Annotated in this window: 52 protein-coding genes, 4 tRNA genes and 3 rRNA genes (2 of these 59 running past the window's edge); 26 read left to right on the forward strand and 33 right to left on the reverse strand. The window is 35.0% G+C overall.

Translation table 11 applies throughout. The annotated features are described in order from the left end of the window. Positions 1-691: the end of an NAD(P)/FAD-dependent oxidoreductase gene (locus OLM57_RS08355; RefSeq protein ID WP_264566746.1), read on the forward strand. Its footprint begins 872 nt before the window's first position; 691 of the gene's 1563 nt are visible here — the last part of the coding sequence; its start codon lies off the left edge, out of view; the stop codon is at positions 689-691. A 170-nt stretch (positions 692-861) separates the two neighbouring features. Here OLM57_RS08355 and OLM57_RS08360 read toward each other — a convergent pair whose 3' ends face one another. From OLM57_RS08360 to msrB, 6 genes are all read right to left on the reverse strand, one after another. Then, positions 862-1821, reverse strand: a complete 960-nt coding sequence (locus OLM57_RS08360) for a quinone oxidoreductase family protein (protein ID WP_264566747.1) — start codon at positions 1819-1821, stop codon at positions 862-864. A gap of 29 nt (positions 1822-1850) precedes the next feature. Next, complete coding sequence (locus OLM57_RS08365) at positions 1851-2321, reverse strand: GNAT family N-acetyltransferase (protein ID WP_264566748.1); 471 nt, start codon at positions 2319-2321, stop codon at positions 1851-1853. A gap of 82 nt (positions 2322-2403) precedes the next feature. Beyond that, a complete protein-coding gene (locus tag OLM57_RS08370) occupies positions 2404-2874 on the reverse strand; it encodes a nuclear transport factor 2 family protein (RefSeq protein ID WP_264566749.1) in 471 nt (156 codons plus the stop codon). 62 nt (positions 2875-2936) lie between these two features. Beyond that, complete coding sequence (locus tag OLM57_RS08375) at positions 2937-3473, reverse strand: MepB family protein (RefSeq protein ID WP_264566750.1); 537 nt, start codon at positions 3471-3473, stop codon at positions 2937-2939. Between the two features lie 67 nt (positions 3474-3540). Then, a complete protein-coding gene (gene msrA / locus OLM57_RS08380; RefSeq protein WP_264566751.1) occupies positions 3541-4173 on the reverse strand; it encodes a peptide-methionine (S)-S-oxide reductase MsrA in 633 nt (210 codons plus the stop codon). Between the two features lie 6 nt (positions 4174-4179). Then, positions 4180-4722 (reverse strand): peptide-methionine (R)-S-oxide reductase MsrB, encoded by a 543-nt coding sequence (gene msrB / locus OLM57_RS08385; protein ID WP_264566752.1) that lies wholly within the window; start codon positions 4720-4722, stop codon positions 4180-4182. 283 nt (positions 4723-5005) lie between these two features. Here msrB and idi point away from each other — a divergent pair, with 283 nt between their 5' ends. The 7 genes from idi (at position 5006) to OLM57_RS08420 (ending at position 8115) form a co-directional block, all read left to right on the forward strand. Further along, positions 5006-5533 carry an isopentenyl-diphosphate Delta-isomerase gene (gene idi, locus OLM57_RS08390; protein ID WP_264566753.1) on the forward strand — a complete coding sequence of 176 codons (528 nt, stop codon included), beginning with the start codon at positions 5006-5008 and terminating at the stop codon, positions 5531-5533. Positions 5534-5593: 60 nt separating this feature from the next. Next, the gene (locus OLM57_RS08395; RefSeq protein WP_264566754.1) at positions 5594-6004 is read left to right on the forward strand and encodes a 6-pyruvoyl trahydropterin synthase family protein; all 411 of its coding nucleotides are present in this window, start codon (positions 5594-5596) and stop codon (positions 6002-6004) included. Continuing rightward, positions 6004-6459, forward strand: coding sequence for a peroxiredoxin (locus OLM57_RS08400; RefSeq protein ID WP_264566755.1), 456 nt, complete (start codon positions 6004-6006; stop codon positions 6457-6459). Before OLM57_RS08395 ends, OLM57_RS08400 begins: the two co-directional genes overlap by 1 nt. Positions 6460-6522: 63 nt before the next feature. After that, complete coding sequence (locus OLM57_RS08405) at positions 6523-7491, forward strand: type I phosphomannose isomerase catalytic subunit (RefSeq protein WP_264566756.1); 969 nt, start codon at positions 6523-6525, stop codon at positions 7489-7491. 56 nt (positions 7492-7547) lie between these two features. Continuing rightward, positions 7548-7817 carry a hypothetical protein gene (locus OLM57_RS08410; protein WP_264566757.1) on the forward strand — a complete coding sequence of 90 codons (270 nt, stop codon included), beginning with the start codon at positions 7548-7550 and terminating at the stop codon, positions 7815-7817. Between the two features lie 75 nt (positions 7818-7892). After that, positions 7893-7966: transfer RNA gene (locus OLM57_RS08415), tRNA-Thr, on the forward strand. Positions 7967-8041: 75 nt separating this feature from the next. Next, positions 8042-8115: transfer RNA gene (locus tag OLM57_RS08420), tRNA-Thr, on the forward strand. 109 nt (positions 8116-8224) lie between these two features. On the opposite strand, the gene OLM57_RS08425 is transcribed toward OLM57_RS08420, so the two are convergent. The 8 genes from OLM57_RS08425 to OLM57_RS08460 all read right to left on the reverse strand — a co-directional run bounded on the left by OLM57_RS08425 (position 8225) and on the right by OLM57_RS08460 (position 15411). Continuing rightward, positions 8225-8938, reverse strand: coding sequence for a DUF4369 domain-containing protein (locus OLM57_RS08425; RefSeq protein WP_264566758.1), 714 nt, complete (start codon positions 8936-8938; stop codon positions 8225-8227). Between the two features lie 195 nt (positions 8939-9133). Beyond that, complete coding sequence (locus OLM57_RS08430; RefSeq protein ID WP_264566759.1) at positions 9134-10996, reverse strand: peptidase M61; 1863 nt, start codon at positions 10994-10996, stop codon at positions 9134-9136. A gap of 134 nt (positions 10997-11130) precedes the next feature. Beyond that, positions 11131-11409, reverse strand: coding sequence for a TIGR03643 family protein (locus OLM57_RS08435; RefSeq protein WP_264566760.1), 279 nt, complete (start codon positions 11407-11409; stop codon positions 11131-11133). 119 nt (positions 11410-11528) lie between these two features. Further along, positions 11529-12356, reverse strand: coding sequence for a sterol desaturase family protein (locus OLM57_RS08440; protein ID WP_264566761.1), 828 nt, complete (start codon positions 12354-12356; stop codon positions 11529-11531). Between the two features lie 108 nt (positions 12357-12464). Further along, complete coding sequence (locus tag OLM57_RS08445; protein ID WP_264566762.1) at positions 12465-13067, reverse strand: alpha-ketoglutarate-dependent dioxygenase AlkB family protein; 603 nt, start codon at positions 13065-13067, stop codon at positions 12465-12467. A 70-nt stretch (positions 13068-13137) separates the two neighbouring features. Beyond that, positions 13138-13845, reverse strand: coding sequence for an aquaporin Z (gene aqpZ, locus OLM57_RS08450; RefSeq protein WP_264566763.1), 708 nt, complete (start codon positions 13843-13845; stop codon positions 13138-13140). Positions 13846-14000: 155 nt separating this feature from the next. After that, complete coding sequence (locus OLM57_RS08455; protein WP_264566764.1) at positions 14001-14891, reverse strand: EamA family transporter; 891 nt, start codon at positions 14889-14891, stop codon at positions 14001-14003. Positions 14892-14982: 91 nt separating this feature from the next. Further along, positions 14983-15411 carry a DUF2721 domain-containing protein gene (locus OLM57_RS08460; protein WP_264566765.1) on the reverse strand — a complete coding sequence of 143 codons (429 nt, stop codon included), beginning with the start codon at positions 15409-15411 and terminating at the stop codon, positions 14983-14985. Between the two features lie 825 nt (positions 15412-16236). On the opposite strand from OLM57_RS08460, the gene OLM57_RS08465 reads away from it, so the two are divergent. The 6 genes from OLM57_RS08465 to OLM57_RS08490 all read left to right on the forward strand — a co-directional run bounded on the left by OLM57_RS08465 (position 16237) and on the right by OLM57_RS08490 (position 22228). Beyond that, positions 16237-17750: ribosomal RNA gene (locus tag OLM57_RS08465) — 16S ribosomal RNA — on the forward strand. Between the two features lie 189 nt (positions 17751-17939). Further along, positions 17940-18013 (forward strand) — tRNA-Ile (locus OLM57_RS08470). A 138-nt stretch (positions 18014-18151) separates the two neighbouring features. Next, positions 18152-18225, forward strand: a tRNA-Ala gene (locus OLM57_RS08475). Positions 18226-18415: 190 nt separating this feature from the next. Next, positions 18416-21306, forward strand: a 23S ribosomal RNA gene (locus tag OLM57_RS08480). A gap of 154 nt (positions 21307-21460) precedes the next feature. Further along, a 5S ribosomal RNA gene (rrf, locus tag OLM57_RS08485) occupies positions 21461-21570 on the forward strand. Together the 16S, 23S and 5S rRNA genes with 2 tRNA genes alongside form the textbook arrangement of a ribosomal RNA operon. 253 nt (positions 21571-21823) lie before the next feature. Next, positions 21824-22228, forward strand: a complete 405-nt coding sequence (locus OLM57_RS08490; RefSeq protein ID WP_264566766.1) for a secretion protein — start codon at positions 21824-21826, stop codon at positions 22226-22228. Between the two features lie 293 nt (positions 22229-22521). On the opposite strand, the gene OLM57_RS08495 is transcribed toward OLM57_RS08490, so the two are convergent. From OLM57_RS08495 to htpG, 4 genes are all read right to left on the reverse strand, one after another. Beyond that, entirely contained in the window at positions 22522-23469 is a 948-nt protein-coding gene (locus OLM57_RS08495) for an MASE1 domain-containing protein (RefSeq protein ID WP_264566767.1), read from the reverse strand. A gap of 212 nt (positions 23470-23681) precedes the next feature. Continuing rightward, positions 23682-24494: a hypothetical protein gene (locus tag OLM57_RS08500; protein ID WP_264566768.1), complete on the reverse strand. Its 813-nt coding sequence runs from the start codon at positions 24492-24494 to the stop codon at positions 23682-23684. Positions 24495-24680: 186 nt separating this feature from the next. Continuing rightward, positions 24681-25868 carry a pYEATS domain-containing protein gene (locus OLM57_RS08505; protein ID WP_264566769.1) on the reverse strand — a complete coding sequence of 396 codons (1188 nt, stop codon included), beginning with the start codon at positions 25866-25868 and terminating at the stop codon, positions 24681-24683. 253 nt (positions 25869-26121) lie between these two features. Then, complete coding sequence (gene htpG, locus OLM57_RS08510; protein WP_264566770.1) at positions 26122-28020, reverse strand: molecular chaperone HtpG; 1899 nt, start codon at positions 28018-28020, stop codon at positions 26122-26124. Between the two features lie 183 nt (positions 28021-28203). Between htpG and OLM57_RS08515 the strand changes: the two genes are divergently transcribed. The 3 genes from OLM57_RS08515 to OLM57_RS08525 all read left to right on the forward strand — a co-directional run bounded on the left by OLM57_RS08515 (position 28204) and on the right by OLM57_RS08525 (position 30495). After that, positions 28204-28713, forward strand: a complete 510-nt coding sequence (locus tag OLM57_RS08515) for a lipocalin family protein (protein ID WP_264566771.1) — start codon at positions 28204-28206, stop codon at positions 28711-28713. A gap of 14 nt (positions 28714-28727) precedes the next feature. Continuing rightward, entirely contained in the window at positions 28728-29417 is a 690-nt protein-coding gene (locus OLM57_RS08520; protein WP_264566772.1) for an OmpA family protein, read from the forward strand. A 133-nt stretch (positions 29418-29550) separates the two neighbouring features. Then, positions 29551-30495, forward strand: a complete 945-nt coding sequence (locus OLM57_RS08525) for an ABC transporter ATP-binding protein (protein WP_264566773.1) — start codon at positions 29551-29553, stop codon at positions 30493-30495. An 87-nt stretch (positions 30496-30582) separates the two neighbouring features. Here the strand turns inward: OLM57_RS08525 and OLM57_RS08530 are convergent, their stop codons facing one another. Beyond that, on the reverse strand, positions 30583-32994 hold the full coding sequence (locus OLM57_RS08530; protein WP_264566774.1) for an alpha/beta hydrolase family protein: 2412 nt from the start codon (positions 32992-32994) through the stop codon (positions 30583-30585). Between the two features lie 280 nt (positions 32995-33274). Here OLM57_RS08530 and OLM57_RS08535 point away from each other — a divergent pair, with 280 nt between their 5' ends. From OLM57_RS08535 to OLM57_RS08560, 6 genes are all read left to right on the forward strand, one after another. Further along, positions 33275-34282, forward strand: a complete 1008-nt coding sequence (locus OLM57_RS08535; protein WP_264566775.1) for a 3-oxoacyl-ACP synthase III family protein — start codon at positions 33275-33277, stop codon at positions 34280-34282. A 285-nt stretch (positions 34283-34567) separates the two neighbouring features. Further along, positions 34568-36346 carry an arginine--tRNA ligase gene (argS, locus tag OLM57_RS08540; protein WP_264566776.1) on the forward strand — a complete coding sequence of 593 codons (1779 nt, stop codon included), beginning with the start codon at positions 34568-34570 and terminating at the stop codon, positions 36344-36346. A gap of 66 nt (positions 36347-36412) precedes the next feature. Further along, positions 36413-36883: a hypothetical protein gene (locus OLM57_RS08545; protein WP_264566777.1), complete on the forward strand. Its 471-nt coding sequence runs from the start codon at positions 36413-36415 to the stop codon at positions 36881-36883. A gap of 226 nt (positions 36884-37109) precedes the next feature. Further along, the gene (gene ffh / locus OLM57_RS08550; protein ID WP_264566778.1) at positions 37110-38459 is read left to right on the forward strand and encodes a signal recognition particle protein; all 1350 of its coding nucleotides are present in this window, start codon (positions 37110-37112) and stop codon (positions 38457-38459) included. Positions 38460-38607: 148 nt separating this feature from the next. Beyond that, on the forward strand, positions 38608-39489 hold the full coding sequence (locus tag OLM57_RS08555; RefSeq protein ID WP_264566779.1) for a bifunctional 5,10-methylenetetrahydrofolate dehydrogenase/5,10-methenyltetrahydrofolate cyclohydrolase: 882 nt from the start codon (positions 38608-38610) through the stop codon (positions 39487-39489). 229 nt (positions 39490-39718) lie between these two features. Beyond that, positions 39719-40645 carry a magnesium transporter CorA family protein gene (locus OLM57_RS08560; RefSeq protein ID WP_264566780.1) on the forward strand — a complete coding sequence of 309 codons (927 nt, stop codon included), beginning with the start codon at positions 39719-39721 and terminating at the stop codon, positions 40643-40645. A gap of 44 nt (positions 40646-40689) precedes the next feature. On the opposite strand, the gene rluF is transcribed toward OLM57_RS08560, so the two are convergent. The 5 genes from rluF to OLM57_RS08585 form a co-directional block, all read right to left on the reverse strand. Beyond that, positions 40690-41502, reverse strand: coding sequence for a 23S rRNA pseudouridine(2604) synthase RluF (rluF, locus tag OLM57_RS08565; protein ID WP_264566781.1), 813 nt, complete (start codon positions 41500-41502; stop codon positions 40690-40692). Between the two features lie 169 nt (positions 41503-41671). Continuing rightward, a complete protein-coding gene (locus OLM57_RS08570) occupies positions 41672-42529 on the reverse strand; it encodes an alpha/beta fold hydrolase (RefSeq protein WP_264566782.1) in 858 nt (285 codons plus the stop codon). Between the two features lie 46 nt (positions 42530-42575). After that, entirely contained in the window at positions 42576-43355 is a 780-nt protein-coding gene (locus OLM57_RS08575; protein WP_264566783.1) for a zinc ribbon domain-containing protein, read from the reverse strand. 3 nt (positions 43356-43358) lie between these two features. Next, positions 43359-44456 carry a Nif3-like dinuclear metal center hexameric protein gene (locus OLM57_RS08580; protein WP_264566784.1) on the reverse strand — a complete coding sequence of 366 codons (1098 nt, stop codon included), beginning with the start codon at positions 44454-44456 and terminating at the stop codon, positions 43359-43361. Between the two features lie 298 nt (positions 44457-44754). Continuing rightward, a complete protein-coding gene (locus tag OLM57_RS08585) occupies positions 44755-46029 on the reverse strand; it encodes a tetratricopeptide repeat protein (RefSeq protein ID WP_264566785.1) in 1275 nt (424 codons plus the stop codon). A gap of 396 nt (positions 46030-46425) precedes the next feature. On the opposite strand from OLM57_RS08585, the gene lpxK reads away from it, so the two are divergent. Continuing rightward, positions 46426-47451: a tetraacyldisaccharide 4'-kinase gene (lpxK, locus tag OLM57_RS08590; RefSeq protein ID WP_264566786.1), complete on the forward strand. Its 1026-nt coding sequence runs from the start codon at positions 46426-46428 to the stop codon at positions 47449-47451. Further along, positions 47423-48235: a purine-nucleoside phosphorylase gene (locus tag OLM57_RS08595; RefSeq protein ID WP_264566787.1), complete on the forward strand. Its 813-nt coding sequence runs from the start codon at positions 47423-47425 to the stop codon at positions 48233-48235. The genes lpxK and OLM57_RS08595 overlap by 29 nt, the downstream gene beginning before the upstream one ends. A 14-nt stretch (positions 48236-48249) precedes the next feature. On the opposite strand, the gene OLM57_RS08600 is transcribed toward OLM57_RS08595, so the two are convergent. From OLM57_RS08600 to lipA, 3 genes are all read right to left on the reverse strand, one after another. Continuing rightward, positions 48250-50421, reverse strand: a complete 2172-nt coding sequence (locus tag OLM57_RS08600; RefSeq protein WP_264566788.1) for an ATP-binding protein — start codon at positions 50419-50421, stop codon at positions 48250-48252. A 72-nt stretch (positions 50422-50493) separates the two neighbouring features. After that, entirely contained in the window at positions 50494-51531 is a 1038-nt protein-coding gene (gene gap, locus OLM57_RS08605; protein WP_264566789.1) for a type I glyceraldehyde-3-phosphate dehydrogenase, read from the reverse strand. A gap of 65 nt (positions 51532-51596) precedes the next feature. Further along, positions 51597-52496: a lipoyl synthase gene (lipA, locus tag OLM57_RS08610; protein ID WP_264566790.1), complete on the reverse strand. Its 900-nt coding sequence runs from the start codon at positions 52494-52496 to the stop codon at positions 51597-51599. A 250-nt stretch (positions 52497-52746) separates the two neighbouring features. On the opposite strand from lipA, the gene OLM57_RS08615 reads away from it, so the two are divergent. Then, positions 52747-53613 (forward strand): M48 family metalloprotease, encoded by an 867-nt coding sequence (locus OLM57_RS08615; RefSeq protein ID WP_264566791.1) that lies wholly within the window; start codon positions 52747-52749, stop codon positions 53611-53613. Between the two features lie 70 nt (positions 53614-53683). Here OLM57_RS08615 and OLM57_RS08620 read toward each other — a convergent pair whose 3' ends face one another. The 6 genes from OLM57_RS08620 to murB all read right to left on the reverse strand — a co-directional run. Beyond that, positions 53684-54508 carry an energy transducer TonB gene (locus OLM57_RS08620; RefSeq protein WP_264566792.1) on the reverse strand — a complete coding sequence of 275 codons (825 nt, stop codon included), beginning with the start codon at positions 54506-54508 and terminating at the stop codon, positions 53684-53686. Between the two features lie 282 nt (positions 54509-54790). Beyond that, the gene (locus tag OLM57_RS08625) at positions 54791-55342 is read right to left on the reverse strand and encodes an RNA polymerase sigma factor (protein WP_264566793.1); all 552 of its coding nucleotides are present in this window, start codon (positions 55340-55342) and stop codon (positions 54791-54793) included. After that, the gene (locus OLM57_RS08630; protein ID WP_264566897.1) at positions 55333-56439 is read right to left on the reverse strand and encodes a glycosyltransferase; all 1107 of its coding nucleotides are present in this window, start codon (positions 56437-56439) and stop codon (positions 55333-55335) included. Before OLM57_RS08630 ends, OLM57_RS08625 begins: the two co-directional genes overlap by 10 nt. A gap of 75 nt (positions 56440-56514) precedes the next feature. Beyond that, on the reverse strand, positions 56515-57129 hold the full coding sequence (locus tag OLM57_RS08635) for an FMN-binding negative transcriptional regulator (RefSeq protein ID WP_264566794.1): 615 nt from the start codon (positions 57127-57129) through the stop codon (positions 56515-56517). Positions 57130-57139: 10 nt separating this feature from the next. Then, positions 57140-57586: a GNAT family N-acetyltransferase gene (locus OLM57_RS08640; protein ID WP_264566795.1), complete on the reverse strand. Its 447-nt coding sequence runs from the start codon at positions 57584-57586 to the stop codon at positions 57140-57142. Positions 57587-57611: 25 nt separating this feature from the next. Beyond that, positions 57612-57671: the 3' end of a UDP-N-acetylmuramate dehydrogenase gene (gene murB / locus OLM57_RS08645; protein WP_264566796.1), read on the reverse strand. Its footprint extends 954 nt past the window's final position; only the last 60 of its 1014 coding nucleotides appear in the window; its start codon lies beyond the right edge, outside the window; the stop codon is at positions 57612-57614.

Here is a 57671-nt window from a genome sequence, read left to right on the forward strand (position 1 = left end):
TGATTATCGGGGCGAGCATTTGCCACCAGCGCCATATTCGATTGTAAAGCAGGTGAATGGTCGCGGAATGTATTCGTTTTGCATGTGCCCGGGAGGTGTAATTGCCCCTTGTGCTACGAGTCCAGGCGAAGTTGTTACGAATGGTTGGTCTCCATCCAAACGGGATCAAGCCACTGCCAATTCCGGAATTGTAATCGAATTGAAATTGGAGGATTTCAAGCCTTATGAAAAGTTTGGTGCTTTGGCTGGAATGGAGTTCCAAAAAAGTATCGAGCAAAAAGCATGGCATCTTGCTGGGGAAACTCAAAAAGTACCCGCGCAACGTATGGTTGATTTTACACAGAACAAAGTTTCTTCCCATATTCCAAAAACGTCTTATGTTCCCGGAACGACTTCGGTAGAAATGGGACAAGTTTTTCCTGGTTTTCTATCCCAAATATTACGAGAAGGATTTGCCGAATTTGGTAAATCTATGCGCGGCTATTTGACAAACGAAGCTATATTGCATGCGCCAGAATCGAGAACTTCTTCGCCTGTTCGTATTCCAAGAGACGCCATTTCTTATGAGCATTTACAAATAAAAGGGTTGTATCCTTGTGGAGAAGGGGCTGGTTATGCTGGTGGAATTATTTCTGCCGCGATTGATGGAGAAAAATGTGCTTTGAAAATTGCTGAGGTATTGAAAAAATAAATTTGTTGTACGCGCGTGAGGGATAAAAGCAAGCTACCGAAGTAGCGCGGATAGCCCGACAGCATAAAGAAAAGAGACCAACTTACCGTTGTGATGAGTTGGTCTTTTTTCTTTATGGTGGCACGCCCACACGAGCTTTTAGCGAACAGACGGAGTAAATGAGGATTATTTTAAGGAATCAAGATTATTTTTCCAGTACTTTTTCGGCTTTCCAGATAATCGTGAGCCAACTTTCCTTCGGATAGTTTAAAAACTGTGGGTGCTGCAATAGTGATATCACCATTTGCAATCCAATTAAATAATTGATGGGCTCTCTTGATGCGTTCTTCTTTTGAAATTAAATAGCTCCACAAGTCACCACCGGTTAATGTTTTGGAAGTGTCCATCAACATTCTAGGATTTACAAATTGAGGATCTCCGCCTGCCATTCCAAAGAAAACGACTTGACCGCACATTTTGGTTACCTCGAAACTATCGGTCAAAGTGCTACCAATACTGTCGTAAACGACATCGACACCATTTGGACAAAAATCGAATACTTGCTTTTTCCAATCTTCAGAATATAGAAAAACAGCGTCGACACCATTTTGTTTTGAAACTTCCGCTTTTTGAGAAGAGGAGGTTAATCCAATAACTCTAGCACCAAGAAGTTTGCTGATTTGTGTCAAGAATTGACCGACTCCACCAGCCGAAGCATGAACCAATACGGTTTCTCCTTTTTGGGTTTTATGACTGTCGGTTGCCAAATAATGTGCAGTCAAGCCCTGCAATAAAATGGTTGCTGCAGTTTCGAAAGAAATACCATCTGGCAACGGAATCACATGCTCAAGGGGAACGGCTACCAACTCGGCATTGGCAAAAGGAACATCGGCAAAAGCCACTCGGTCACCAATTTTAAAATCTGAATTTCCATTGGTTTCCACCACAATTCCTGCTCCTTCGTAACCGGCAATAAATGGAGGATTTCCTTTGAGGTGGTAATTTCCTTTACGTCTATACACATCTGCAAAGTTGAGACCAATAGCTTTCATTTCGACCAATATTTCGCCTGATTTTAATATTGGTGAAGGAATTTCTATATATTCAAGTACATCGGAATTTCCGAATGTTGAGAAGGTAAGTGCTTTCATTTTTCATTTATTTGAGGATGCAAAGAAAACTAAATTTTAAGTGTTAATGAAAGATTGATTCTCCTTTTTGATACCCAATCGCTATGGGTCATTTCAAATTTGATTTCGGTTTTACAGTGAGTGCCAACTTCTGTCCAGCCTGCTTTTCTATAAAAATATTCCGCTCTTGTCATTGGAGAAGTGCCTAGCCAAACAGTATTTTTTGTCTGCTTAAAATACCAATCAAGCATATTATCATGAAGTTGTTTGCCAATTCCTTTTTTTTCAAATTTAGGATTTAAAAATAATGCCCAAATATTATTTTCTCTCAAATCTACAATTGCAAAACCAACAATTTCATTATCAATTTCACAAACCCAACCTTGTCCTCTTATGGTTAAGAATTCTTTGCAATCTTCGTCTGTTACCAAGTTAGGGTCTGACAAAGTATTTTCTGTTACCGAATTTCGTACTGCTTGAATCTGTTTAATATCTCCAATTAAAGCTTTTCTGACAATCATTTTTTTTAATTTTGAATTCTTTTTTATTGGTGTATAAAAGTAAATAAATCAGACAGATTTTTGTTTTTAAATTTCATTCAAATTAATGATCGTAGCTTATCATTCTAGAAATTTTCCATTGGTTATCTACTTTTTTCCATATTGCAACAAATTTGAAGGTACCGATTTCTTCTTTTCCGTTTTCCATGTGTCGGAATTGATGTATGCCAATTTCAATTGCACCATAATCTTTTATTGGATGCACTTCAAGGCTTCCTTTTACTAATTGTCTAGTCAGTTTGTTTTCGTTTTTGAACATTTTTTCAAAATTTGTAAAAACGGTTTCATATGAAAGTAAACCTCCATTGTCTTGATACCATTCGAGATCTTCGTTGAATAGCGGTTTAAATTTGGCCATATCTTTTGCATTAAATGCATCAAAAAGAACAGTATCCATAGTCGCAATTTCGTTGTACAATTCTTGTGAAGTCGGAGCTACTTTTTTTTCTTGTGCCTGTGCTAAATTAACCCCAATGATTAGTAAGAATTGCAGTAAAAAGATTTTTTCTTTCATTTTTTTTAATTTCAAATTATTTAAGTTGTTGAAATTAAGCTTTATTTTTGAAAATACAGTTTTTAGTCGTCCATACGGAAAAGTAATTTCACTCGGTTTAAATCTATTGTTTGATCCATTTGTATTTCCAAGAAATAATCCAATTGCCATTTCTGTGTTTTTTGCGCTTGTTTATTTGTTGTTATATCCCAAGGTGGATAAACTCGAATCGCCCTTTTTCCTTCCTTTTTATCAGTTACTATTTCCTTGGCTATAAGAACAGATTTCGGAAAAACAAATAATCCGAATTGATCTTCTTTTCGGGTGCTGATAATGAATAAGTCAATCGGGTCTTTAGCTTCAAAAGGCTGAATCGGACCGTGATTTATTCTTTTCCATAGCGTAACGAATTGACCTGTTTTGGTGGGTGTTATTTTGGCTGTCCGAAATAGAATGTTTAAATGATTTAAAGTAAAAGTACAGGCTCCGTATTCTGAGCTTTCTTCTTCATGAAGTGGTTGGGTGATTTCGAAATTACAATTGTCAAAAAGTATTTTTTGGATTAAAATTAAATCTTTCGGAATAGCTTCTGGAGGAATCCAAGGCTTTTGTATGTTCATTTGGAAATTTTACTATTTGTTAAATTATAAAAACCGAAAATGGATTTCGGCTTTTATAATTTGAAAATTACTTTTTGGTTTTCAATTTATCTTTAAAAACTTTTTCAAATTTTTCTATTTTGGGCTGAATAACCATTTGACAATACGGCTGGTTTTTGTTATTGGCATAATAGTTTTGATGGTAATCTTCGGCTTTGTAAAATTTAGTAAAAGGTTCTAATGTAGTTACAATTGGGCTGTCATAAACTTTGGCATTTTTTAGTTCATTGATTATAGAGTGTGCTTCCTGTTTTTGTTCTTCGTTATTATAAAAAATAACTGAACGGTATTGGGTTCCTCTATCGGCGCCTTGTCTGTTCAATGTTGTTGGGTCGTGTACGGTGAAAAATACTTTGAAAATTTCATCGAGATTGGTTACATTTTTGTCAAAAGTAATTTGTACTACTTCGGCATGACCTGTAGTGCCTGAGCAAACTTCTTCATAACTGGGGTTGGCAATTTTGCCTCCCGAAAATCCAGAAACTACTGATTTCACTCCTTTTAGGTTTTCATAAACAGCTTCTACGCACCAGTAGCAGCCACCACCAAGGGTTATCGTTTCAAAATTAGAATGTGTCATTTTTTTAGTTGTATTATTGTTTTGAGAAAATAGTGTTCCGGTAATTAATAAGCAAGCTACTATAATTGATTTCGTTTTCATTGTTTTTTATTTAGTATCAGGTTCAAAATCTAAAGCGATGGAGTTCATACAATATCTTTTTCCGGTAGGGGCAGGGCCATCATCAAATAAGTGTCCCAAATGTCCGCCGCATCGGCCACAAAGCGCTTCAATTCGTTCCATTCCGATAGAATTGTCGGTTTTGTAAACCACACTTTTTTTGTTTTCCTGTTCAAAAAAACTGGGCCAACCACAACTACTTGCAAATTTTGCTCCCGAACGGAAAAGAATGTTGCCGCAAGCCGCACAATAATAGGTTCCTTTTACGTCTGTGTTCCAATATTTACCCGTAAAAGGTCTTTCGGTATCGGCTTTGCGAGAAACTAAATACACATCTTCCGGCAGAATTTTTTTCCATTCGGCGTCAGTCAAATTCAGTTTTGTGGTGTCGGTATGCGAGTAATGCGGATTTCCGGGTTTTATTTCATTTTCTTTCATGATAGATGCAGTATTTTTAGATTCCTTGTTTTGCCCACAGGCCTGAAAAATTATCAACAGCAGTACTAATGAGCTAAAAAATTGTGTTTTCATTTTTATAGTTTTATGTTTTATTTTTCAAAAGTATCGGTATTATTAAAAGCAAAATGTCGTGTAGTTTACATCATTGCTTTATTTGTGATAATTTTAATTTTTATGTTTTAAAGTTCAAAAAAAAAGCATTTTTTGCTTGATGCGGATTCACCGTAAAATTAGAATATTAGAAGGATCAACGCTCGTTAAACTTTTCACAAATTTGATTTGCAACGCTCTTGAATCTCATATTCCAAAAATAAAGCAAATTCTTTTTTGTATTTTTGACAGGCGAAATATAGATATGGAAGAAGAACAAGTAATATTAGTAAACGAATTAGATCAGCAAATTGGTTTAATGCCAAAACTGGAAGCACATGAAAAAGCCATTTTGCATCGTGCTTTTTCTGTTTTTGTTTTAAATGACAAAAGAGAAATTATGCTTCAACAACGGGCACATCAAAAATACCATTCCCCTTTACTTTGGACAAATACCTGTTGCAGTCATCAACGGGAAGGCGAAACTAATATTCAGGCTGGTAGCCGACGATTGTATGAAGAAATGGGCTTTAACACAGAGTTGAAAGAACTTTTCCATTTTATATACAAAGCTCCTTTTGATAACGGTTTGACAGAACACGAGCTCGATCACGTAATGATTGGCTATTATTACGGTGAACCAGAAATCAACACGGAAGAAGTTGAAGATTGGAAATGGATGAAGATTGAAGACATTCGAAGTGATATGCTTTTGAATCCTGATATTTACACAGTTTGGTTTAAAATTATTTTTGACGAATTTTATCATTTTTTAGAAGAACATACAATATAAGATTATGGATTTTAGAACGCAGAAATCTAAAATCAAAACTCACAAAATCTAAAATTCCCTATGAGAGTAACTATATCCAGAAAAGCCCATTTTAATGCAGCCCATCGTTTGTATCGAAAAGATTGGACATTCGAACAAAATAATGCTGTTTTTGGCAAATGCAATAATCCTAATTTTCACGGACATAACTATGAATTAATAGTGAGCGTTACCGGTGAAATTGACAAGGAAACCGGTTATGTTATGGATGTAAAATTTCTTACCGATATTATCAAAGAAGAAGTTGAGGATCAAATGGATCATAAGAATTTGAATTTGGATGTGCCGGAATTTCTTGATTTGAACCCAACAGCTGAAAATATTGTGGTAGTAATTTGGAATAAAATTCGAAAAAAAGTAAAGTCTGATTTGGATTTGGAAGTGGTTCTGTATGAAACACCGCGTAATTTTGTAACCTATAAAGGAGAATAATGGAACTTAAAGTAGGAGATAAAATTCCCCATTTTGCAGCAAAAGATACCAATGGTAATGATTTTGACAGTAAGGAAATAGTAGGTAAAAAACCATTGGTCGTTTATTTCTATCCAAAAGACAATACTCCGGGATGTACAGCTCAAGCCTGCAGTTTTAGGGATCAATACGAAGATTTTAAAGATTTGGGAGCCGAAGTAATTGGGATAAGCAGCGATAGTATTGCATCACACCAAAAATTTACCCAGCAATTCAAACTGCCTTTTATCCTATTGTCGGATTCTGGCAAGACCATAAGAAAGCTTTTTGGAGTACCCGCAGGTTTGTTTGGGATATTGCCCGGTAGAGTTACGTATGTTGCCGATAAAACAGGAACAATCATCATGGTGTTTGATAGTATGATGGCCAAACATCATATTCCAAAAGCACTTGAAGCGATTAGAAAATTACAGTAATAAATTGACAAAATAGTATTACTGTTTGGTAATAAAAGTGTTGAAATTTGCAAATAAAAAACCATGAACTCAAAAATATATCCATTACAGTTTGAAGCAATCCTCAAAGAAAGAATTTGGGGTGGAGAAAAATTAAAAACAATCCTAAACAAACCCATTACTTCTAGTATTACTGGGGAAAGTTGGGAGTTGTCTACAGTTGAGGGCGATATAAGCATTGTTGCAAACGGTGACTATAAAGGGAAAGCATTGACGGAATTAATTAATGAATATCCCAACGAAATTCTTGGAATTGCTGTTTATAAAAAGTTTGGAAATCAATTTCCATTGTTGTTTAAATACTTGGATGCCCGTGAGGATTTATCGATTCAGGTACATCCCAATGATGAATTGGCCAAAAAGCGCCATAACTCTTTCGGTAAAACCGAAATGTGGTATGTCATGCAAGCCGATGCCGATGCCAGAATCATTGTAGGTTTTAAAAATGATTCTAGTCCCAAAGAATACCTAGAGCATCTTAATAACAAAACATTAGTCTCAATATTAGATGATGTAAAAGCAAAACCTGGCGATGTTTTTTTCTTAGAAACGGGAACCGTTCATGCTATTGGAGCAGGATTGGTCGTTGCTGAAATTCAGCAAACTTCGGATATTACGTATCGGTTGTATGATTTTGATCGAAAAGATGCGCAAGGAAATACTAGAGAGCTGCACGTTGATTTAGCTTTGGATGCCATAAACTATAAAAAAGTCAATACTTATAAGGAATACAGTAAAGATATTAATAAATCGAACACTGTAGTTGATTGTCCTTATTTTACGACCAATTTTATTCCGTTGGAAAATGAAAAAGCAGTTGCAAATTCAGGTTTGTCTTTTGTAGTGTACATGTGTGTTGAAGGTTCTTTTGAATTAGAGTACGATGATGTGAATTATCAATATATAAAAGGAGATACAGTGCTTATTCCCGCAGCAATGAAGTCTTATTATCTTAAAGGAAAAGCTTCTATTTTAGAAATTTACATTTCATAGTTGGGAATAGAAAGATTATGTGTACTTTTGCAAACGCAAATTAAATAAAAAATAAAATGGCAAACGTTAAGAATTTAAAGAAAGACATCAACTACGTTTTAGGAGATATTATTGAAGCAGTTTACTTGTTTGAAATTTCTACTACTGGGAAACCAACAACAGAAACTAATGCATTAATTGACGAAGCTATTGCTGCTTTTGACGTTTTGATCACAAAGGTGAACGAAAAGAAAGTTGAAAATAAAAAAGCACATTTCAAACAAATAAATGTTGAATTGGAACAAACTGCTAATCAATTGATTGCTAAAATCAACGATTTGCAGTAAAAAAAAGGGCAAAAAAAGTTTGAATTTATTTTGGAAAAACGAAATACAGACTTATATTTGCACCCGTAATGAGTCGCCAGCGTAGCTCAGTTGGCTAGAGCAGCTGATTTGTAATCAGCAGGTCGTGGGTTCGAGTCCCTCCGCCGGCTCTTTAAGAAAACCATCTATTCATTTAGATGGTTTTTTATTTGAGTTGACCATTACAAAAAAAACATATTGAGTCCGCCAGCGTAGCTCAGTTGGCTAGAGCAGCTGATTTGTAATCAGCAGGTCGTGGGTTCGAGTCCCTCCGCCGGCTCTTTTGTAAAACCATAACATTTATTTGTTATGGTTTTTTTTTGTGGCAATGCATAAAAAAAACCGTCTTGAAATACAAAACGGTTTTGATATTTTACTGTGGATATTTTTTATTTCTGTTGACTTTTGATAGTATTTACATATTGAGTCAATTTTTTGCCATAAAGAGAATTGGCGACTTTTGGAGTCATAGATTTTTGAATGGTATCCAGATATTTAACGTTGATATCATAGATATCGGCCAAAGCAATATAAGGCGAAACCTCGTACTCTTTATTATTTACCGCAAAATTGGTTGCATATAAATATTTACGTTTGATGTTATTGTCTTGCCTAGCATTCAAACTGTCTACTGCTTTTGTGTTGTTGCTTTTTATAGCATTAAATTTACTCTCAATTAAGGTTAGATTTTCGTCATTAAAATGAGAGATAATTTTTCGGTAATCTTCATACAACTCCTGATTTTTTGATCCAGTGATTTTAGCACTGTTAATAAAAGAATCAAGATTGGTTTCAATATTTATTTTTCCTGGCTCTGCAAAAAACATAATGTTGTTGTCAAGAGAATTTGTTACACCTCTGTCCAGATACAAGTATAGCATTTCGGGGGATTTTAAATCTAAATCAGTTGCGAAAGTTGAGTTTCCATCTATTTTGATACTGTCTATGGCTACAAGAGAAGTATCAACAACTCTTTGGATGTACAAAGTTCCTTCTTTCAATCCTTTGATATTTCCAGTAATATGTAAATTGGTTTTGGATTCATTTTTGTTACACGCCACCAATAGGAATAAAGCAACAAAAGCAATAATAGAATTTTTCATGTGTAAATAATTTGGTTTTTTCAAACATTGTTTCGCCAATCTTTTATAGGGTTTATAAATCATGGCAATTGGCTGTTTTTTATTTTTGGCGCAAAATAAAGAAAATTGTTGGAATGAATGATTGTATTGTCTCTGAATTTCAAAAAAAAATCCCATTCGCCGCGGCGAATGGGATTTTTTATAAGGTTACTAGGATTATCCTTTCAACCAAGCTTCTCTCAATTTGGCTTTTGAAGCATCTGTTGCTTCCAGACCGTCAGTATCGATATAAGGTAATTTTACAGTTCCTTTTATTATTTGTTCTTTACCATCTCTTTTTATTTTGATAGTAATAGGATCGTTTTCTTTCCATTTTTGACTTTCAGTTATCATTTCGTAGATATTGTCCAGTGAATAAGGTTTATCATTTATGGCAAGGATAATATCTCCACCTTTTAAATCCAGGTTGGTATAAAAAACGGTCAATTCTTTTTTAGGATCAACAAATATCTCTTTGTTTTCATGGTTTACGCCAATGTATGGCACTTGACCTTTTAAGAATATGCCTTCCGGAGTCTTTTTAGAAGTTTTTGTAACGCCTACTTTTGCCAAATAGTCGTAGTAAGGTATCGGTGTTGGACCAGATACATATTTGGTTAAAAATTCACCAACTTCTGGATAAGTTAATGATGTGATTTTTGCAAAAAGGTCAGCATCATTGAATGGTTTTGTAACTCCATATTCATTTGATAATTGGTGCATTAGATCCAAAACCCCTCTTTTTCCATCGCTGCTTTGTCTAATTTGAATATCCAAACACATTCCAATTAACGCGCCTTTTTGGTACACATTTAGATATTGGTCTTTGTAGGGTTCAACCAATACGTTAGCACTCATTTTTGTAAATGGTAATGTATCATTCATCGTTTTGGCCTGGTCAATTTTTTCTGCTATACGAGTAAAAAACTCATCTTCGGTAATCAGTCCTTGATTGATTTGAAAAAGATTGGCAAAATATTCCGTTACACCTTCGTACATCCATAAATGTTCAGACATTTTTGGCGCATTATAGTCAAAATATTGAATTTCTTTGGAGTGAATAGTTAATGGAGTCACAATGTGAAAAAATTCATGTGAAACAACATCTTTCATCGATTTTACCAATTCGTCTTTTGGCATCATCTCTGGTAATACAACTGTTGTGGCAGTAGGATGTTCCAATGCTCCAAATCCTTTTGCATCAGTTTCTGTCATTGTGGAAAGATACAGGAGCACAGTATATTTTTTTGTAGAATTGACTTTTCCTAAAAACGTTTTTTGAGCAGTCATCATTGTTTTCATTTCTGGAGTAATGCTTTCTGCAGTGAATTTTCCAGTAGGAGAATAAACCACAATTTGAATTTCCATTCCATCTACTGTAAATGTGGTATAGTCTGGTTTTGAATACATAATTGGGTTTTCAAGCAATTCTGAATAAAGAGGCATTTCAAAAACATCAACTGTCTTAGAAGCATCTTTGTCTATCATAGAAGTGGCTCCCCAAAGTGTTTCGGGATGTGTAATAGTTACTTTATATGGCGATTCTTTTTTGTCCTGGAAATAACCGACAAATCCGTGTAAGTTTAACATGAAATTTTTGCCGGCATCAATATTTGTACCTGTTGGCGAAAAAACGTCTTCTTTGCCAAAACCACGACCTTTTTCAGTATCAAAAGTGTCGTTTACCAAATAAGTTACTTTTGCTAATGTTTTTGCATTTTTGATAGACCAAGTGTTGTCATCCGTTTTAGAAACGGTTAACAAATTTCCTTTGGCATCGTATGCTTTAAAATCAACGATAAATCTTCCGTAATTATCTTCAGAATAAGTTCCAGGTACGGTTTTTGGAAGGCTGTAAGTGATTTCGCTGGTTTTAATTTTTGGAGCTTTAACGGTAACTAAAACTTGGTCGTCTTTCACATCAATGAGGTTGATGTTTACTTCAATTTCTTCTTTTTTTGAGTCAACTGGGGTGGTGCTGTTTGCTTTACTGGGCCAGAATATGGATGTAAAAGCAAATACGAATAGTATTTTTTTCATTTTGTTGTTTTTTGTTTTGTAATTAGTATTTCTAACGAAGAAATTGTTACAAAAAAGAACAAAAAGTATTAATACCATGAAATTAAAAACAATAAAGCCATAAAAAAACTCCCGAAATTTCGAGAGTTTATAAGTTAGTCTAGTTTGTTCTTGATATAATATTTACCATCTAAATCTTCGTCAAAATCATCTATTTTCAAAGGTTTAGGCTTTGGTTTACTTGCAATGGCTTTCTTTTTCCACATCTCAAATTTTTCTGCAGGCATTTTCTTTTTCATAATTTCCAGAACCTCTTTTTCGGCTAGTCCAAATTCTTTCTTGATAATCTCAAATGGATTTCTTTCTTCTTGGGCCAATGTAACAAGTTTCTCTGTTTGTTCCCAGTTCAATTCTTTGCGGTTACTCTTTTTCATCACGTGAAAATTAATTCAATTTTGGTGTTAATGATTAATAAATCTGATTTTAAATCTTATACCAATATTAATAAAAATAATAATTACTTTTCATTTTTATTATAAAAATATTCAATTTTTTAATTCCCCTTTGCCTTGAGGTGCTTTTGAAAAGGTATAGTAAGTAATTTTTTTAACTGATTATTTTCTTCATCCTTCATGTGTGTGTCTACACCGTATATGATTTCTTCTTTTGCTAGGGTTTTATAAGTGCCAAATAAACGATCCCAAACTGAGAAAATATTTCCATAATTACTGTCAGTATAAGGGAGTACGTAATGATGATGAACCTTGTGCATGTCAGGCGAAACTATAAAAAAACTTAAAAAAGTATCTAATTTTTTTGGTAAAGAAATATTAGCATGGTTGAATTGTGTTGCAATAACCGATAACGTTTGGTATAAAAACACCATCCACATGGGACTCCCGATGATGAGTACTCCTAAAGTAGTAAACGCAAATCGGATAACGCTTTCACCAGGATGATGCCGATTTGCAGATGTGGTGTCTATCCAGGTATCGGTGTGGTGAATCAAATGAAAACGCCAAAGAAATTTGGTTTTATGTTGAATTAAATGCACCAAATAGGCGCCAATTAAGTCCAATAGTAATAGCCCAATAAGTGTATATAGCCACAAGGGCATTTCAGGGAGCCATTGCAAAACGCCAAAATGATTGACAATCGTCCAATCAGCGGTTTTTAATAAAATAAAAGCCAAGCAAAAATTTACAATGATAGTCGTAAAGGTTAGAAATAAGTTGATGCTGGCATGTTGCCATTTGTTATATTCGAATTTAAAAAGCGGAAAAGCATTTTCGATTAACCAAAAAATAGTGATGCCGCATACAAGAATCAGGCTTCTATGTGAGGAAGGAATTGTGGAGAAATAAGAAATAATTTCGTTCATAGGTTTGGTTTATTTGAAAAGTATTTGATTTGGGTTGTCAGGAGTGCGTTTTTTAATTAAAAAAAAATCGCTGTATTTTTCAAATATAATAAAAATTCAATTCCAATATTATTTGATTATTCTGAAGGTGAGATTTATTCTTGGACCAATTGGTTTTGTCGTTTTTGGCACTTGGTGCTTCCAGAAATGCTGTGTTGTACCTTTCATCAATAATAAACTACCATGTTCTAGGATGATATTTTTTCGTTGAGCTGAATCTGTATTGTGTTTCAGTTGAAAGTTACGTTCTGCTCCCAAGCTAAAGGATGCGATTATTGGATTTATACCCAGTTCTTTTTCGTTATCAGAATGCCATCCGTTACTGTCATTCCCATCTCTATAGTAATTCAACAATACCGTTGTATAATGGGTTTCGGTGACGCTTTCAACCAATGATTTTATTTTTTGTAAAGGCACTGTCCAATAATGGGGTTGCATGACTATATTAGAGTAGGAGTATGGTTTTCCTTCGTTTCCATATAAAGCAGTTAATCGTGGTTGTAAATGTTTTTTTCCATATACTGTAATTTCGTCTTGTTGCCACGGAATGGTTTGAATCAATTCCCGAAAGAGATTGTCGGCTTCTTCTTTTTTAAGAAACGACGGATAATAGATGATTTCAGCATCTGGGAGGTTGAGAATAATTGGATCTGAATGGAAAAGTGAATTCATGCTACAAAATTAAAGAGAAAAATAAGAGCGAACACCTCATTTTTCTCTTTATACTATATTTTTAAAAAAATTAAGCAGCTGCGTGGTCCTGAAGTAAATTTTTATAAATAAAACCAGCTACTATAGCACCCAAAATAGGAGCGACCCAAAACATCCAAAGTTGCGACAATGGTTCGCCTCCCACAAATAATGCCTGTGATAATGATCTTGCAGGATTTACAGATGTATTTGTAATAGGAATACTGATTAAATGAATAAGTGTCAAGCCAAGTCCAATTGCAATTCCGGCAAATTTTCCATTTGCAAATTTATCTGTAGCGCCAAGAATTATTAAAAGAAAAAATAAGGTCAGAACAAATTCAGCAACAAAAGCAGATTGCATCGAATATCCATCAGGAGAAAATGCACCATATCCGTTTGATGCAAATGCACCAGCTTTGGTATTGTCAATCATAAAACCAGCTTTTCCCGAAGCAATGGTGAATAAAGTCCCCGCTGCTGCAATTGCTCCCACGCATTGCGCTAAGATATACGGGAGTAATTCTTTGGCGGAAAATCGTCCACCAGCCCACAGTCCAAAAGAGACCGCAGGATTAAAATGACCTCCTGAAATGTGACCAACAGCATAAGCCATTGTTAAAACTGTTAATCCAAAAGCAAGCGAAACTCCGACAAATCCAATCCCTAAATTTGGTATCCCAGCAGCAAAAATTGCGCTGCCGCAACCACCAAATACCAACCAATACGTCCCGAAAAATTCTGCTAATAGTTTTTTCATAATAAATAATTTTAATGGTTTAATTAGTTAAAAAGAAAACAATAATTATGGGTGTTAGATTGAATTCTAACAACTTCATTATTACGAAATTACATAAAAAAACGCAAAAAAAATAATTGTATTAATTTTTTTTGCGTTGAAAATCAGCATAATTACTATTTTTTTGATTTCAAATTCATTATGATTATAGCCAATAAAATAAGAATTATTCCAAACCATTGTGTTACGTTTACCTGTTCATGTAATAAAAAATAAGCCATTAAAACCGAAACCGGAAGTTCAAGTGCCGAAACAATACTGCCCAAGCCAATACCTGTAAGTGGAAATCCCGCATTCATGAGCATTGGTGGGATAATGGTGCCAAAAAGCGATAATATAATTCCCCATTTTAGAAATATTCCAAAGTTAAAAGCAGCGCTTTGTGTTGCCAAAGCGAAACCAAAAACGATAATAGCGCCTCCAAGTAGCATATATAGGCTTCTCTGTGCAGAAGATATTCCTAAAGCTACTCTATTTGCGGTAAACATAGTAGTTGTAAACGAAGTTGCAGCCATCATCCCCCAAATTAAACCTCTCCAATCGAGTTGAATCTCTTTTTTGAATAAATCTGTTGCCAAAACAGTTCCTATTAAAACCACAAAAACAGCAACTATTTTTTGTAATGAAGGTGCTTTTTTATCTAAAATCATTTCCAGTAAAACACCTATCCAAACTGTTTGCATTAACAAAACTATTGCGATGGACACTGGAATATATTTAACAGCAATATAATAAAAAACACTCGTCATACCCAGAGATGTTCCGGCAAACATCAGTTGAAAAATGTTTTTTCGGGAAGCTTTTACGACCTCATTGTCATTTTTCGCTTTTTGAAATGCATTAATGATTAGGACTCCTATGATACCTAATACAAATTGGGAAATTGTAACTTCTGCCGTAGTGTATCCCTCTTGGTAAGCCATTTTTACAAATGTCGCCAGCATCCCAAAACTAGTCGCTCCAAGCCCTACGAGAAATACACCTTTTAATACTGTGTTTTTATGCATTTTTTTATTTTGAATAAAGTGAATATCGTTCTGTAAGTGTTTTAAAGAAGACAGAATGAAACTTTTCTAAGCTGAGATTTGAAATACAAATCTATTTTTCAATAGTAGAATGATGTTCTTTTTCGAGTTCCTTATGTGTCAAATCGCTCAAATGCAAGCGCAAAGCATCAACAGAAATATTAATCTCCCAAAAACACAATGCCAAAGAGATCAACAAGGCAAGCAAACTGGAGCCGAATAAATATATTCCGATCAATTGATAATCCAAAAATAAAACAAGCATAGTAAAAACTGATAAAAATAAACTCAGTACACCGGCCATCTGCATTAATCGAATAAGTGTCAATCTTAGGTTGAGGTTCTTTATTTCCAATAGAATCATTCGATTTTCTTTCTCTTTATAAGCTTTTTTTAAACCACGTATAATGGTTGCTACGGTCAAAAAACGATTGGTGTATGCCAGTAAGATCAAAGAAGTAGCCGAAAAAAGTAAAGCAGGAGTTTCTATATGAAGTGTCATTTATTTTTTTAAGGGCAAAGTTCGACTTTTTGGGTATAAATAGCAACCATAACTCTACATTATAGAAAGCAAGCTAGATTTTAGTATACAATGCAAATCCATATAATTAGGAGCTATTTCCTGCTGTCATTCCAATCTTTTTTGTCCCGAAGAAAAATCGGGACAAAAAAGGATTTTCCCTTCCATCAGGGCTATGACCTTTGTTTGGGAAGAAAATAAGAAAAAAAAACATACACCTATATATAGGTAGCAATAATGTCGACAGGGAATTGATATCATGAATTGACACAAAAACGCACCAGCCAACAAAAAAAAACACTCTTCGCCGAGGCCAAGACACTCCCGAAACAAGGTAAAACCGTTCAATTTATCAAAAACACCTATTAGAAAATGGTAAATTCACAAAAAGGTTGTGCTGTAAATTGTGATATATCAATGTGTTAAAAAATAAGTGTAAAATTAAAGTAAAATAAATGTAAAAAGTCATTGTTTAAACGGATAAAGGGACTACTTTTGCACCCGCAACAGCGCATAAGTTCTTTAATATTCTGATAAGCAAAAACGAAATTAACACTGAAAATAAATTTTCAAAAAAGATTTCAAAAAGCTTGTGAGAGAAGAAAAAGCTTTGTACTTTTGCACCCGCTAATCGAAAGACTAGTGAGTAAAAAAAGAAGAATACGTTCCTAGACATATTGAATTGACAGCCGTTTTAAGAGAGATCTTAAAACAAAAGAATAAGAGTAATAGAATCGATAGATTTGAATATTGACCACTAGAATTGGAGTCGAATAACAATAGCTTAAGCAATTAAGCAAACAATATACGATGAAGAGTTTGATCCTGGCTCAGGATGAACGCTAGCGGCAGGCTTAACACATGCAAGTCGAGGGGTATAGTTCTTCGGAATTAGAGACCGGCGCACGGGTGCGTAACGCGTATGCAATCTACCTTTTACAGAGGGATAGCCCAGAGAAATTTGGATTAATACCTCATAGTATAGCGACATCGCATGATGATGCTATTAAAGTCACAACGGTAAAAGATGAGCATGCGTCCCATTAGCTAGTTGGTAAGGTAACGGCTTACCAAGGCTACGATGGGTAGGGGTCCTGAGAGGGAGATCCCCCACACTGGTACTGAGACACGGACCAGACTCCTACGGGAGGCAGCAGTGAGGAATATTGGACAATGGGCGCAAGCCTGATCCAGCCATGCCGCGTGCAGGATGACGGTCCTATGGATTGTAAACTGCTTTTGCACAGGAAGAAACACTCTCTCGTGAGAGAGCTTGACGGTACTGTGAGAATAAGGATCGGCTAACTCCGTGCCAGCAGCCGCGGTAATACGGAGGATCCAAGCGTTATCCGGAATCATTGGGTTTAAAGGGTCCGTAGGCGGTCTTATAAGTCAGTGGTGAAATCTCCCCGCTCAACGGGGAAACGGCCATTGATACTGTAGGACTTGAATTATTAGGAAGTAACTAGAATATGTAGTGTAGCGGTGAAATGCTTAGAGATTACATGGAATACCAATTGCGAAGGCAGGTTACTACTAATGGATTGACGCTGATGGACGAAAGCGTGGGTAGCGAACAGGATTAGATACCCTGGTAGTCCACGCCGTAAACGATGGATACTAGCTGTTGGGAGCGATCTCAGTGGCTAAGCGAAAGTGATAAGTATCCCACCTGGGGAGTACGTTCGCAAGAATGAAACTCAAAGGAATTGACGGGGGCCCGCACAAGCGGTGGAGCATGTGGTTTAATTCGATGATACGCGAGGAACCTTACCAAGGCTTAAATGTAGTTTGACCGGACTGGAAACAGTTTTTTCGCAAGACAAATTACAAGGTGCTGCATGGTTGTCGTCAGCTCGTGCCGTGAGGTGTCAGGTTAAGTCCTATAACGAGCGCAACCCCTGTTGTTAGTTGCCAGCGAGTCATGTCGGGAACTCTAACGAGACTGCCAGTGCAAACTGTGAGGAAGGTGGGGATGACGTCAAATCATCACGGCCCTTACGCCTTGGGCTACACACGTGCTACAATGGCCGGTACAGAGAGCAGCCACTGGGTGACCAGGAGCGAATCTACAAAACCGGTCACAGTTCGGATCGGAGTCTGCAACTCGACTCCGTGAAGCTGGAATCGCTAGTAATCGGATATCAGCCATGATCCGGTGAATACGTTCCCGGGCCTTGTACACACCGCCCGTCAAGCCATGGAAGCTGGGGGTGCCTGAAGTCGGTGACCGCAAGGAGCTGCCTAGGGTAAAACTGGTAACTAGGGCTAAGTCGTAACAAGGTAGCCGTACCGGAAGGTGCGGCTGGAACACCTCCTTTCTAGAGCCTTAGTGTTAGTATTTATACACGCTGAGGAAAGAAGACGAAAAGACTATTGGTTACAAAGATTGAGGTTATATTACTCTTGCTGTTAATTTATATAATAAATTTAGACTAAAAGATAATAGACTAAGAGATGATAGAAATTCTATTATCTAAAAAACTATCGTCTATCATCTAAAAAAAGAGTGTCTCGTAGCTCAGCTGGTTAGAGTACTACACTGATAATGTAGGGGTCGACAGTTCGAGTCTGTCCGAGACAACAAAACAGTTACGAATTTGTAAATTACGAATTACGAATTGAAAAAGTTCATAAACATAGATTGAAAGGAAATTCTAGGGTTGAAAGATTACGAATTACAGCAATTCATAATTCATAATTCACAATTCATAATTAAATTGGGGGATTAGCTCAGCTGGCTAGAGCGCCTGCCTTGCACGCAGGAGGTCAACGGTTCGACTCCGTTATTCTCCACTATTCTAGTGAATAGTAAAGAGTGAATGGTAATTAGTTTAGACTAATCACTACTTACTAAGTACTAATCACTAAGAAAAAAGTTCATTGACATATTGAGATAAGAAATAATAAAAAGTAGAAAGCAGTTTTTATACTTTTTAAGTATAGAAACGAAAAAAAACGGTCGTAATTAAGTTTACGATTGGTACAATAAGCAAAATAAGGGCGTATGGGGGATGCCTTGGCTCTCAGAGGCGATGAAAGGCGTGATAAGCTGCGAAAAGTTACGGGGACGGGCACACACCGATTGATCCGTAAATACCTGAATGGGGCAACCCACTATGTTGAAGACATAGTACACCGATAGGTGGGCAAACCCGCTGAACTGAAACATCTAAGTAGGCGGAGGAGAAGAAAACAAAAGTGATTCCGTAAGTAGTGGCGAGCGAACGCGGATTAGCCCAAACCAGTGTTGTTACGGCAATGCTGGGGTTGTAGGACCACGATATTTTATGCACAAAGAATTAGAATCTACTGGAAAGTAGAGCCAAAGAGAGTGATAGCCTCGTATAAGTAATAAGTGTAATAGATAGTGGTATCCTGAGTAGGGCGGGGCACGTGAAACCCTGTCTGAATTTGGCGGGACCATCCGCTAAGGCTAAATACTCCTGAGAGACCGATAGTGAACCAGTACCGTGAGGGAAAGGTGAAAAGAACCGTGAATAACGGAGTGAAATAGATCCTGAAACCATACGCTTACAAGCGGTCGGAGCCCTTTAGTGGGGTGACGGCGTGCCTTTTGCATAATGAGCCTACGAGTTAACGTTGCTGGCAAGGATAAGTGGTTAAGCCACGGATCCGTAGCGAAAGCGAGTCTGAATAGGGCGCTTTAGTCAGTAGTGTTAGACGCGAAACCGTGTGATCTACCCATGGGCAGGATGAAGCGCTGGTAACACAGTGTGGAGGTCCGAACCGGTTGACGTTGAAAAGTCTTCGGATGACCTGTGGGTAGGGGTGAAAGGCCAATCAAACTCGGAAATAGCTCGTACTCCCCGAAATGCATTTAGGTGCAGCGCTGGTCGCAAAGTTATATAGAGGTAGAGCTACTGATTGGATGCGGGGGCTTCACCGCCTACCAATTCCTGACAAACTCCGAATGCTATATAATGTTTACCAGCAGTGAGGGCTTGGGTGCTAAGGTCCAAGTCCGAGAGGGAAAGAACCCAGACCATCAGCTAAGGTCCCCAAATATATGTTAAGTTGAAAGAACGAGGTTTGTCTGCCCAGACAGCTAGGATGTTGGCTTGGAAGCAGCCATTCATTTAAAGAGTGCGTAACAGCTCACTAGTCGAGCGGACGAGCATGGATAATAATCGGGCATAAACATATTACCGAAGCTATGGATTTGTAATTTATTACAAGTGGTAGGGGAGCATTCTAACAGGGTTGAAGGTGTATCGTAAGGTATGCTGGACTGGTTAGAAAAGAAAATGTAGGCATAAGTAACGATAATGCGGGCGAGAAACCCGCACACCGAAAGACTAAGGTTTCCACAGCTATGCTAATCAGCTGTGGGTTAGTCGGGACCTAAGGCGAACCCGAAAGGGACAGTCGATGGACAACGGGTTAATATTCCCGTACTACTGATTACTGTGATGGGGTGACGGAGTGATGAAAGCGCCGCGAACTGACGGAATAGTTCGTTGAAGTACCTACCTATAAGCTGCGCAGGCAAATCCACGCGGCTTGGGGAAATACGATAGTACTCGGAGTCTTCGGACAAAGAGATAGTGCGCCTAAGGGCTTCCAAGAAAAACCTCTAAACTTCAGGTAATTAGTACCCGTACCGCAAACCGACACAGGTAGTCGAGGAGAGAATCCTAAGGTGCTCGAGAGATTCATGGCTAAGGAATTAGGCAAAATAGACCCGTAACTTCGGGAGAAGGGTCGCCTCTATGTAAAAATAGAGGCCGCAGTGAAGAGGTCCAGGCGACTGTTTATCAAAAACACAGGGCTCTGCAAAATCGTAAGATGAAGTATAGGGCCTGACACCTGCCCGGTGCTGGAAGGTTAAGTGGAGATGTTATGAGTAATCAGAAGCATTGAAATGAAGCCCCAGTAAACGGCGGCCGTAACTATAACGGTCCTAAGGTAGCGAAATTCCTTGTCGGGTAAGTTCCGACCTGCACGAATGGTGTAACGATCTGGACACTGTCTCAGCCATGAGCTCGGTGAAATTGTAGTAACGGTGAAGATGCCGTTTACCCGCAGTGGGACGAAAAGACCCTGTGCACCTTTACTATAGCTTAGTATTGACCTTGGATAAATGATGTGTAGGATAGGTTGGAGACTGTGAAGTGGCGTCGCCAGGCGTTGTGGAGTCATTGTTGAAATACAACCCTTTGTTTATCTGAGGCCTAACCCCGCGATTGCGGGGGACATTGCTTGGTGGGTAGTTTGACTGGGGTGGTCGCCTCCAAAAGAGTAACGGAGGCTTCTAAAGGTTCCCTCAGTACGCTTGGTAACCGTGCGTAGAGTGCAATGGCATAAGGGAGCTTGACTGAGAGACATACAGGTCGATCAGGTACGAAAGTAGAGCATAGTGATCCGGTGGTTCCGCATGGAAGGGCCATCGCTCAAAGGATAAAAGGTACGCCGGGGATAACAGGCTGATCTCCCCCAAGAGCTCATATCGACGGGGGGGTTTGGCACCTCGATGTCGGCTCGTCACATCCTGGGGCTGGAGAAGGTCCCAAGGGTTGGGCTGTTCGCCCATTAAAGTGGCACGCGAGCTGGGTTCAGAACGTCGTGAGACAGTTCGGTCTCTATCTACTGTGGGCGCAAGAAATTTGAGTGGATCTGATTCTAGTACGAGAGGACCGAATTGGACAAACCTCTAGTGTATCTGTTGTTCCGCCAGGAGCATCGCAGAGTAGCTACGTTTGGAAGGGATAAGCGCTGAAAGCATATAAGCGCGAAACCCACCACAAGATGAGATTTCTTTTAAGGGTCGTGGGAGATGACCACGTTGATAGGCTATAGATGTAAAGGCAGTAATGTCATAGTCGAGTAGTACTAATAACCCGTAAGCTTATGTACACCTTTTCCCGAGCCGCAAGGCTCGGGGAGAAACTTTCTAATAAAATACTTTTTATATTCTTTATCTCAGTATGTTACGATATTATTGCAATTACGAATTCAGAATTATGAATTACGACTTGCAGATAATTGCCCAAAGCAATTATAACAACCTTAAGGTGGTTATTGCGGCGGGGCTCACCTCTTCCCATCCCGAACAGAGTAGTTAAGCCCGCCTGCGCAGATGGTACTGCAGTTATGTGGGAGAGTATGTCGTCGCCTTTCTTTTTAAAAACCCTTCATCCTATCGATGAGGGGTTTTTTGTTTTGAAGAAGGTTTTAAATAAAAAAACTCAAAAACTCAAAGAAAGAACTATTCTAAATTACCTCGAATCTGTACTAAATTATCTCAAGAGTCAATACATCGTTTTCGTGTAGTTAAAATAGCAGTTGTATTGGAAAATACAGTTGCATTTTCAATGGAATTAGGATACTACTTTAGCCATAGAAATTATTACTAATTTAAAACAGCAGTATTATGAAAACGATTTTAAAACTTAGTCTAGTAGTATTAGTAGCGATGACTACCATGAGTACTTATGCAATCGATGGTGATTTTTTACTAAATGTAAAAAAAGGAACGGGTAAAGAAATTAGTTTTTCTGTAAACCAGATTCAAAAAGCCAATGTGACGATCTATGATAAATTCCACAATGTAATCTATAGCGAAATCGCCACCGGAAAAGGGGGTATCTTGAAAACCTATAGTCTTGAGGAATTTCCTGATGGCGTTTACTTTTTGGAAGTGGAAACCAATCTTAAAAAAGTGACACATGAAATCGTGATTACTAATCAAGCGACCACTTTGTCCAGAAAATCAATCGCCGAAGCTTACAAAGGGGAATTGAAAATGAAAAACCAAAATGTGGCTACAACGAATTAATTGGGTTACTGTTTAGGATACGATACTTACTTCGAAATTATGAAAAACAGCTCTTCTTTTTTGAGCTGTTTTTTCGTTTATAACGTAAAAACGAATTTATCAATAAAGCTGTTTTGTAAACGCCATTGCATGAGGGATGGAAACGGCATACCACGCTTTTGGGCGTGGATACAGTGGACAGCCCGACCGCGTTGCCAACAAAAAGCACTTACCAAGATGAAATGATGTGCAACGTGGGCATGCCCGAATCATGAACACAGTATTATTTTATAAAAGCGTAAAGACAATTGGGGTTATATTTTTGATTCTTCTAATTTTCTATGAAGGTAATCTGAATAGAAACCTGATAGAATTAAGGCAATCACTGTACTTAATCCAAAAAATGAGTTTAGGTAAATCAGAGAATCTTCAGCAGTGACAACTACAAAAGAACCGTAACCCAGATAACCGTAGATGGAAGATAATAATGCAAAGAGTGATGCTAAGATGGACACTCCCCGGATTCTAAAACGGAATGATGCCCATAATAAGATTAGTATAAATAGGTATTGATCGTCTGGATGATCGAAAGCAACTAAAACACAGACACAAATTGTTGCCAATCCTAATGCAATGGCTTCAAGAATAGAAGTGGAAATGATTTTTATGTGATAACGGTAAAACCAAGACAATATAAATGGGGTGAGCATTATGGTACCGATTAAATCGCCTTGCCACCAAGTTGTCCAATTGGAAACAAAATGATTTGGTGCATTGAGTCCAAATAGAGATAGTGCTGAAACACCCAATAAGGAGCAAATAGCACAATAAACAAAGCTAACTACTACAAAAATGATTACTCCATATCCATTTCGCAATGGGTATTCTCCTTTGTTGAATAAATTAATAAGATAGGTGGCGATAGCAGCACCTATAACAACACCTGTTGCTACAGTGCAAGCTGATAGTATGGTCTCGATTAGTGATTTGTCGAGCATTTTGCAAACATCCCAAAATGAAAACATATTGGCTATAAATGAACCTATCCAAATTCCAAATAATGCTCTGCGTCCTGCAATTAATACAGCTGCAAGAGCAAAACCAGCTTCAGGAAAAATGGGTGAAATATTATCAGGGGAAACCGTTATTCGGAAACTTAAAAAGGCAAGTATATTGTATACAAGAGCAACAAAAATAATTTTAAATAAAGATGATTTTAAAAAGAAAGGGGTGTAATAATCGTTTTTGGCCAATTTATACATAATGAATAGGTTTATCTTGTTTTTATGAATGGGTATCGCAATAGGATTAACAAATTTAGCATTTAATTTTAATTGTTTTAAATTTAATTTTAATACACGTCAACGTTGTTTTTTAATGAGGAATTACCATGTATCTTCTTGTTCTAATTAGGCTTAAAAAAAAAGAGACTGTCGTAAAACAGTCTCTCTAGAAATTTTTGCAAATAATAATTTTACATTGTAAAAGGGAAAGCTATTCCGCTTTGAGTATAAGTTCCGTTATTATCACAATCGCCATTGCCATAATCAATAACTCCATTTAAAAGAGTAGCTTCTACTTTTAATTGACCTTGTGAAATATAGTCGCAAGAGTATTTTTTGATTATTGGTTTTAAAACAGTTAAGGTAATTTTAGCACCATTTTGTTTTGTAACGGTATGGGTTCCTTCAGTCATTTCATAAATATTATCATCTAATGAAAGAGTTGAAACACCAGCTGTTTGTTTTATAGTATGAGTTCCTGAGTTTAGGTACACATCTCCTTTCGCATCGGTAAAAGTTCCATCAGTAACCGTTCTTGTCCATTGAGGAACATTTGGAGTTGCAGTGGTGTTTTTGTAAACAATTTTTCCCTCCACTTTATTGCCATTAACATAATAATTGACTCTTTCTACCGTCATTGTGCTTCCTGTTTCGGTTACATAATTTGAAAAAGTAATTTTTAGTTTTCCTTTTCTTGTAATGTTATTTGAAGTACAACCTGTTCCAAAGTCTACATAAAATGTTTTTGGGAATGTTGTTGTTACGGGATCCATAGTAATGATCGCGCAAGAACCAGTTAAAGATTTACCAGTTTTTTTGGCAGTTGAATGATCAAAAGATACTTGGGTACCAGTTTGAATATCCAATTCATTGACTGCATCAATTGATGCGGATGCAATTACTGGACTGTTATCTGTCGCTGATGCTATATCTTCTTTAGTACAAGAAGTAAATGTCAATGCTATAATGCTTAATGCGGAAAATAAAAAATTAGCTTTTTTCATAAAAATAATTTTAGTTTAAGTTTATTATTTGGGTATGCAAATCTAAACTTTATATTTAAAATCTAAATAAAAAAATTGTTAAATGTATTTTTAAACGCTTGATATTAATAAAGATATCGTTTTTTAAAAACAATTTGATTTTTTAATTCCATTTTTAATGGTATAAAAAGTAAAAGACACTAATTTTTAATGTATTTTGAAATAGCTGGAAACATCAGGCAGTTCAGCCAAATCAAGTTCTAACTCTGTAGTGCCGTAATCAACAAATGCCCCTACAGTAAATGATCCATAGGAATAGAATTCTGTTTCGGCACATTGATTTTCTACATTTGCCAGACGAATAGGAGGATCGCCAAAGGTATTGTGTAGAGCAAACAAAATCAAATCATCTGTTTGTAATGGATTTTTAATTGGGTTTGTAGATACAACTTTTAGATTTATTTTATATAAACCTTTGGCTTCTTCAGCTACTGTTGCTGTTAATTCGCGCTCATTATTAATGGCATTGTTTTTCCATTGTCCTTTTTGGGGGTCATTGTTATTCATTATTAACCCTCTTTGAAGTTTAATTTTTGCTTCACTTTTCATTTTGTCAACAAATAAAGTGATTGCTTTTTTGTCTTCTTTGGCATCTGACCCAGTAATTGTTTTAATCACGGTTTCAACATTGTTTTGACTTTGCGAAGATTCATTAACTTTTTTAAGTAAGGTTTTTGTAAGTTGTTCTTTTTCCTGAACATCGCTTTGTATTTGAATGATTTTTTGGTCTTTTTGAATGTTTTCTTCCTTAACTTTTAATACTTTTTCTTTTTCTTTCTCTAGTTCTTTTCTTATTAGATTATCATCAGCATTTTTATATTTATTTGACAATACCAGTCGCATATAATTGTACCCGATATACAACCCCAGAAAACCAAAATAAACAACAATTCCAATAGTATAAATGTTTAAAAAAGGAGTGTCATATTTTGCAGCTATGCTTACATATTCACCCAAAGACATTAAGTATCCTGGAATTTCTTTTAAATTGACCAAGCCTAGTCCGACAATTATTTTAGTAAGCCAATCTGAGATTTCGACCAAGCTATTGTTGAGTGAGTAATCGCTTTCTTTTTCATTATTTCTTTTCGGCATACCAAATAAAGTACCCATAAAAAAGGAACTAATAAAAGATGATATTGCGAGTAATAGGCCTATGAATAATATTCGGTTACCAATTTCCGGGAGGGAGATTGGGTAGCCAATTACAGTAACTATTCCTAAAAATAGACCGAGATATAAAGTAAGAATAATAGAATTTTCGGCATCTTTTCCTTTTGTTTTTTCTTCTTCAAATTCCTTTTCTATTTGGGTTTTGTTATCAGTGATCGTCATAAGCTAAGTTTTTTTAATTAGTTCTTGTTGGTTTGTCTGATTTAAAAAAGGCCTGCTGATTTTTGAAATTTAATTAATTGCTTAAAGTTATAAAAAATATCAACATGAAATTGGTTGTAAATACTTGTTTTTTAGATTTTTAAATGAATTAAAAGCAATGTTGACTATTGGTGTAAACAAAAAAAGCCTGCCAGTTTTCACCAGCAGGTCTTTCTTATTTCGATTAAACGATTTAACAGATAAACCGATTAAACTATTTTATCAAATCAAAACTTCTCTTTACAAAAGCTGTAAGTTCTTCGCCTTTCAATAGGTTTTGAGATAATTTAGCCAAGTCTAAAGCTTGTTTAACCAAGTTTTCTTGTGCCGATTTATCTTTGTTATTTAAAATGTTAGTAGCCAAATCTGAGTTGGTATTAACTACCAAATTATACATTTCTGGCATATTTCCCATTCCAAACATTCCGCCACCACCAGATTGACTCATTTCTTTCATTCTACGCATAAATTCTGGTTGCGTGATGATAAATGGAGCTGCATTGCTATCTAAAGCTTCCAGTTGAACCGTGTATGCTTTTGGAATATAAGTTTCTAAAGAAGTTTTTAAACTTTCTTTTTCATCTTCTGATAATTTTGATATTGTAGTCTCTTCTTTTTTGATTAAGTTGTCAATATGGTCTGAATCGACACGTACAAAATGCAATCCGCTATTATCTCCCTCAATTTTTTGAATTAAATGCGAGATAATTGGAGAGTCCAAAAGCAATACTTCATATCCTTTTTCTTTTGCAATTTCGATATAAGAGTGTTGTGCTTCTTTATTTCCTGCATATAGAACAATCAGTTTTCCGTCTTTATCGGTTTGTTTTTCTTTTAGGTTTTCTTTCAATTCTTCAAGAGTGAAGTATTTGTCGTCTACTGTTGGGTACAAAACAAAAGCTCCTGCTTTTTCATAGAATTTATCCTCAGATAGCATTCCGTATTCGAGAACAATTTTAATGTCGTTCCATTTTTGTTCAAAATCTTCACGATTTTCTGTAAACAAAGATTTCAATTTATCGGCAACTTTACGAGTGATATAGTTTGATATTTTCTTAACAGCACCATCAGCCTGTAATCCTGAACGAGAAACATTCAAAGGAATATCCGGAGAATCAACAACACCACGAAGCATCATCAAGAATTCAGGAACAATTCCTTCTACATTATCCGTTACGTACACTTGGTTTTGATACAATTGGATTTTGTCTTTCTGAATTTGCAAATCAGAACCCAATTTTGGGAAATACAAAATACCAGTTAAATTAAACGGATAATCAACATTTAAGTGAATATGAAACAATGGTTCTTCAAACTGCATTGGATACACTTCACGGTAGAAATTTTTGTAATCTTCATCAGAAAGTTCTGTTGGTTGTTTAGTCCAAGCCGGATTTGGGTTGTTGATGATATTGTCAACTTCTACTTCTGTAAAAGTATTTTCTTTGTCTTCAGATTCAACAAATTCTCCCTTTTTCTGCTCTATTTTTTCTTTTTTAGTTCCAAATTTAATTGGAATCGGCATGAACTTATTGTACTTATTTAATAAGCTATTGATTTTGAAATCTTCAAGAAATTCAAGAGAATCATCGGCAATATGCAATATAATTTCAGTTCCGCGTGTAGTTTTGTCAGCTGGTTCCAAGGTAAACTCAGGACTTCCGTCGCAAGTCCAGTGCGCAGCCGGTTCATCTTTGTAAGATTTAGTAATAATTTCCACTTTTTCGGCAACCATAAAAGCAGAGTAAAATCCAAGTCCAAAATGACCAATAATTCCTGAATCTTTGGCAGAATCTTTGTATTTGTCTAAGAATTCTTCGGCTCCAGAAAAAGCAACTTGATTAATGTATTTTTCAACTTCATCGGCGGTCATTCCCAGACCTTGATCAATAATGTGGATTTTTTTTCCTTCTTTATCAATTTTAACTTCAATAATTGGAGTGCCATATTCTACTTTGGCTTCACCAATGCTGGTAAGGTGTTTTAATTTTAAAGTCGCATCGGTTCCGTTTGAAATCAATTCACGCAAGAAAATTTCGTGATCACTATATAAGAATTTCTTGATTAAGGGAAAGATGTTTTCAACCGAAACATTAATTTTACCTGTTGTCATATTTTAAATTTTTAAAGGTTTTACAATCTGTTTTATTTAGCTTTCAAATAGAGTACCAAATAATGAAGATGTGACAAATTGTCGCAAGTGGTAATTTTGAAACAAAAAAAATAATTTTGAAACAATATAAATAATTTGCTGCGTACCTTTGTAGGAATATTAATTTTTAAATTTATTAAGACTATGAGAAAAATTCTTTTAGTATGCACTTTAGCCATTTTGGTTTTTGCATGTAAATCTGCCCCCGTAACTCCTACTGCACCAGCGCCAGTGTCAAACGCACCAGCATCAAAATTAGACAAGACTAGTCAGGTTGGAATGAAAGGGAATTGGCAAATTACAAATGTGTCTTATCCAGGTTCAGAGTATATAAAGGTTAACTCGTTTAATCTGGCCGATTCAAAATGTTTTATTGGGAGCACTTGGAATTTTATTTCAAATAATAATAAAGGCTCTTTGACGCTGAATAATTCAAATTGTACTGCTTTTACTTCCGCAATTACTTGGTATGTAAATAAAGAAGGACAATTTGTTTTGAAAATTTTGGATGAAGGGTTGAAGTCTAGAAAGGTTACTACAGGTTTTGTTCTTGGTGTTGCCAATCAATCTGAAAATTCATTTCAATTGATTGATAAAATAAATGTAGGTAATAATCCAACGGATGTTGTTTACCAATTTCAAAGAGTTAATTAAAAAATAAAGGAATTATGAAAAAAATAACAATTATAGGTTTAAGCAGTTTGTTTGTATTAAGTATGTTTTTTACAAGTTGTGATTCGGTAAAAAATGCCAATAATACTCAAAAAGGAGCAGGAATAGGTGCAGTTGCCGGAGGAGTTATAGGTGCAGTACTAGGAAATAATTTGGGACATGGAGGAAATGCCGCCTTAGGAGCTGCCATTGGTGCAGCTGTGGGTGGAGGAACTGGAGCCTTGATAGGAAACAGCATGGACAAGCAGGCAAGAGAGATTGATCAGGCTTTGCCAGGAGCTGATGTTGAGCGAGTAGGAGAGGGAATTCATTTGGTTTTGAATGAAAATGCAGTTCGTTTTGATGTAAATAAAGCTACTTTGACTCCACAGGCTAAAGCTAATTTAGATAAATTAGTTCCGGTATTTAATTCTTATCCAGATACGAATATAGAGATTTTTGGTTATACCGATAATACTGGAAAACCAGAATATAACTTGACATTATCTCAGAAAAGAGCTGAATCGGTGAAGCAATATTTAATTTCAAAAGGATTGGCGGCAAGTAGATTTAAAACTTCGGGTTACGGAATTGCAGATCCAATTGCTAGTAATGATACCGCTGAAGGCAAAAGCCAAAACCGTCGTGTAGAGTTTGCTATTACAGCAAATGATAAAATGGTTCAAGACGCCAAAAAAGCGCAATAGATACGGGCTTATTGTTTAGATATAAAAACTGCTTCCATTGTGAAGCAGTTTTTTTGTATATAAATTAATTTTCAACATATTATTTTTGTCAAAGCAACTATCTTTGTTTTTTCAAATTTTTCAATGTCAACTAATGCTTCAAATTCAAAATATTTCTTTCGGATATACCGAGAAAACCATTATCCAGAATGTAGATTTTACAGTTGCCAAAGGGCAAAATATTGCTATTCTTGGTGAGAGTGGTTGTGGGAAAAGCACACTTTTAAAGCTTATTTACGGCATGTATGACTTAGATCAGGGTCGCATTTTTTATAATGAGACAGAGATTCTGGGTCCCAAATACAATTTGATTCCGGGAATGCCATTTATGAAATATTTGGCACAAGATTTTGATTTGATGCCTTATGAAACCGTTGCCGAAAATGTGGGGAAGTTTTTGTCTAATGGCTTTTTACCTCTTAAAAAACTTCGCATTCAAGAATTGTTGGAGATGGTCGAAATGACAGAATTTGCCAATGTAAAAGCAAAATTGTTGAGTGGCGGACAGCAACAAAGGGTAGCTTTGGCTAGAGTATTGGCGTTGGAACCGGAAGTTTTATTGCTCGATGAGCCCTTTAGTCATATAGATAATTTTAGAAAAAATGCATTGCGCCGTAATTTGTTTGCTTATTTGAAGAAAAAAGGAATTACCTGTTTTATTGCCACTCATGACAGTACCGATGCGCTTTCTTTCTCTGATGAAACTTTGGTTTTGTACCAAGGCAGAATTATAGAAAAAGGACCTTCGGCAGACATTTATAATTATCCTTTAAATAGATATGTAGCCTCTCTTTTTGGCGAAGTAAACGAGCTTAAACTTTCACAATTGATGCCCATTGATGGAGAAGACGAAATTATTTTATTATACCCACATCAATTAAAGGTGAATGAAAACGGCAGCCTGAAAGCCGTAGTTAAGGAATCTTTTTTTAAAGGAAGCCGCTATTTGATCAAAGCTGTTTTTGACAGGAAAGTCATTTTCTTCGAACATGAAACTGCTTTAGAACTGAATCAAGAAGTAATTTTGAAGATTTCTTAGAAATCACTACATATAATAAAAAAGAGACAGTTTTTCAGGCTGTCTCTTTTTTGTTTAATCTCTCCGAAAGAGAGGAATAAAATGGCTTTAGTTTTTTAAATATTTTTCCAAAAATTGGTCTTGTTCCCAGAGTAAATGTAAAATATTTTCTTTTGCGACATAGCTGTGCGCTTCTTTTGGTAATATTACCATTCGGACTGGAGCTCCCAATCCTTTTAGAGCCTGAAAGTAACGTTCTGTTTGTAAAGTAAAAGTGCCGGGATTATTATCGGCTTCCCCATGTACCAAAAGCAATGGGGTTTTCATTTTCTCAGCATTCATAAATGGAGACATTGTATTATATACATCTGGAACTTCCCAATAATTGCGTTGTTCGCTTTGGAAACCAAATGGTGTTAATGTTCTATTGTATGCGCCACTTCTGGCAATACCGCAGGCAAAAAGATTGGAATGCGTCAATAAATTGGCTGTCATAAAGGCTCCGTAGGAATGCCCTCCAATAGCCACCTTTTTGGTATTGATGTATCCTAAAGCATCTACTGCATTTATTGCGGCTTCGGCATCATCTACCAATTGTGTAATAAAAGTATCATTTGGTTCTGTAGTTCCTTCACCAATTATGGGGAATGAAGCATCATCAAGTACCACATATCCTTTGGTTACCCAATACACAAATGAGCCATAATAAGGAAACGTAAATTCGTTTGGGTTTTGGCTGCTTTGTCCAGCGCTGCTTTTATCTTTATATTCGGCTGGATATGCCCAAATCAATAATGGCAATTTTTCTTTTTTAACCTTGTCATAAACTTCGGGTAAGTATAAAGTTCCGGATAATTCTACGCCATCTTTTCGTTTGTATTTAATCACTTCCTTGCTAACGTTTTTGATGCTTTCAAATGGATTTTCGAAAGTCGTTATGGGAGTTAGACTGTTTTTTTGTTTAATATTTCTAAAATAATAATTGGGATATTCATTTTTGGATTGAATCATAACCAAAATTTTTCCAGTTTTAAAATCTTCAATTTCCAGTAAATCTTCCTTCTTGTCTTTGTACGGTGAAGTATATAAACGTTTTGATAGTAATGTTTTTAGATTGAATTCATCAATAAATGGAAATTGTCCGTCTTTGGTAAACCCTTCGCCAATAAGGAAAGCATTGTTATTTTCTATTGCTAAAATATTTTTATTGTACTGATTTTTTCTGGTTTCAAAATTTCCAGGGTCTGCATAAATATCTTGTGAATTTCTATCTGTGATTACTTTTGGTTTTTGATTTGAATCGGATGGATTTATCAAATAGGTTTTGGTATTTCGGGTATCGTACCATTCATCTGAGACAATGGCAACTGTTTCATTTCCCCAAATAATACCACTAAAACGTTGTGGTGTTTTTACCATTGAAGTTGGGTTTGCCGTAAAAGGAGCGTCCCATAAAAAGATTTCGTCTCTAAAATCAGCTTTGTTTGCGGGGTCGCCTTCGTCCAAAGCTACCGCATAATATAATGTTGCAGGTTTGTCGTTTCTCCAGCTCATTTCTCTTTTTCCTTTGCGCACAGCCATAAATCCTTTTGGCATAATTTCATTCAAAGGGAGTTCATTTACTATTTTTATTTCAGCGCCATTTTTGTCATAAACGACCGATTTTGAAGGAAAACGATTTATTGGGACAATATATGAAAATGGTTTTTGAATGGTGGTTAGCATTATATAATTTCCGTCAGGTGAAAGTCTTTCGCTTGCAAACATAGCTGCTGTTTTAAATAAAGTTGCTTTTCCGTCAAGAGTTACTTTATATAATTCAGAAGTAATGATGTTTTCAAAATTAATTTCATCATTTTTATTCTTCAACATGTCAGGATAAGTCCTGTTTTGTGATTTTGTGCCTTCGGAATTGGAGATTATTGGTCCAGTTGGTAAATCTTTTTTAGAATCTAATAATGCTGCTCTGTTTTTGGGCAACATTTTCACCAAAATAGTTTCGTTATCATTAAACCAACTAAATGGAGTGCCGAGATTTGCATTTACTGTTGCATCGGTTAATTTGGTTGCTTTTGCGGAAGCGATGTCCAAAACCCACATTTCAACCCCTGTTTCAATTGTGTTTAAAAATAGAATTTTTTTGTAATTTGGTGACCATACTATATTGCTGATGCGGGGATTAGCAGGTAAACCATTAATTTGTATCTCATTTTTGTCGGCAACTTTTCTTAATTTGATATTGTTGATGTAGGTTACCGTACTCGATATGTTAGTTATTGGGTTGATTCGCAAACCTCCTAAACGCAATTCTTCCTGATTTAAATCGTCCAATGTTTTATAGGTGTCTCTGTAGCTCAAGAGCATGTACTCTTTTTTAGTATCCATAGAAACCGAAGGAGCTCTTTGATAATCTGCTAAATCTAAAATGGTTTTGGATGGTTTTTGATAGTTTAAGTTTTCTTGTGCAATGGACGATAAACCCATGCATAGAAATAAGAATAAGGGAAATTTTATTTTCATAAAACAAAAGGATGTTAATTAATAGTAAGTTATAGTTTGACTGAATACTTTCTTTTTTGTTACAGTTACAACAAAAAGTTGTGTTTTGCATTACAACCTAGCCCTGATCGAAACGGCATCCTTTTTTTTCTTTTTTTGAGAAAATAAGATATAGTGTAGAGCAGGAATTAGTTCCAATAAAAGAATAATTTTAATATTACTAAAAAATTAGTAATTTGTCATCAGATATTTTAAAAGATATTTAAATTTGTACCCTTGATTTTAATAAAATAATAAAACTATGTACCATTCAAAAATAACAGGATTGGGGTATTATGTCCCAGAAAATGTAGTAACAAACGATGATTTGTCGAAAATCATTGACACCAATGACGAATGGATTCAGGAAAGAACGGGGATTCAGGAACGAAGACATATTACTCGCGGAGAAGACACAACGACAACGATGGGAGTAAAAGCAGCCAAAATTGCTATGGAACGATCGGGTGTTGCTGCAGATGATATCGATTTTGTTGTTTTTGCTACATTAAGTCCGGATTATTATTTTCCAGGACCAGGTGTTTTGGTACAGCGGGATTTAGGTTTGAGAACCGTTGGAGCATTGGATGTACGTAATCAATGTTCCGGTTTTGTGTATGCTCTTTCAGTTGCCGATCAGTATATCAAAACAGGGATGTACAAAAATATTTTGGTAATTGGTTCCGAGGTTCAATCTACAGGATTGGATATGACTACTAGAGGGCGTGGCGTTTCAGTAATTTTTGGTGATGGAGCCGGAGCCGCAATTTTAAGTAGAGAAGAAGATTTGACCAAAGGAATTCTGTCCACTCATTTGCATTCAGAAGGAGAACATGCTGCCGAATTGATTGTGAAAGCACCCGGTATGGGAGGCCGTTGGGTTACCGATATTTTGGCAGATCACGACGAGAATGATGAGAGTTATTTTCCTTATATGAACGGACAATTTGTATTTAAAAATGCAGTGGTTCGTTTTGCGGAAGTTATCAATGAAGGACTCGAAGCCAATAATCTGAAGGTTTCAGATATTGATATGTTGATTCCACATCAAGCCAATTTGAGAATTTCACAGTATATACAAAAGAAATTTGCTTTGACAGATGATCAGGTATTTAATAATATTCAAAAATATGGCAATACAACTGCTGCCTCAATACCAATTGCGCTTACAGAAGCTTGGGAACAAGGAAAAATAAAATCTGGAGATACCGTTGTTTTAGCCGCATTTGGAAGCGGATTTACTTGGGCGAGTGCAATTATTAAGTGGTAATTACCTAATTTTAACTGCTTATTTTTTTTCAAAAAGAAACCCCGAAGTGGCATACTTCGGGGTTTCTCTTTTAAACAGATAAAAATTAATTTTCTTTTCGGTGGAATATGAAACTTAATTTTAGAATACACAAGTTCGTAGTATGACGTGGTATTCATCTCTTTGTTACATTTTTTTAGATAAAAAATAAAATATTTTTATTTATAAACCCATAATCCGTATTCTGCACTTTCTATAATTGCCGAATAAGCCTTATATTTGCACACTTAAAAAAATCAAGTATACATGTCATTATCCACTATTCTTACTCCATCTATAGAGAAAGCCATTCAGACTTTGTTTGATGTAACCATTGATAAAATAGAGTTTCAAACTACCAGAAAAGAATTTGAAGGCGATATTACGATGGTGATTTTTCCATTGCTTAAATTGGTAAAATGCAACCCCGTTGAATTGGGAAATAAAATTGGAAATTATTTGGTTGAAAATGTTCCGGAAGTAGCCCGTTTTAATGTGGTTTCTGGGTTTTTGAATATTGTTATTGCTGACAGTTACTACTTGAATTTCTTTAACGAAATCAAAAGTGTAGAAAAGTTTGGATTTGTAGCACCTTCGGCAAATGATAAAGCGGTAATGGTAGAATATTCTTCGCCAAACACAAACAAACCATTGCACTTAGGGCATGTTCGTAATAATTTATTGGGATATTCGGTTGCAGAAATTATCAAAGCTTCTGGGAAAAAAGTATACAAAACCCAAATCATCAACGATAGAGGAATTCATATCTGTAAGTCGATGTTGGCCTGGCAGAAGTTCGGAAACGGAGAAACACCAGAGTCGACAGGTTTGAAAGGCGATAAATTGGTGGGTAATTATTATGTTGCTTTTGATAAAGCATACAAAGCGGAAATTACTGAGTTAATAGAAGCGGGAAAAACAGAAGAAGAAGCCAAAAAGCAAGCACCAATAATTATTGAAGCCCAAGAAATGCTTTTAAAATGGGAAGCCGGTGACGAAGCGGTAAAAACACTTTGGAAAACCATGAACCAATGGGTTTATGATGGATTTGCCATAAGCTATAAAAATCTAGGAGTAAACTTTGACAGTTTTTATTACGAAAGCAATACTTATTTGTTAGGCAAAGATGTAGTTCAGATAGGTCTTGAAAAAGGAATTTTCGAAAAAGATCCCGATGGTTCGGTTTGGATTGATTTGACCGACGAAGGATTGGATCGTAAAATTGTGTTGCGTTCGGATGGAACTGCGGTGTACATGACGCAGGATATTGGAACTGCAATTCAACGTGTAAAAGACATGCCAGATGTTGGCGGAATGGTTTATACCGTTGGGAATGAACAGGATTATCACTTTAAAGTATTGTTCTTGATTCTGAAAAAATTAGGATTTGAATGGGCTTCCAATCTTTTTCATTTATCGTACGGAATGGTAGATTTGCCTTCTGGAAAAATGAAAAGCCGTGAGGGAACTGTAGTAGATGCGGATGATTTGATGCAGGAAATGACCGATACCGCCCAAAAAATTGCTGAAGATTTAGGGAAACTAGACACTTATTCTGACGAAGAAAAATCAAAATTATACAATACAATTGGTCTTGGCGCTCTTAAATATTATATTTTAAAAGTAGATCCAAAAAAACGAATCTTGTTTAATCCAGAAGAATCTGTTGATTTTGCTGGAAATACAGGACCATTTATACAATATACCTACGCCAGAATTCAATCGATTTTGAGAAAAGCCGATTTTGATCTTAATGCTATATCGGGTATTACAGAAATACACGAAAAAGAAAAAGAACTAGTTAAGCAACTTGAATTGTTTCCAGAAGTGATTCAGAATGCGGCTCACAATCACAGTCCGGCCTTGATTGCTAATTTTACCTATGAGTTGGTTCGTGAGTATAATTCTTTTTACCAAGCCGTTTCTATACTTGGAGAAACCGATTTGAACAAAAAAATATTCAGAGTGCAATTGTCCAGAAAAGTGGCAGATGTTATTGCCGATTCCTTTAGTTTATTGGGGATAAATGTTCCAGAGAGAATGTAGATTTATGTAATTTATGACTGCTTTTTTTGTAAATTTGATGCAGTATTAATTGATAATCAAAATATTATGAGAAAGATTTTTGTAATTCCAATTGTTTTCTCCGTTTTTTTATTAAATGTTGCAGGGATGTGCAGTTCAGACGATGACAATAGTTCTACGACTGGTTCAAATGGTATAAAAACTCAAGTTATTACTACGGCATCTTCTGGAACTTGGAAGGTGACTCTGTTTGAGGAGAATGGAGTGAATGAAACGACAAATTATACAGGATACAATTTTACATTTGGATCGGCTAATGTTTTGACAGCAACAAATGGAACCAATAGTTATACTGGAACTTGGTCAATATCCGATTCAAATAGTAATGACGATTCTCTAAATGATTTGCATTTTAACATTTCATTTTCAGCTCCAAAAGATTTTGCTGATTTATCAGATGATTGGGATATAATGGAAAGAACTGACACTCGAATTAAGCTTAAAGATGTAAGTGGAGGAAATGGAGGGACAGATTATTTGACTTTGGAAAAGAATTAATAGACATGTCGACAAAATAGCAAAGGAAACGACTTCAAATGGAAGTTGTTTTTTTTTGTATAATAAAGCATGATGATGGTTTTTAATGTGTATTTGTAACTCTTAATTCGGTTTTAAAGAATTGTTTCAAAATAATTTTAAAACAAATGCTTTTTTATTTCTAATACTATTTAAACTTCAATATCAAATCATTAAATTTGCGCCTTAATAAAAGAGAAATACAATTATGTTCGATAATTTAAGCGATAAACTAGACAAAGCCTTTCATATATTAAAAGGACACGGAAAAATCACCGAAGTAAACGTTGCCGAAACTTTGAAAGAAGTTCGTCGTGCCTTGCTTGACGCCGATGTCAATTTTAAAATAGCCAAAGATTTTACTACCAAAGTAAAAGAAAAAGCAATTGGTCAAGATGTATTGACCACATTACAACCTGGTCAATTATTGGTGAAGTTAGTCAAAGATGAGCTTACCGAATTGATGGGTGGAGATGTTGCAGGAATCAATCTTTCGGGTAATCCATCGATAATATTAATGTCAGGATTGCAAGGATCTGGAAAAACCACTTTTTCTGGTAAACTGGCCAATTATCTTCAAACCAAAAAGAATAAAAAACCGCTTTTGGTTGCCTGTGATATATATCGCCCAGCGGCTATTCAGCAATTGTATGTTGTTGGAGATTCGATAGGTGTTGAAGTATATTCTGAACCAGAAAATAAAAATCCGGTTGAAATTGCTCAAAATGCAATAAAGCATGCAAAAGCAAATGGGTTTAATGTGGTAATTGTCGATACAGCCGGGCGTCTTGCTGTCGATAAGGAAATGATGGATGAAATTGCCAAAGTGCATAAAGCCATTCAACCACAAGAAACCTTATTTGTTGTAGATGCAATGACAGGTCAGGATGCAGTGAATACAGCAAAAGCATTCAATGATATCTTGAATTTTGATGGGGTTATTTTAACCAAATTAGATGGTGATACTCGTGGTGGAGCTGCGATTTCTATCAAATCGGTAGTGAACAAACCGATTAAGTTTGTTGGTACAGGGGAGAAAATGGAAGCCATTGATGTTTTCTATCCAAATCGTATGGCGGAGCGTATCCTTGGTATGGGGGATGTTGTGTCTTTGGTAGAAAGAGCTCAAGAGCAATATGACGAAGACGAAGCCAGAAAAATTCAAAAGAAAATCGCCAAAAACGAATTTGGTTTTGACGATTTCTTGTCCCAAATTCAGCAGGTAAAAAAAATGGGTAATATGAAAGACTTGGTTGGGATGATACCAGGTGCTTCAAAAGCCATGAAAGATGTAGAAATAGAAGATGATGCTTTCAAACACATTGAAGCCATTATTCACTCAATGACTCCAATCGAAAGAAGTAAGCCAGCATTGATCGATGTAAAAAGAAAAACGAGAATTGCCAAGGGTTCCGGGACAAAAATTGAACAAGTCAATCAGTTGATGAAACAGTTCGAACAAATGAGTAAAATGATGAAGATGATGCAAGGGCCAGGTGGAAAAAATCTAATGAAAATGATGGGCGGAATGAAAGGCGGAATGCCAGGAATGAAATAAAATTGGTTTAAGGTTTAAAAATTTAAATTTGTTTAAAGTTTTTGAACCTCATTTTTTTAATAACAACACACTTGTTTTTTAAAGTTTATTTTAAAGTCATTCAAGTCTTTAAATTTTTAAACTTTTAAACTTTTAAACAAAAATTAAAATGCAACTACTCGACGGGAAAAAAACATCGGAAGATATTAAAAACGAAATTGCTGCTACAGTAAAAACAATGAAAGCAAATGGAGAAAAAGTGCCTCATTTAGCTGCTGTAATTGTTGGAACAGATGGAGCAAGTTTAACTTATGTGGGGAGCAAAGTACGTTCATGTGAACAGATTGGCTTCGAATCTACATTAGTAAGTTTACCCGCTGATATTACCGAAGAAGTATTGCTTAATAAGATTAAGGAATTAAACGAAGACGATAATTTGGATGGTTATATCGTACAATTGCCATTGCCAAAACATATTGATGAACAAAAAATATTGATGGCTATTGATCCAGACAAAGATGTAGATGGTTTTCATCCAGCTAACTTTGGTAAAATGGCTTTGGATATGGAAACATTTTTGCCAGCAACTCCATTTGGAATAATGGAATTGTTAGAAAGATATAAAGTAGAAACTGCAGGTAAACACACGGTAGTTATTGGACGCAGTCATATTGTGGGAAGACCAATGAGTATCTTAATGAGCCGCAAAGGATATCCTGGAGATTCTACCGTTACACTTACTCATAGTAGAACCAAAAATATTGAAGAATATACTAAAAGTGCCGATATTATTATCACAGCTCTCGGTGTTCCAAATTATCTAAAAGCCGATATGGTAAAAGAGGGAGTTGTTGTTATCGATGTTGGTATTACACGTGTTGAAGATGCTTCACACCCAAAAGGATATAAAATTACAGGCGATGTTGATTTTGATGGAGTAAGCAAAAAATCTTCTTTCATCACTCCAGTTCCAGGAGGAGTTGGTCCTATGACTATTGCTATGTTGCTGAAAAATACACTTTTGGCTCGCGAAATGAGAAGAAATAAATAAGAATTATTTTAACTATATTATTTTAAACCTCAAGCGAAAGTTTGAGGTTTTTTTGTCTTAAGACTTCCGTAATTATTCTTGCTATATTATTTTTTTTAAAATATAAAGAATACTTTTGCAAAACTTAAAATTAAACAACCCCATGGACGATTATTATTCGGGAAAATTGAAAGAATAAAGCACTTGAAAAACATTCAAGATGCTATAACTTAACCTATAGAATTTTGAAATGAAAGCTTTTTACAAAAACAATAACGGATTAATCGAGTCTAAAGAGTGGACTCCAAATTGCTGGATTAATATTGAATGTCCAACTGAAGAAGAAAAAAAATACCTCCTAGAAGAATTACAAATTCCCGAAGAATTTTACAATGACATTGAGGATATTGATGAAAGACCCCGTATAGAAGTTGAGAACGGTTGGACACTGATTATTATTAGAATCCCAGTAAGTACAGATAATGTGAAATTGCCTTTTAATACGATTCCGGTTGGAGTTGTTTTTAAAGGAGAAATTTGCGTTACCATTAGTTTTCATAAAACAGAAATGCTAACCGATTTTGTTATCTATACTCAGCGTAAAAATAAAGATATCAAAGATTATTTTGATTTGGTTTTAAAGTTACTTTTATCATCAAGTGTTTGGTATTTGAAATATCTGAAGCAAGTCAATCAAAAGATAAAATTAGCCGAAGATAATTTGGAAGAGTCCATCAAAAACGAAGAATTACAGGCTTTGCTTCAAATTGAAAAATGTTTGGTGTTCTTTATGACTTCTTTGAAAGGTAATGATATATTACTTCATAGAATCAAAAATGTCAAATCGCAAAGGGACTCTTACGACCCGGAATTGTTGGAAGATGTTGAGATTGAATTGCGTCAAGCACAGGAAACAACCAATATTTATAGTGATATCTTAACAGGTATGATGGATGCTTATGCCTCAGTTATTTCCAATAATTTGAATGCCATTATGAAGCATATGACTTCAATTTCCATCATTTTGATGATTCCTACGGTAATAGCCAGTTTGTATGGTATGAATGTACCCAATAACCTTGAAAACAATAAGTACGGTATGCCAATTGTTATACTTGTTTCGGTTTTACTTTCTATGTTTGGAGTATTTTTGTTTAAAAGAAAAAGATGGTTTTGACATAAAGAAAAAGCCGTTTCTTTTTTTGAAACGGCTTTTTGTATTTAATAATCCCCTCTTTTCTTAAATCGAGGGTCATCTCTTTTGATGAATTCGGTTCTTCGCTTTTGGGGTTCAGTTTTAGGTAAACTAGCTTCTTCTGTTTTACTGGAAGGTTCAATTAATGCATTGAGTTCTTTTATTTCGGCATCTGTTAAATCACGATAGCGACCTACGGGTACGTCAAGCGAAATATTGATGATTCGGATGCGTTTTAATGCAGTTACTTCGTAGCCTAAGTATTCGCACATTCTTCGGATTTGACGGTTTAATCCTTGCGTAAGAATGATTTTGAAAATGTATTTGCTGATTTGCTCTACTTTGCATTTTCGGGTTACGGTGTCTAGAATTGGGACGCCATTTCCCATTCGCTCTATAAAACGGTCGGTTATGGGTTTGTTTACCGTTACGGTATATTCTTTTTCGTGATTGTTTCGGGCACGCAATATTTTATTGACAATATCTCCGTCATTGGTCATAAAAATCAAACCTTCACTGGCTTTGTCCAATCGACCGATAGGGAAAATACGTTTGGGATAATTGATGTAATCGACAATATTGTTGCGGACTTCCAAGTTGGTAGTACATTCTATTCCTACTGGTTTGTAGAAAGCCAGATACACTGGTTTTTCGTTTTTCTCCCGAATTAGTTTTCCGTCTATGCGTACTTCGTCAATTGGAGAAACTTTAGTCCCAAGTTCAGGAACGACCCCATTGATGGTTACACGACCTTCTTCGATAAATTTATCGGCTTCGCGACGGGAACAATAGCCTGTTTCTCCTATGAATTTATTGAGACGTTTTAGATTTTCTTCCATAGTGCAAAAGTAATCTTTTTTTAGACTTCTTGGATTTTTAGAATATTAGACTTTTTTGAATATTTTCTGAAACTAAAATAGTATCACCTTTTAGCCCCGATAGAAACGGCATCCCACGCTTTTTTGCGTGGATACAGTGGATAGCGGGAATCCATGTTTTCAAATAAGCCTATTCTTCCGCTTCAAATAAAAAGCGATATATTTCTTGATACAAATCATCGTCGTGCATGGAGTGACCTAAATTTTGGGTTGTGATTAATTTTCCTTTTTTCCAACCACTTGCGATTTTTTGACCTTCTTCAAATGCGACTACTGTATCGTTGGTGTCGTGAGCTATGATTCCTTCGATTTGGATATGTTTGGCAAATGTGCCGCCAGAGAAATCCTCTAGTTTGAAATTGAAATTTTCTAAATAGCGTTTTTCCAAAAGCGTAAACATTTTTCGATTGAGACTCAACATTTGGATATAATTGTCGATGAGCGTTTTTAAATCAGACGGAGCACCTAGAATAACCATTTTCTCAATACTGGTTTCGGGATATAAGTATTGGTGGTAAACACAAGCTGCGCCGCCGATTGAGTGGCCGATGATAATATGAGGATTGTATTTTTGGACAGCTTTGTTGATGAACTCTGCATAGCGGGGAACATTGAATTCCTTGCCACTGCTTTGTCCGTGTGCTGGGGCGTCTATGGCTATGATGGTACTTCCTGATTTTTGCAGATACGGTAGGGTTTTTTCCCAGCGAGCCGAATTGCTTTCCCAGCCATGAACCAAAAGGATTTTGGTATCGTTTCCTTTCCAGGTATAGGTCTGAAAATGGTCTTCGTAGTGTTGAAACGTTTCTTTTATTGTGTTCTGAAGGATTTCTGGAAGAGTGTCATTGGATATTTTTCCGATTCTAGGATTTGTAAAAAGGTCATAGGAGAGTTGCAATGCCTTTTTTGGATGTACAAAACTGAGCAGGTTGATGTATTGACCAACGGATTTGACTAGTAGAAATCGAATGCTTTTTGTTAGATTCAAAATAATAAGGTATAAAAAAAGCCTCGAATTTCGAGGCTTAGTTATTTTAGAATTTAGAAAACAATTGATCCATTTTCTCTCTTTCTTCTTCAGCCAAAACACTGTCGACTAAGATTCTTCCGGAGTGCTCATCAATTAAGATTTTCTTTCTGGAAGCAATTTCTACTTGTGTCTGTGGTGGAATCGTGAAGAATGATCCTGCAGATGCGCCTCTTTCGATAGAAACAACTGCTAGTCCGTTACGAACGCTGCTTCTGATTCTTTTGTAGGCTATCAATAAACGTTCTTCGATTAGCGCTTCATATTCAGCCGATTTCTCAGATAAGAAGATTTCTTCTTTTTGAGTTTCAGCCATGATAGCATCTAGTTCTGATTTTTTATGTTTCAAGTGAGAAGATTTAGACTCCAATCTCTCTTTTGAAGAAGCAATCACTTCTTTTTTATGCTCAATAGAAGCTTTCATTTCTTTGATTTGCTTTTCAGCCAATTGAATTTCTAATTCTTGAAATTCTATTTCTTTGGTCAAAGAGTTGAATTCGCGGTTGTTGCGAACGCTTTCTTGTTGTTTTGTGTATTTTTTGACAGCTTCTTTGTGTTCGTCAATTGCATTCTTTTTCTCTTTGATAAGATTTTCGATTACCTCGAGGTCACTTTTCAATTTCTCTGAACGAGTGCTTAAACCTGCAACTTCATCTTCCAAATCCTCAACCTCTAAAGGAAGTTCTCCTCTAACGTTTCTGATTTCGTCAATTCTAGAGTCAATTAGTTGTAAATCGTAAATTGCTCTTAACTTGTCCTCAACACTTAATTCTTTCGTATTCGCCATATTCTATAAGTACTTAACTGGATTTGTATTTTCTTCCGATAAAATGATTGCAAAATTAGGGATTTTTTTTCTAAGATAATCAACAATATACTCTTTTGTATAGCGTTCACTTTCAAAATGACCAATATCTGCCAATAAAAGTTGATTTTCGGCTTCGTAATACTGATGGTATTTTAAATCGGCGGTCAAAAAAGCATCGGCACCCGCTTGAATGGCATTTTTTATGGCAAAACTTCCTGACCCTCCCAAGACGGCCACTTTTTTTATTTTTTTTCCCGTAAAGGCAGAATGACGAATGCCATCGGATTTCATTTTGTCTTTTGCATACAGTAGAAAATCTTTTTCATCCATAGGTTCTTCTAGTTCCCCTATCATTCCCAAACCAATATGATTAAAAGTGTTTTTCATATTGTAAATTTCGGTAGCTACTTCTTCATAAATATGATTCTCTCTCAGTGCTTTTATGATTTTCGACTCCAAATGTTTAGCATAAACTACTTCTATTTTTGTTTCCGTACCTCTAGACATCACGCCTCTCTCGCCAATAGTAGGTTCGCTTTTTTCGTTTCCTTGATAGGTAAAAGTTCCTTCAGAATTGAAGCTACATTTATCATAATTTCCGATACTCCCTGCTCCTGCATCAAATAAAGCGTTTCGAACTTTTTCTGCATTATCTCGAATCGTATAGGTAACTAATTTTCGGATGTGATTTTGTTTTGGAATTAGAATTTGTGTGTTTAAAAGACCTAATGTATCACAAAATATTTTATTGACTCCTTCGGGATGATTGTCAAGAGCAGTATGAACGGCGTAAATTGCAATATCATTTTTTATAGCCTTTAGTATTGCTCTTTCGACATAATCTTTACCGGTAATTTTTTTTATTCCAGAAAATAAAATAGGATGAAAACTAACCACCAAATTGCATTTTTTGGATATGGCTTCGTCAATAACATTTTCCAGTGCGTCATGACAAACTAAAATACCGGTTGCTTCGGATTCTTCTTTTCCTAATATTAAACCTACATTGTCAAAGTCTTCGGCATAAGCCAATGGAGCCATTTCTTCAAGTATAGAAAGAATTTCTTTTATTGTACTCATTTTTAATCTTTTTGGGGTATTTCTTAATGTGTATTTTATAAACTAATAACGCAAATTATTTGCTATTAATTTACAAAGTTGGTATTAGTATAAATTTAATAAATTCCGCTCAAAGATAAAATATTATATTTTCGTAAAATGAATTTTATTTGAAAAATATCGTTACTAATTGAAATTTTGCGTTGCTTTATAACTAGTTTAATTGTCGGTTAGTATTTTTGGTTTGATGCATCGGGAATTGATCCTAAAATTAGGATTGAACCAAAATGTAGTATTGTAGTTATTCAATAATTTACATTCAATAAACCGCTCTGTCCTTAAGATCTTTATATTCAGCCGTCATGTCCAAAGCATTGTAGACACTTAGAAGATTTTGAGAGATTTCGGTGTCTTTAGGGTCTATTTCGATAGCTTTTTTGAGATACGGAATGACACTTTTATAAATTTCTTCTTTTTTTGTTTTTAACATATCGTATTTTTTCATTTCTATTGGCGATGTTCCTAATTTATCCATATCGTCATTTATTACCTTTACACTTTCCAGCTTCAAAATAGATAAATTAATATATGATTTTATGTCTTTAGGATCTATGCCAATTGCTTTCAAATAAAAATTTTCTGCATCAACTGTATTATTTGCTTTTGTACTGAGTACTCCTAGATTAAAAATTACATCGAGATCATTTGGGTTTTTTTGAGAAAGTGCAGTAACTAATTTTTTGTAAGAGACATAATCTTTTGAAACCAAAGAAAGTTCGGCTTCTGCCAAAGCCAAAGAATTGTCTTCTGGGTTTTTTTTTCTTGCATCCGAAATCGCATTTTTGGCTTTTTCATTGTCTCCATTTTGAAAATAAATTAATGCAATATTTTTGTAGATTAGACCTCTTTTGGATAATCCTATTTCGTTTCTCGGTTTTTCATAAGTGCCGTCATTAATAAGATGGTCTCTATCATAAGCTTTTAAGAAACGTTCTTCTGTTTTTGTTGTTTTGTTTACTGCATAATAAAAGGTTCCTGTTCCAGAATAGTCAATAGCTTTAAGCGTTTCATAATGCTTTAGTGCGGAGATGAAATCTTTTCCATTTACAAATGCGGTTGCAGCACTATACAAATTAATGGTGTCTTTTTTATCTAGTAAATAAGCTTCATAATACATATTGGCACTTTCAATGTATTTGTTTTTTTTGGAATCAGATATGGCATTTTTTACTAATTTCTCCTTTAAACTCCTAGAAGAACCTTTTACTTGACCATAATAATTACTTTTTCCTGATTCTGATTCCACTTTAGCTAATTCTTGGTAAGACTGTAAAGCCAAAATTAAATTTTTACTTTCGTCAATATTTTTATCAGCCAGTCCCACTAAGGCATTTCCTTGTACAAAATAATATAGAGCTTTGTCTTCGTCTTTAGCATTGTAAACTTGAAATTCGATACTTTTTAGTATAATAAGTGCATCCTGCGGATTTCCATTATTGACTTCTTTTTCAGCTGCTTTTATTTGGTTTTTTTGCGCATGAATAGTTCCTGCAAATAATAATAGTATAGCAACAATAGTGTAGTTTTTTTTCATGTTGAGTAGATTGTAGGTTAAACGAATTTGTGGCTTTTTATTTCATTATGTAGTTTTGAATTATATTGGTTGTTTATTTGAAATAACGCTTAATATGTTACTGTTTTAACAAAAATAGAATTAAAAGTTTAAAAGGTTAAATGATTTTTTTTAAAAATTCATTGTTATCGAACCGATTTCATAATACGATAAAAATGTGTATCTTAATTTGTATATGTCATAATTACAGAGCCCTTTTTTTATTAAAAGTTGATGCAGAAAAAAGTCTTAGCTCTATTGTCAAAAGAGAAGAAGCTATATTTTTTAATGATCTATTATTTTATTTTTTTTGAATGTTGAAATATTTTAGACTTGTAATTACTTTCTGTATTATCTAAAATGTTTTACTTTCGTAAAATGAATTTACTGCGAAAAATATTGTTTCCATTTGCCATTTTGTATGGTTTTATTACAAGTATTCGAAATTTTCTTTTTGATATTGATGTATTAAAATCCTATTCTTTTAATTTACCGGTTATTGCAGTTGGAAATCTTAGTGTAGGAGGAACTGGAAAAACACCTCAAATAGAATATTTAATTCGGTCACTTTCAGATAAATATAAATTAGCAACTTTGAGTAGAGGGTATAAAAGACAAACACAAGGTTTTGTTTTGGCCAATTTGACTTCAGATGCACAACAACTTGGAGACGAACCTTTTCAATTTTACCACAAATTCAGCAATATTCAGGTGGCAGTTGATGCCAATCGAAAAAATGGAATAGAACAATTGCTTTCGCTTTCGAGTAAACCAGATGTAATTTTGCTCGACGACGCTTTTCAACATCGAAAAGTAAAAGCAGGTTTTTACATATTACTTACTTCTTACGGAGATTTATATTCAAATGATTTTATTTTGCCTACAGGGAATCTACGGGAAAGCAGAAGCGGAGCACAAAGGGCAGATGTAGTTATTGTTACAAAATGTCCCACTAATCTTTCGCATGACGAACAAAATATAATAAAAAAACAACTTGATCTTAGTCCAAATCAAAGTTTGTTCTTTACCTTTATTGAATATGAGGATGCTGTTTTTTCTGAAAAGGAAACGTTGATTGTAGAAGATATTAAAAATGTGGAGAAGATACTTCTTGCCGGAATTGCAAAACCAGAATCGTTTTTTGCCTATTTGAAACAGGAAAGGGATGAATGTTTAGCTTATCCAGACCATCACCATTTTAGTGAAAGCGAATTATTGGACATTAAGAAAAAAGCCAACAATAAAATTATTATTACAACCGAAAAAGATTATGTACGATTGAAAGGGAGTATTCTAAGTGAACAACTCTTTTATTTGCCGATAAAAAGTTCGTTTGTGGACGGTAGTGCTAATTTTGATAAAATCATTTTGAATTATGTGGGACAAAGTACAAGAAACAGTTAGTTACATTAAAGGAAAAATAAATTTCACACCAGAATATGGAATCATTCTAGGTTCTGGATTGGGAGGATTTACCAATGATATTGATGTCAAATCTATCTTGCCATATGAGGATATTCCGAATTTCCCTGTTTCGACGGTTCAAGGTCATAAAGGAGCTTTGGTTTTTGGAACAATTGGAGCCAAAAAGGTAGTAGCTATGCAAGGACGTTTTCATTTCTATGAAGGGTATTCTATGAAGGAAGTTACTTTTCCAGTAAGGGCAATGAAATATCTGGGTGTAGAAAAATTAATTGTCTCGAATGCTTCCGGTGGGGTCAATCCAAATTATAAAGTAGGTTCGATTGTTATTATAAAAGATCATATCAATTTTATGCCGGAACATCCTTTGCATGGAAAAAATGATGAACGATTTGGACCTCGGTTTGTAAATATGAGCGAACCCTATTCTGTCAAAATGATTGCCAAGGCCACAGAAATAGCAAAAGACTTAAATATAGAAGTTCATGATGGTGTTTATCTCGGTTTGCAAGGGCCTACTTTTGAAACGTTGGCTGAATATCGAATGGTAAAAATTCTGGGAGCAGATTGCGTAGGGATGTCAACAGTTCCAGAAGTCATCGTTGCGCGTCATATGGAATTGGAAACGTTTGGAGTTTCTATTATCACAGACATGGGAGATGCGGAAAGCATTTTGACAATCTCTCATGATGAGGTTTTAGAGGCAGCCAAGAAAGCAGAACCCGATATGCGAAATATCATCAAGAATTTAATCTTGCAATATTAAGAATTGACAATAAGTTATACGTTTTGCGCCAAAATGGTGTAAAATTCTTCTGGAACAAAAGGTTTTGTGATTACATCGGTCATTCCAAAAGACAATAGCATTTCTCTATTTTCATTTAATGATATGGCAGTTAATGCTATAATTGGTGTTGTGGTGTCAAATTCTCTGATTTGTTGTGTTGCAATGGTTCCATTTATCCCGAGTAGATGGACATCCATTAGTACCAAATCGAATGTCTCAACCTTTAAAATTTCAACAGCATCTTCTCCATTATCAATAATTGTGCATTCGATGCCTTTATTAGTTAACATTTTTTGGGTAATCATCTGATTAATTTTATTGTCTTCAACCACTAATATTTTTTTGTTTTTAAAGATTTCAGTATCGTAATCTTTTATTTTGGATTTAATTAAAATGGGTTTTGAATCTACTTTAAAATTAAGCTCAAATGAAAAGGTAGAACCTTCCCCAACCACACTTTTCACTCGGATGCGACCACCCAAAATACGAACCAGTTTTTTTACAATGGTTAGTCCTAATCCTGTTCCCCCAAATTTTCTGTTAATTTCGACAGATCCTTGCGAAAAACTTTCGAAAACTGTTTTTAGTTTGTCTTCAGGTATTCCTATACCCGTATCAATTATTTGAAAATAAACAATGGCGTTATCATTTTGAAAAGTTCTTAATTTTGCAATCACACTCACAGTTCCATTATTGGTAAACTTTAGCGCATTGTTAATTAAATTCATGAAGATTTGTGACAGTTTGGTAGGATCTCCAATTAAATTGTCAGGAATTGAGGAATCAATTTTCAGAAAGAATTTATTGTTATTTACTGTAGCAATCTCTTTTAAAGAGTTTTGAATATTGCTCAATAATTGTTTTAAGTTAAAATTGATATATTCAATTTCAAGTTTATTGGAATCTATTTTATTTATTTCTAATATGTCGTTAATAAAATTGGTCAAATAATTTCCGGAAAACTTCAAAGATGACAAATAGTGCATTTGGGATTTTTTGGGATTTTCTTCTAATAGCAGATGAGTGATTCCGTTAATAGCATTTAGAGGTGTTCTGAGCTCATGGCTAACAGTCGATAAAAACTCAGATCGGGCTTTTGAAGCCTCTTCTGCTCTGTTTTTTGCTGCAATTAATTCATTGTTCTTTTCTTTCAATAAAGCATTGTTTTGATTTCTGATTATATTATTCTTGTAAAGCGATAAACTTAATAAGGATAATATTGAAATGATAGCTATTGCTAAAATGCTGATGAGTTTTGAAAATTTATCGGATTGTTCTTTTTCTTTATTTTCTTTTTCCAGAAGTAATTCTTCCTGTTTTCGTTGTTCTTCTTTGAAGCTTTCGTAATCACTAATGCCTAGTTTTTCATCATTAGCAAGTGAAATACTCTCTTTTAAATTTAAATGTTGTTTTAAATAAGTGTAGGCGGTTGTTTTGTCAAGCATTTTATCATAAACCAAACTTAACTCCAATAAAATATTTGATTTTTGTTCAAGATTTTTATTTTTTCTGTTTAATTCATAAGCTTTATCAAGATAATTTAAAGCTAGATTGTATTTTTTAGAAGAGGCCTCAATTACTCCAATTTGATATAGTGCTTCGGCTTGGGTATTTAGTATTGTTTTATTTTCCGGCTGTGCTATCAATTCCTTAAAAATCGTTGATGCAAGATCCTTCTTTCCTGTGGCTTTTAAGATTATTCCTTTTTGTAATGGTATTAATTTTGCGTAGTCCTTAATTTTTAATTTTTTTTTAATCTCTTCTGATTTGTTCAAGCTAATTTCGGCTAAGGCATACTTTTTTTTCTGAATGTAAGATATTCCAAGATAATAGTACGCATCTGCTGTTGTGTTATTTCCCTTTTTTGAAATAGTATTGAATAAATTAATGCTTTTATTAAAGCTTTCAATCGCATCGTTGTAGAGTTTTAGATTAAAATAAACTTGACCTAATTTGTATGTTTGAATTGCTTCCGCCTCTATCTTATTGTTTTTTTTGCAAAAATCAATTGCTTTTTGACTGTAGAACAATACATCTTTGTAGTGATTGTCTCTTATGTTTGCCTCAATTAAATTAGAATAATAGGTAATACTGTCAACTTTGATCTTTTTTTGAGAATAAAGTTGAGTGTTGAGAAAAATAATAAAAAATAATAAATATTTCATTTGTGGATACTTTTATTTTTTATCTGGTTTACGACAGCAATTGTAATTTAGTAAGTAATATTTTGTTCGCTATCAGTTATTGTTGATACTCATTTCTTCTTTAGGATTCTTTTTGCAATGATTTGTAAAAAGAATTAAATCAATTATTCGGGAAGAATATCCAATTTCATTATCATACCAGCCTACAACTTTCACCATTTTGTCTATAACAGAGGTAAGCAGCGAATCAAATATACATGAATTTTTATTGCCAATAACATCCACTGATACAATTGGATCTTCCGTGTATTCTAATATTCCTTTTAATTCATCTTGCGAAGCAAGTTTAAAAGCTTCATTTATTTCTTTTATGGTAACTACTCGTTTTACATTGAAGGTAATGTCGGTTAAAGATCCATCGGGAACAGGAACTCGAATACCACAACCTCCTATTTTTCCGTCCAATTCAGTAAAAATTTTTGTCAATGCTTTTGCAGCTCCGGTTGTTGTAGGGACAATGGATTGACTCGCTCCTCTGGCTCTACGTAAATCTTTGTGGGGTTGATCGTGTAAACTTTGATCGGTGGTATAAGAATGAATAGTGGTAATGTAGGCTTGTTCAATTCCGCAAAGCTCATTAATCACTTTTATCATTGGTGCTGCATTATTTGTGGTGCAACTTGCATTGGATATAATGGTTTCTGTTCCGTCCAGAATAGATTCGTTTACACCAAGAACAACCGTTTTTATAGTGTCAACTTCTGATGGAGCGGAAAGAATCACTTTTCTTGCGCCTGCAATTATATGGGCATTTATTTCTTCAAAAGTCTTGTATTTCCCGGTAGATTCTATTACATAATCGATATCGATAGTTTTCCAATCAAGATTTGAAATGCTTTTTTCGTGAAAAAATAAAAAATGTTTATCGTTAACTAGTAATCCTTTTTCGTCGTGGCTTACAGCAAAAGGCAAAACACCATGAATACTATCGTATTTTACTAAATGTGCCATGGTTTTTTTATCGGCAATATCATTGATGGCAATTACTTCGATAGTAGGATGGTTCAAAAGCAAACGAAATAAATTTCGTCCTATTCTTCCAAAACCATTTATTGCAATTCTAGTTTTCAAGTGTATTGTATTTGTTTGACTGTTTAATCGTTTAAAAAAATTAAACGATTAACCGAATAAACTTTTTATAATATGTGTTTTTGTGCTTTGTAAGATGATCGTACTAGGGGACCGCTTTCTACATGGCGGAAACCTAACTCCAAACCGTATTTTTCATATTTTTCGAATTGATCGGGTGTGATAAACTCTTTTACAGGAAGGTGCTTTTTGCTGGGTTGTAAATATTGACCAATAGTTACAATGTCAACATTGGCAGTACGTAAATCGCGCATGGTTTGAAAAACTTCATCTTCTTGTTCGCCAAGTCCCAACATGATTCCGGATTTGGTTCTGTTGATTCCTTTTTCTTTCAAGTATCTCAAAACTTCCAGGCTTCGATCGTATTTGGCTTGTATACGTACTTCACGGGTTAGTCGTCGAACTGTTTCCACATTGTGTGAAACCACTTCAGGATTGGCCTCTATGATACGATCTAAATTTCTTTCGATACCTTGAAAATCAGGAATTAAAGTTTCCAAAGTAGTGTTTGGGTTCATTCTTCGGATGGCTTTTACAGTTTCGATCCAAATAATTGAACCGCCATCTTTCAAATCGTCTCTGTCGACACTTGTAATTACAGCGTGTTTGATGTTCATGATTTTAATAGAACGGGCTACTTTTTCTGGCTCATCCCAATCTACCGTTTCGGGTCTACCGGTTTTTACACCACAAAAACCGCAAGAACGTGTACATACATTTCCTAAAATCATGAATGTTGCAGTTCCTTCTCCCCAGCATTCTCCCATATTAGGGCAACTTCCTGAAGTACAAATGGTATTCAAACTATATTTATCGACCAAACCACGAAGTTCAGTATATTTTTGTCCTATTGGGAGTTTTACCTTGAGCCATTTTGGTTTAGCTACGCTCGATTCGGCTATGCCTCGGGTTCCGACAGGTAATGTATTTTCTAAAACAGTTTCCATATTTAAATTTTCTGAGTACAAAGATAAGTAATGTAGTTTTAAAAAGTAAGATTCAATATTTATGATTTTAATAAAATAAAAAAGGGATTTATTGTAAATGAATTTGCAATAGTTATCGATTTTATATCGTTTTAAAACTGTAAACTGTTGTAGTTCGTAATTATTGTAGGGCTTTGATTTTTAATTTAAATCTAAAATCAGTTAAATCAAACTTATATTATATTTGCATTTCAAATAAATGAAAAAAAAGATGAAAACAAAATCATTATTATTGGGAGTATTCATTGTCGCGTTTGGTATTTCAACTGCTCATGCACAAATTAATTTTGGCGAAAAAGCATTAGGAGCAGTTCAAAAAGGCATTGCCGGTTTTACTTTTACAGATGCAGATGCAGCAGCATTGTCTAAAGCTGCAGTTGAGAAATTAGATGCTGAGAATAAAGTAGCAGGACCAACAGATCCTTATTCAGTTCGTTTGGATAAAGTGTTCGGAAAATACACAAAAGGGGAGCATTATACCTTGAATTACAAAGTGTATCTGACCAAAGATGTCAATGCTTTTGCAACTGCCGATGGTAGTGTTCGAGTTTTTTCGGGTTTAATGGATATAATGGATGATAATGAATTAATTGCTGTAATTGGCCATGAAATAGGTCATGTCAATAATCATGATTCAAGAGATGCTATGAAGGCCTTGTATCAAAAAGAAGCTTTAATTGAAGCAGCTGCTTCACAATCGGATAAAATTGCAGCGGTTACAGATAGTCAATTGGCTAAGATTGGAAGTGCTATGATCGATAGTAAACACAGTCGTACGCAAGAAGCCGAAGCCGATTTGTTTGCTTACGATTTTATGAAAAAGAATGGTTATAATGTAAATGCCGAAGAATCAGCTTTTAGAATATTGGCAAAAATGAGTGAGGGTACCCAGAGTTCTTTTATAGATCAAATGATGAGTTCTCATCCAGATTCAAAACAAAGAGCAGACGATGCGAAAGCAAGAGCCGAAAAAGATGGTTTGTATAAGCCATATATTCAAAAAATGCCTAGTACTACCACCATTACTAAAAAGAAGACTACAACAACCAAAAAGACCACCACTAAAAAGAAAAAATAATTTTTTAGTTTTTAATAGAAAAGAGAAAGCAGGATTATTGATCCTGCTTTCTCTTTTTTTTAGTTTTTTATTAATTCGATTGTATTGTAATCGGTAGATTATATGAAGTTCGAACCGCTTTTCCCTCAAACATACCTGGCGACCATTTGGTTTTTAAAGATTTTAGAACGCGTATTGCTTCCGCACCAAGGCCATAACCAGGGTCTTTTAGCACTTTTATGTCTGTCATGCTTCCGTCTTTTTCAATAACAAAAGAAACACTTACTCTAATATCACTCTCGCTGTCTAAATCTGGTTTTTCAAAATTAGTGCCAACGTAAGTATAAAACTTTTTGATTCCTCCCGGAAATTCAGGCATTTTATCAACCATATTGCTAGTTAGGATGGTAGTGTCAGTAATGCCGGAGCTACTTGCAACAACTGCGCCAGTTGAAGGGGTTGTCCCTACTCCTGAACCAGCTACTCCCGATGTGTTATCGCTGGGATTGATTTTTAGATCGATGTTAGTGGCAATATCTTTTGGGGTTGCTGCATCAGGATGAACGATTTGTGGATTTATGAGTTGTACATCGGTATTGATGTTCTGTGTAATTGGTTTTTTAACTTCAGGCATAGGTTCTTCAACTTTTGTTTCAGGTAGCACATAAGGGTCGACATCTACGACTACAATCGGCGGTAAGTCTGGAACTAATGTTGGAATCCGGTGATCGGGATTTAGATAATTATAAACCATAGGAATACTGATGGCGGCTGTCAAAAGTAATACTCCCATAAAGAGCGCAAAAAAGGATGTCTTGGTGTTTTCCTGACGTAAATGATACGCTCCGTATTCTTTGTTTCTGTTTTCGAAAACAATGTTAATCCAGTCGGTTTCGTAGATGTTAAGTTTAGACATAATTTATGGATTTAAATGGTTAAGTAGAAATTAAATCATAAGCAAAGAGTAGTTTTTATTTTTAACGTGAATAACAGGAATTTTAGTATGTGTGAATGTAATTATTTTTCAACAAAAGTGTTAAAAATATTTTGTTATAAGTAAATGTAGTGATTTTTATTATTATTACCTGTGGATATTTAACAAATTAAACTCTGTTAATGTAATTGAGTTTTAGCGGATTCTCTTGTAGGCGAAGACAGCGTTTTACTTAGTATTCAGTAAAACCTAACAAAACTTGAATTATCGTCTGTTTTGGATAATTTCGGAAAGTAATTTCTTGGCACGAAGCAATTTGATTTTCACATTGCTCAAGGGTTCGTTTATTTTGTTGGCAATTTCTTGGTAACTCATTTCCTGAAAATAACGCAACTGAATCACTTCTTGGTAATGGGGTTTTAACTCTTTTATAAATTGCAATAGCCGCGAAAGATTTTGTTCTGTTATCAATACATCTTCCGCCGACGGAGTGGTGTCGGCAATATTGTAGGCTTGTTGGTCTTGCTCGTCTGTAATTTCTATAAACAAGCTCGATTTATTTTTTCGAATTAAATCGATATGTACATTTTTGGCTATAGAAATAAGCCAAGTATTAAACTGGTATTCTGAATTGTATGTGGCAATTTTGTCAAATGCTTTAGAGAAAGTTTCAATGGTGATATCTTCGGCATTTGTTTCGTTTTCAGTGCGTTTGAGCATGAATCCGTACACTTCATTCCAATAATAATCCAACAGAAAAGTAAAGGCTACTTGATCTCCTTTTTTTGCTTTTTCTATATATTTGTTTATTTCCAATGGGCAGGTTTTGAAAAAATATTGGTAAAAAAGATATTAATTTGAGTGAATATAAGAATAATTTCTATAAAAGGATACCAATACATCACATCTTTTTCTTTTAATTTTCCTGCTGCAAATCCGATTACGATCCAAGTAAACAAATATCTAAAGCCGATAAGGCTTAACACAAGTATCCATTGAAATTGGAATGCTAATAAAATTATGGGAACAATAAAAAACAACAACTGGGAAATAAAGAAGAAGCCGAGTTGTATTTTGTCAAAGGCTTTGTAATGTTTGGCTGTGGCAACGTGTCTTCTTTTTTGAATAAACCAATCTTTAAAATTAGTTTTTGGTGTCGAATATGTAAAGCTTTCAGGAGTATAACTAATAGTAGTATTATCAGCATTTGCCGCTTGATTGATGAACAAATCATCATCGCCTGAACGAATTTGAATATGGTCTATAAAACCGTTTACATTAAAAAATTCGTCTTTTTTGTATGCCAAATTACGACCTACACCCATATACGGTTTACCCATTTTTGCCCACGAAAAATATTGCATGGCGGTAAGTAATGTTTCAAATCGGATTATTTTATTGAGGATTGAGTTGGCTATCTTTTCATAAGCGCCATAGCCCAAGACTATAGTTTTTTCTTTGGAGAATTGCGCACTCATCGCAGTTATCCAATCTTTAGAAGTCGGATAACAATCGGCATCTGTAAATAATAAATGTTCTTTTGTAGCGGCCTTAATTCCTAATGTTAGGGCGTATTTTTTGTTTCCCCAAAAGGCTTCGTTGTTTTTTACTTTAACCAATTTTATGTTTGAATATTTTTTTTCAAACTCTTCAAATATATCCAAAGTGTTATCACTAGAAGCATCGTCAATCAAAACGATTTCAAAATCAGGATAATTTTGTTCAATCAGTAAGGGAATGTATTTTATAACATTTTCTTCTTCATTTTTGGCACAAACAATCACAGAAATTGGAATGTTTTTTGCTTCTATTTCTTGGACTTTTGAAAAAGAAAACTTCCCAAAAACAATTAAATAATAAAAAAGTTGAATGACAACTACAGCAATAAAAAAGTATAAAGTAAAGGTTAGCATCATTGTATTTTTTGGCGTTTAAAAACGATTGCAAATGTAATTAGCAATTGTCAATTATCAATGTAAAATCATTAATTACTTTCTGTTTTTAGCCATTTCTTTCGCCACAGCCATAGATTGAGGGTTTTCTGTTTTTTGTAATTCGGATATAATATTCGAATAATTTTTGTCATCTCGGTTTTGTGACATTTTATTTTGGGCCTTTATCTCTTCTATTTTTATTTCAAAAGCTACAATTCCGCGGGTTTGCATCATCGTTTTCTTGGATAAATCAGCTACCCGAACGGGGCATTTGGAATTTTTCTCGTATTTGTCCACTAGTTTAGTCAACGAATCGATTACAGCATCTCCTTCAATGATTTTTATTTTTCCGTAAACATGAACTGCTGAGTAATTCCATGTTGGTACATTTTCATGGTCGTACCAAGACGAAGAAATATAGGAGTGAGGCCCTGTAAATACAGCTAATACTTGGTCATCTGATTCAAATGCTGTCCATTGCGGGTTTTCTTTTGAGATATGTCCCATCAAAACTTCATCTCCTTCTGAATTGATTTCCAGTTCCAATGGAATATGAGTTGCCCATAATTTTCCATTGGTTTGATTGATTAGAATACCAAAAGCATTTGCTTTTAGAAAGGTTCTGATGGCATCTTTATCTTCGTTTTTGTATAAATTAGGAATGTACATTTTTATGGTTTTAAAGTAATTTTTGAAAACAAACAGCGTCTAAACGACCAATATATTTACCATAATTAGGTGTTTTTATATAGTTTGAATTCATATAAAATGAACACCCTTCTTTATTTTTTACCCGTGTTTCCAAAACCAATTCTTCATAACCCAACTCTTTTGCTTTTGCTTCCAAAAAAGATAAAATAGATTGTCCAATGCTTTTTCTAGGATATTTAGCAAACATTCGTTTAACTTCTCCTGTTTTGTCAGAAAGCGGTCTAATTGCTCCGCATCCCACAATTTCATCATTTAATTCTGCTACTACAAATAGGTATTTAGGATTGTTGTATTCCCATTCGGTAAAAGAGTTTTTGCCGTCACTTCCAAAGCGTTCATAAAGATTCTGAGATAATTCCTCAATTATAGAATAAGCGCTAGGGTCATTTGGATTTGAAATTTTTATTGCCAGCATTTTTTTGAATTGAATTATTTCGAATCTAAATTATATTAACCTCCGCTTCAATATGAATCCCAAACATATTAAAAACAGTATCTTG

The organism is Flavobacterium sp. N3904, assembly GCF_025947305.1.
Taxonomy (GTDB): domain Bacteria; phylum Bacteroidota; class Bacteroidia; order Flavobacteriales; family Flavobacteriaceae; genus Flavobacterium.

Coding starts and splice junctions, on each gene's coding strand:
- OLM57_RS08460 (WP_264566765.1), bottom strand. CDS start 15,411: ATGACACTTCATATAGAAACTCCTGCTTTACTTTTTTCGGCTACTTCT.
- OLM57_RS08600 (WP_264566788.1), bottom strand. CDS start 50,421: ATGAAATATTTATTATTTTTTATTATTTTTCTCAACACTCAACTTTAT.
- OLM57_RS08520 (WP_264566772.1), top strand. CDS start 28,728: ATGAAAAAAATAACAATTATAGGTTTAAGCAGTTTGTTTGTATTAAGT.
- rluF (WP_264566781.1), bottom strand. CDS start 41,502: ATGGAAGAAAATCTAAAACGTCTCAATAAATTCATAGGAGAAACAGGC.
- OLM57_RS08410 (WP_264566757.1), top strand. CDS start 7,548: ATGGCAAACGTTAAGAATTTAAAGAAAGACATCAACTACGTTTTAGGA.
- OLM57_RS08640 (WP_264566795.1), bottom strand. CDS start 57,586: ATGCTGGCAATAAAAATTTCAAATCCAAATGACCCTAGCGCTTATTCT.
- OLM57_RS08425 (WP_264566758.1), bottom strand. CDS start 8,938: ATGAAAAATTCTATTATTGCTTTTGTTGCTTTATTCCTATTGGTGGCG.
- OLM57_RS08635 (WP_264566794.1), bottom strand. CDS start 57,129: ATGTACATTCCTAATTTATACAAAAACGAAGATAAAGATGCCATCAGA.
- OLM57_RS08535 (WP_264566775.1), top strand. CDS start 33,275: ATGTACCATTCAAAAATAACAGGATTGGGGTATTATGTCCCAGAAAAT.
- OLM57_RS08595 (WP_264566787.1), top strand. CDS start 47,423: ATGTGGGACAAAGTACAAGAAACAGTTAGTTACATTAAAGGAAAAATA.
- OLM57_RS08530 (WP_264566774.1), bottom strand. CDS start 32,994: ATGAAAATAAAATTTCCCTTATTCTTATTTCTATGCATGGGTTTATCG.
- OLM57_RS08615 (WP_264566791.1), top strand. CDS start 52,747: ATGAAAACAAAATCATTATTATTGGGAGTATTCATTGTCGCGTTTGGT.
- OLM57_RS08360 (WP_264566747.1), bottom strand. CDS start 1,821: ATGAAAGCACTTACCTTCTCAACATTCGGAAATTCCGATGTACTTGAA.
- lpxK (WP_264566786.1), top strand. CDS start 46,426: ATGAATTTACTGCGAAAAATATTGTTTCCATTTGCCATTTTGTATGGT.
- OLM57_RS08400 (WP_264566755.1), top strand. CDS start 6,004: ATGGAACTTAAAGTAGGAGATAAAATTCCCCATTTTGCAGCAAAAGAT.
- OLM57_RS08375 (WP_264566750.1), bottom strand. CDS start 3,473: ATGAACATACAAAAGCCTTGGATTCCTCCAGAAGCTATTCCGAAAGAT.
- msrB (WP_264566752.1), bottom strand. CDS start 4,722: ATGAAAACACAATTTTTTAGCTCATTAGTACTGCTGTTGATAATTTTT.
- OLM57_RS08395 (WP_264566754.1), top strand. CDS start 5,594: ATGAGAGTAACTATATCCAGAAAAGCCCATTTTAATGCAGCCCATCGT.
- OLM57_RS08495 (WP_264566767.1), bottom strand. CDS start 23,469: ATGTATAAATTGGCCAAAAACGATTATTACACCCCTTTCTTTTTAAAA.
- OLM57_RS08505 (WP_264566769.1), bottom strand. CDS start 25,868: ATGACGATCACTGATAACAAAACCCAAATAGAAAAGGAATTTGAAGAA.
- msrA (WP_264566751.1), bottom strand. CDS start 4,173: ATGAAAACGAAATCAATTATAGTAGCTTGCTTATTAATTACCGGAACA.
- OLM57_RS08620 (WP_264566792.1), bottom strand. CDS start 54,508: ATGTCTAAACTTAACATCTACGAAACCGACTGGATTAACATTGTTTTC.
- aqpZ (WP_264566763.1), bottom strand. CDS start 13,845: ATGAAAAAACTATTAGCAGAATTTTTCGGGACGTATTGGTTGGTATTT.
- OLM57_RS08580 (WP_264566784.1), bottom strand. CDS start 44,456: ATGAGTACAATAAAAGAAATTCTTTCTATACTTGAAGAAATGGCTCCA.
- OLM57_RS08630 (WP_264566897.1), bottom strand. CDS start 56,439: ATGCTAACCTTTACTTTATACTTTTTTATTGCTGTAGTTGTCATTCAA.
- OLM57_RS08370 (WP_264566749.1), bottom strand. CDS start 2,874: ATGAAAGAAAAAATCTTTTTACTGCAATTCTTACTAATCATTGGGGTT.
- OLM57_RS08365 (WP_264566748.1), bottom strand. CDS start 2,321: ATGATTGTCAGAAAAGCTTTAATTGGAGATATTAAACAGATTCAAGCA.
- OLM57_RS08445 (WP_264566762.1), bottom strand. CDS start 13,067: ATGAATTCACTTTTCCATTCAGATCCAATTATTCTCAACCTCCCAGAT.
- ffh (WP_264566778.1), top strand. CDS start 37,110: ATGTTCGATAATTTAAGCGATAAACTAGACAAAGCCTTTCATATATTA.
- OLM57_RS08440 (WP_264566761.1), bottom strand. CDS start 12,356: ATGAACGAAATTATTTCTTATTTCTCCACAATTCCTTCCTCACATAGA.
- lipA (WP_264566790.1), bottom strand. CDS start 52,496: ATGGAAACTGTTTTAGAAAATACATTACCTGTCGGAACCCGAGGCATA.
- idi (WP_264566753.1), top strand. CDS start 5,006: ATGGAAGAAGAACAAGTAATATTAGTAAACGAATTAGATCAGCAAATT.
- OLM57_RS08455 (WP_264566764.1), bottom strand. CDS start 14,891: ATGCATAAAAACACAGTATTAAAAGGTGTATTTCTCGTAGGGCTTGGA.
- OLM57_RS08490 (WP_264566766.1), top strand. CDS start 21,824: ATGAAAACGATTTTAAAACTTAGTCTAGTAGTATTAGTAGCGATGACT.
- OLM57_RS08525 (WP_264566773.1), top strand. CDS start 29,551: ATGCTTCAAATTCAAAATATTTCTTTCGGATATACCGAGAAAACCATT.
- OLM57_RS08555 (WP_264566779.1), top strand. CDS start 38,608: ATGCAACTACTCGACGGGAAAAAAACATCGGAAGATATTAAAAACGAA.
- OLM57_RS08430 (WP_264566759.1), bottom strand. CDS start 10,996: ATGAAAAAAATACTATTCGTATTTGCTTTTACATCCATATTCTGGCCC.
- OLM57_RS08405 (WP_264566756.1), top strand. CDS start 6,523: ATGAACTCAAAAATATATCCATTACAGTTTGAAGCAATCCTCAAAGAA.
- OLM57_RS08545 (WP_264566777.1), top strand. CDS start 36,413: ATGAGAAAGATTTTTGTAATTCCAATTGTTTTCTCCGTTTTTTTATTA.
- OLM57_RS08515 (WP_264566771.1), top strand. CDS start 28,204: ATGAGAAAAATTCTTTTAGTATGCACTTTAGCCATTTTGGTTTTTGCA.
- OLM57_RS08435 (WP_264566760.1), bottom strand. CDS start 11,409: ATGAAAAAGAGTAACCGCAAAGAATTGAACTGGGAACAAACAGAGAAA.
- OLM57_RS08585 (WP_264566785.1), bottom strand. CDS start 46,029: ATGAAAAAAAACTACACTATTGTTGCTATACTATTATTATTTGCAGGA.
- argS (WP_264566776.1), top strand. CDS start 34,568: ATGTCATTATCCACTATTCTTACTCCATCTATAGAGAAAGCCATTCAG.
- OLM57_RS08575 (WP_264566783.1), bottom strand. CDS start 43,355: ATGGCGAATACGAAAGAATTAAGTGTTGAGGACAAGTTAAGAGCAATT.
- htpG (WP_264566770.1), bottom strand. CDS start 28,020: ATGACAACAGGTAAAATTAATGTTTCGGTTGAAAACATCTTTCCCTTA.
- OLM57_RS08500 (WP_264566768.1), bottom strand. CDS start 24,494: ATGAAAAAAGCTAATTTTTTATTTTCCGCATTAAGCATTATAGCATTG.
- OLM57_RS08560 (WP_264566780.1), top strand. CDS start 39,719: ATGAAAGCTTTTTACAAAAACAATAACGGATTAATCGAGTCTAAAGAG.